Source organism: Enterobacter sp. C6, from assembly GCF_008122455.1.
Lineage (GTDB): Bacteria > Pseudomonadota > Gammaproteobacteria > Enterobacterales > Enterobacteriaceae > Enterobacter > Enterobacter pseudoroggenkampii.
This window is the reverse complement of record NZ_QPFW01000233.1, coordinates 1-57,671: the sequence shown is the minus strand read 5'-3', so window position 1 is coordinate 57,671 and position 57,671 is coordinate 1. Positions and strand designations below refer to the sequence as shown.

Genomic DNA, 57,671 nt, shown 5'->3' with positions numbered 1-57,671 from the left:
AGGCGTATAACGATCCCCAGCTTAACGGGCTTATTGCAAAAGCATTAAGCGATGCGCCGGATATGCAGATTGCCCGTCAGCGGATTACGCTTGCCGAAGCTCAGGCCAAAGCGGCTATGGCTGCCGACGGTCCGCAAATTGATTTTTCCGCCGAGGCTGAACGTCAGAAAATGTCCGCCGAAGGGCTGATGGGGCCCTTTGCCATTACCGACCCGGCGGCAGGGACCACCGGGCCGTGGTACACCAACGGCACCTTTGGCCTGACCGCAGGCTGGGATCTCGATCTGTGGGGTAAAAATCGCGCGCAGGTCGAAGCCCGGATTGGCAAAGTGAATGCGCAAAAAGCGGAGCTGGAGCAGACCCGACAGCTGCTGGCCGGCAGCGTGGCGCGGCTCTACTGGGAGTGGCAAACTCAGGCCGCCGCGGGGGAGGTTCTCGCGCAGATCAAACATGAGCAGGACAATATTATCGGTGCCGATCGCGAGCTGTACCAGCACGGCATCACCTCCTCGGTGGAGGGTGTCGAAACGGATATCAACGCCAGCAAAACCGAAGAGCAGCTGGCCGAGGTCAACGGGAAGATGAAAGCCATAGAGGCGCGTCTGGTCGCGTTGACGAACTCCTCCTCCGTGAAGCTTACGCGGCACGCCTTGCCGACGGTGGAAGCCTCGTTACCGTCGACGCTCGGATATGAACTGCTGGCACGCCGTCCGGATCTTCAGGAGGCGCACTGGTATATCGAAGCCTCCATGAGCGAGGTAGAGGCCGCCAGAGCGGCGTTCTATCCTGACGTGAACCTGATGGCGTTCTTACAGCAGGATGCCCTCCACCTGAGCGATCTGTTCCGTTCATCCGCGCAGCAGATGGGCGTCACCGCCGGGCTGACGCTGCCAATTTTTGACAGCGGCAGGCTGAACGCCAGCCTGGATATCGCTCAGGCGCAGAACAACCTTTCGGTAGCCAACTACAACAAAGCGGTGGTGGAGGCCGTCAATCAGGTGGCACGCACCGCCAGCGAAGTCGAAACGCTGATGGCGAAGAACGGCCAACAGCAGCAGGTTGAAAAAGATGCGGCACGGGTTGTGGCGCTGGCACAGGCGCGTTTCAGCGCGGGGATTATTGCGGGCTCCCGTGTCAGTGAAGCCAGAATACCGGCCCTCAAAGAGCACCTCGAAGGCGTGCTGCTGAAGGGGCAATATGTCGACGCTACCCTGCAACTGACCTCGGCGCTGGGCGGTGGCTATCATCATGGCTAAAAAAGGCCATTATCTATACTTACCTCTTTGCAGTTTTTCAGGAGGTGAGTATGACCAGAGTAGCGATTGTTACCGCATCGGATTCCGGGATTGGGAAAACCGCGGCCCTGATGCTGGCTGAGCGCGGGTTTGATATTGGCGTCACCTGGCACTCGGATGAGAAAGGGGCGCTGGAAACCTGCCGCGAAGTCGAAGCGCAGGGGCAGCGCGCGGAGGCTATCCATCTTGATTTAAGCACGCTGCCGGAAGGCGCTGAGGCTATTGAAACGCTGATTGCGCGTTTTGGTCGGCTGGACGTGCTGGTCAATAATGCCGGGGCGATGACCAAAGCGCCGTTCCTCGAGATGCCGTTTGACGACTGGCGGAATATTTTCACCGTCGACGTGGACGGCGCGTTTCTCTGTTCACAAATTGCCGCAAGGCAGATGGTGAAGCAGGGGAAAGGGGGGCGGATTGTGAACATCACCTCGGTGCATGAGCACACTCCGCTTCCGGAGGCCAGCGCCTATACGGCGGCGAAACACGCGCTCGGCGGGTTAACCAAATCCATGGCGATGGAGCTGGTTAAGCACAATATTCTGGTGAACGCCGTCGCACCGGGTGCCATTGCCACGCCGATGAATGACATGGACGACAGCGAAGTGAAGGACGGTTCAATGCCGGAAATCCCGCTGGCAAGACCGGGCCATACCAAAGAGATTGCCAGCCTGGTCGCGTGGCTGTGCGACAGCGACGCCAGCTATACAACGGGGCAATCGTTTATCGTCGACGGGGGCTTTATGCTGGCGAACCCGCAGTTTAAGCCGGAGGGGTAGGTTCCCCTCTCCCTGTGAGAGAGGGTGTTTTTAGTTCCCTCTCCCTGTGGGAGAGGGTTAGGGTGAGGGCATCAGGCCGCACTCACTCCTCATCCCGCCTCTTTTCCCGATGCTTCAGCCACAGTCGAACCCCAATCACCGCCACGACCACCAGAATCAGCCACGCCCAGTGCTTGAGGTGCTGGTCGAGATTATGCAGCCAGGGCGCAATCACTTCGCCCCCCACATAACCGAGCGTCGTAAAGATCAGCGCCCAGGCAATCGCACCCACAATATTGAGCGGCAGGAAAATTTTTGGCGGCAGATGGCTGGCGCCAATGAGTATCGGCCCGATAATGCGAAAGCCATACATAAAGCGCGTGCCAATGACGAACAGATAGGGGTGGCGTTGAATGAGCCGCTGAGCGCGGCGAATTTTCTTCTGATGCTTTGTGAAACGCTTAAGCAGCGTTGGCCCGAAGCGCAGCCCGAGAAAGTAGAGCAGCTGATCGCCAATCATCCCGCCCAGCGCAACCGCGGCGACGACCAGCGGGAATTTCAGCAATCCCTGATGCGCGGCGACGCCGCCTAACAGGGTGATGGTTTCGCCTTCTGCCACGCTACCGATGACCAGCGCGGCATAGCCATATTGTTCAATGAGTGCGTTAATATCCATTACGTAACTGTTATCTCCCTCTGCGTACCTCGTTTAATCATATACCCCATGAATCAACAGCGGGGAAATCAACGGAAATTTCCCACTGTACATAAAATAATCTAAAGCCTGCATTATACTTAAGGTATCGCTGACGGGCCGACAACAAGGGGGCGCTATGAACCATGTCTGGGGACTTTTCTCCCATCCCGATCGTGAAATGCATGTCATTAAAAGTGAGAACGAAACGGTCTCGCATCATTACACGCACCACGTGCTGCTGATGGCTGCGGTGCCGGTAATATGCGCTTTTATCGGAACGACACAAATCGGCTGGAACTTCGGTGATGGCACCGTGGTTCAGCTTTCCTGGTTTACCGGACTCTATCTGGCCATCGTCTTTTATGGTCTGATGCTGGCGGGTGTGGCGGTCATGGGGCGAGTCATTCACTGGATGGCGCGTAACTACCCGCAACGTCCATCGCTGGCGCACTGTATGGTCTTTGCCGGATATGTCGCGACCCCGCTGTTCTTAAGCGGTATTGTTGCGCTCTATCCACTGGTCTGGCTGTGCGCGCTGATCGGTACCATTGCCCTCTTTTACACCGGGTATCTGCTGTATCTGGGGGTTCCAACCTTCCTGAATATCAATAAAGAAGAAGGCCTGAGTTTTTCCAGTTCAACACTCGCTATCGGGGTGCTGGTGCTGGAGGCGCTACTGGCGCTGACGGTGATCCTTTGGGGTTATGGATACCGTCTCTTCTGAGTTCACTGCATTGCTGGCGTAAATGCCAGCAATGCAGCATCTGTTCACGATTATCCTCTGGCGACAACGCCCGCTGACGGCTATGATGCCGAAGCCAGCCTGTGTTTATCCGTTGATACAGGCGGTGTACGTCATGACGTGCGTGAATAATTATCAGAAGTCTCACCATGCTGAAATTCCGAGTCTCTTTACTTAGCCTGGCGCTGTTGCTGGGTGCGTCCGCTGCCGTGCCGGCCGTCGCCAAAACGCCCGCGGTGACCGCTGCCGCTGCCCAACCGCAAATTGCTTCAGGCAGCGCGATGATTGTCGATCTCAACACCAATAAGGTGATCTACGCCAGCCACCCGGACCTGGTGCGCCCGATCGCCTCGATTACTAAATTAATGACCGCGATGGTGGTGCTTGATGCCCATCTGCCGCTGGACGAAAAGCTGAAAGTGGATATCAGCCACACGCCGGAGATGAAAGGGATCTACTCCCGCGTGCGGCTGAACAGTGAAATCAGCCGTAAAAATATGCTGCTGCTGGCGCTGATGTCGTCTGAAAACCGCGCGGCGGCGAGCCTGGCGCACCATTATCCGGGCGGCTACGACGCGTTTATCCGCGCAATGAACGCCAAAGCCAAATCGCTGGGGATGAACAATACGCATTATGTTGAACCGACGGGTCTGTCGATCAGCAACGTCTCCACGGCCCGCGATCTGACGAAACTGCTGATTGCCAGCAAACAGTACCCGCTGATTGGTCAGCTCAGTACCACCCGTGAAGAGATGGCGACCTTTGCGAACCCGGCCTATACGCTGCCGTTCCGCAATACTAACCATCTGGTTTACCGTGATAACTGGAATATTCAGTTAACAAAAACCGGTTTTACCAATGCGGCAGGGCACTGTCTGGTGATGCGCACGGTGTTTAACGGTAAGCCGGTGGCGCTGGTGGTGATGGATGCCTTCGGCAAATACACGCACTTTGCGGATGCGAGCCGCCTGCGTACCTGGATTGAAACAGGAAAAGTGCAGCCCGTTCCGGCCGCCGCATTGACGTATAAAAAGCAGAAAGCGGAGCAGATGGCGACGGCGCAGAACGACTGATGCGCCTCTGCGCGCTGATGCCCTCGCCCCGACCCTCTCCCACAGGGAGAGGGAGAAAACACTAAAAACGGTAACCCAGGTTACCGTTTTGCTTTTATTCCGGCAGCGTCCAGTCACCATCGTTGAGCGGGCGCTGCATAATCACCGTATCCCGCCAGTCGCCTTTCTTATAGCCTACGCTGCGCAGCTGACCGACAATCACGAAGCCGTGCTTTTTATGCAGGCGTAACGAACCGGCATTATTATTGCCATCTCCCACCACGGCAATCATCTGCCGCCACGGACCTTGTTCGCAGCGTTCAATTAGCGCAGACATTAACGCCGTGCCAAAACCGCGCCCGGTGATGCTGGCATCCACGTAAATCGACTCTTCCAGGGTATAGCGGTAGGCGTGTCGCGGACGGTAAGGCGTGGCGTAGCAGTAGCCCACCACGATGCCGCGATACAGCGCGATAAGCCACGGTAAACCATTCTCAGCCACGCTTTTCATTCGATGACGCATTTCGTCGATAGTGGGGGGGACTTCTTCAAATGACGCGCGCCCGTGAAGCACATGCCAGGCATAGATCGCGGCGATGGCATGCACATCATCGGGAAGGGCATCGCGCACTTCCAGTTCGGTCTCGGATAAAACATCAATAGCCGACATGATGAGCCTGCTCCTCGTTATAGAAAGCCGGAGAAACGTTTCTCCGGCGTCAGACAGTTACTCTATTACGATTAAGGAGCGCTTAACAATCTCTCAAATTTGGCTGTAGGAATTAATCAGACGCTTGCGTTATGCGCTGCTCCGCGTCCGCGCTTTCTTTCCAGTATTTCTTCCGCGTTGTTTTACCGATGCCGGGATTCATGCTGTTTGTAGGGTCATTCTCGCGATAAAACTGCTTAAGTGCGTCGGGGGCTTTATAAAGATGTCCGACGTTATGTTCCGCAGGATATTGTGCGCCACGTTCACGCAGAAGGGCGAGCATCTGCTCCTTCAGTTCGTGTGCATCGACCCCTTTTTTGACGATGTAATCCTGATGGAAGACATAACACATAAAGTGGCCGTAATAGAGCTTATGCACCAGCTTGCTGTCGATTTCCGGCGGCAGGTGTTCAAACCACTCGGTATCGTTACGCCGCAGAGCGATATCCAGCGCCAGAATATCTTCCACCTCTTCGGAATGCACCGCCTGGTAACGGATGGCGGCACCCGCAGCAGCGAAGCGGTGCAGGAAGGCTTTGCTGCCTTCTTCCGGCGTGCATGCAAAGAAATCACCCTCAGCGGTTTTGAAAAATTCAGTCAGCCAGGACTGCGCTTCGGCGATCCCGTCTCCGGCCATTTTCAGCAGCAGGTGGTGTTCGTACCTGTCGCGCCAGGTTTTCATTCGCTCCGGTAAATGCGCCGGGAAAACGTTGCCCAGCTTCTGCATAAAGCGGTCGGTGAAGTGGGGTTTGAACAGCGACACTTTCTCCAGCATCGCGTCGGTGCGGCCCTTCATGGTGAAGAAGAACGGCATTTTGTCGGTGCCCAGCTTGTCGATCATCAGGAACGTGTCTTTGCCGTAACGCTCGGCGATGTCGTAAATGTCCCGGTGCATGTACTCGCCCGCCACCGGCAGGTGGGTGAATTCACCCAGAATATGACGGCGGATCTCGGTCAGAACCTCAGGCTGATTGGTACCAATGTAAAATACCTGCTGCTTTTTCTCTGCCGGGAAGGTATCCAGGCGCACGGCAAAAACGGCAAGCTTCCCGGCGCAGCCGGAGGATTCAAACAGGCGGTCCGGGTCGGCGTTGTAGCGCGCTGGTGTATCGGCGTCGATATCCCGCACGCGGGTCACGTAGTCGTGATCGTGCGCGTGGCGGCCGTCGTGCTGCACGTCTTCGTCCTTCACGCGATCGTCGTCGAGCTTGCTGAGGATCTGTTCCGGCGTCACGCCGAGATCGATCCCCAGATGGTTGACCAGCGTCAGCTTGCCGTTTTCGTCAATACGGGCAAACAGCGACATCTCGGTATAGGCCGGGCCGCGCTGCACCAGCGAGCCGCCGGAGTTGTTGCAGATCCCACCGACCACCGAGGCGCCAATACAGGAGGAACCGATCACCGAATGCGGTTCGCGACCCAGTGGCTTAAGCGCTTTTTCGAGGGAGTAAAGCGTGGTGCCGGGGAACGCGAGCACCTGCTCGCCTTTGTCCAGCAGGTGCAGCTTGTCGAGGCGCAGGGTGCTGATAATCACGATGTCGCGATCGTAATCGTTGCCGTTCGGCGTGGAGCCTTCGGTCAGGCCGGTATTGGCGGCCTGCATTAAAATGATCTTGTCGGCGGCGACGCAGGCGCTCAGCACGCGCCACAGCTCCAGCAGCGTGCCGGGGAAGACAACCGCCAGCGCCTCGCCCTGGCCGGAGCGGAAACCCTTACGGTAGCGGGCGGTTTTGGCCGGGTCGGTAAGCAGGTGAGAGGAGCCAACCAGGCGCGACAGTTCGTTAATAAAAGCCGTGTTATCGTTTGTTCGAACAGAAGACATCTTCCACTCCTTGTGGTGGGGCAAATTTCTCGCTGTAAAGCATAGCGCGATTAACTGTTAAGCGGTCGAGTATTCACGAGAAAAATCAGAGAATAACCCTGCAACGTTCTGAGGGTTTGTGGCACACTGCGCTTTTCGCACGGTATGGCCGAGATCGTCCGGCGGTTATTGATGAGAGAGTAAAACGACATGAAATGGCTATGTTCTGTAGGTGTCGCCGTAAGCCTGGCGCTGCAACCTGCGCTGGCAGAGGATTTGTTTGGCAATCACCCGCTCACGCCTGAAGCACGGGATGCGTTTGTCACGGAATTGCTCAAGAAAATGACGGTCGATGAGAAAATCGGCCAGCTGCGTCTTATCAGCGTCGGCCCGGATAACCCGAAAGAGGCCATCCGGGCGATGATCAAAGACGGGCAGGTAGGGGCCATCTTTAATACCGTCACCCGCCAGGATATCCGCAAGATGCAGGACCAGGTGATGGATCTCAGCCGCCTGAAAATTCCTCTGTTCTTTGCCTATGACGTGGTGCACGGCCAGCGTACCGTCTTCCCGATTAGCCTCGGCTTAGCGTCTTCCTTTAACCTCGACGCGGTGAAAACCGTCGGGCGCGTGTCGGCTTATGAAGCGGCGGACGACGGCCTGAACATGACCTGGGCACCTATGGTGGACGTCTCGCGCGATCCGCGCTGGGGCCGCGGCTCGGAAGGCTTTGGTGAAGATACGTATTTAACCTCCACGATGGGCAAAACCATGGTGGAAGCGATGCAGGGCAAAAGCCCGGCGGACCGCTACTCGGTGATGACCAGCGTCAAACACTTCGCAGCCTATGGCGCAGTGGAAGGCGGTAAAGAGTACAACACCGTCGACATGAGCCCGCAGCGCCTGTTTAACGACTATATGCCGCCGTACAAGGCAGGGCTGGATGCGGGCAGCGGCGCGGTGATGGTGGCGCTGAACTCCCTGAACGGCACGCCGGCGACGTCCGATTCCTGGCTGCTGAAAGACGTGCTGCGCGACCAGTGGGGCTTTAAAGGCATCACCGTTTCTGACCACGGCGCGATTAAAGAGCTGATCAAGCACGGTACCGCCTCCGATCCGGAAGACGCGGTGCGCGTGGCGCTCAAGTCCGGCATCAACATGAGCATGAGCGATGAGTATTACAGCAAATACCTGCCGGGGCTGGTGAAGAGCGGCAAGGTAACGATGGCGGAGCTGGACGATGCCGCGCGCCACGTGCTGAACGTGAAATACGACATGGGGCTGTTTAACGATCCGTACAGCCACCTGGGCCCGAAAGAGTCTGACCCGGCAGATACCAACGCCGAAAGCCGTCTGCACCGCAAAGAAGCGCGTGACGTGGCGCGCGAAAGCCTGGTGCTGCTGAAAAACCGCCTCGACACGCTGCCGCTGAAAAAATCTGGCACCATTGCCGTGGTGGGCCCGCTGGCCGACAGCAAGCGCGACGTGATGGGCAGCTGGTCTGCCGCAGGCGTGGCTGACCAGTCGGTGACCGTGCTGACCGGTATCAAGAGTGCCGTCGGTGATAACGCCAAAGTGGTGTATGCCAAAGGGGCGAACGTCACCAACGATAAAGATATCGTCACCTTCCTCAACCAGTACGAGGAAGCGGTCAAGGTCGATCCACGCACGCCGAAGGAGATGATCGACGAGGCGGTGAATGCCGCGAAGCAGTCTGACGTCGTTGTCGCGGTCGTGGGGGAAGCGCAGGGTATGGCGCACGAAGCCTCCAGCCGGACCGATATCACCATTCCGCAGAGCCAGCGCGATCTGATCGCCGCCCTGAAAGCCACCGGCAAGCCGCTAGTGCTGGTGCTGATGAATGGTCGTCCGCTGGCGCTGGTGAAAGAAGACCAGCAGGCTGACGCCATTCTGGAAACCTGGTTCGCCGGTACCGAAGGCGGTAACGCCATCGCCGACGTGCTGTTTGGCGATTACAACCCGTCGGGCAAGCTGCCGATGTCCTTCCCGCGCTCCGTCGGGCAGATCCCGGTCTACTACAGCCACCTGAACACCGGTCGCCCGTACAACGCCGACAAGCCGAACAAGTACACGTCTCGTTACTTCGACGAAGCTAACGGCCCGCTGTATCCGTTTGGTTACGGCCTGAGCTACACCACCTTTAAGGTCTCTGACGTGAAAATGTCAGCGCCTACGATGAAGCGTGACGGCAAAGTCACCGCCAGCGTTGAGGTAACCAACACCGGCAAGCGTGAAGGGGCAACGGTGATTCAGATGTACGTTCAGGATGTCACCGCGTCGATGAGCCGTCCCGTGAAGCAGCTGCGCGGCTTTGAGAAGGTCAACCTGAAGCCTGGCGAAACCCAAACTATCAGCTTCCCGATCGACGTGGATGCGCTGAAGTTCTGGAACCAGCAGATGAAATATGACGCGGAACCGGGCAAGTTTAACGTCTTTATCGGCGTGGACTCCGCCCGCGTGAATAAAGGCGAGTTCGAACTGCTGTAACCTGTCCCTCCTTTGCCTCCCCCCGTCCTGCGGGGGAGGCGTCTTACCTTATGCTAAAAAGGCATTTTGACGGTTAATTCCGCCGTTTTAAGCTACGCTTTTCTCTCAAGCCTCTGAAAAAGGCAGCAAAATAAATGAGGATAGTAGAATGACGATTGCAAAGGGGATGTTTGGATCTGCGGTGCTGCTGGCGGCGCTAAGTCTGCCGCTACAGGCGGCGGAGCCGGTAAAAGTGGGCTCAAAGATCGATACCGAAGGGGCGCTGCTCGGCAATATTATTTTGCAGGTGCTGGACAGCCACGGCGTGAAAACCGTCAATAAAGTTCAGCTCGGCACCACGCCCGTCGTGCGCGGCGCGATCACCTCCGGCGAGCTGGATATCTACCCGGAATACACCGGCAACGGCGCGTTCTTCTTCAAACAAGAAAACGATCCGGCATGGAAAAACGCTAACGCCGGGTATGAGAAAGTCAAAAAGCTCGACGCGGAACAGAACAAACTGGTCTGGCTGACCCCAGCCCCGGCCAACAACACCTGGACTATCGCCGTGCGCAAGGACGTGGCGGAGAAAGGCAAGCTCACCTCGCTTGCGGATCTCAGCCGCTACCTGAAAGAGAAGGGCGATTTCAAGCTCGCGGCCTCTGCGGAGTTTATCGAGCGTCCCGACGCGCTGCCCGCGTTTGAAAAAGCCTACGGTTTCAAGCTCGATCAGGCGCAGCTGCTCTCTCTGGCGGGCGGGGATACTGCGGTGACCATCAAAGCGGCGGCGCAGCAAACCTCTGGCGTTAACGCGGCCATGGCCTACGGTACCGACGGTCCGGTGGCGGCGCTCGGCCTGCAAACCCTGACCGATCCTAAAGGCGTACAGCCGATTTACGCCCCGACCCCGGTCGTGCGTGAGGCGGTGCTGAAAGCCTATCCGGAGATTGCCGACTGGCTCAAACCGGTCTTCGAAAAACTGGATGAAAAAACGCTGCAACAGCTGAATGCCAGCATTGCCGTCGAGGGGCTGGATGCCAAAAAAGTGGCCGCCGACTTCCTGAAACAACAAGGGCTTGTGAAGTAACGGGAAAGGGCTGTGCCAATAAAATGTCATAACCGCGTCCTGCTGCTGCTGGCCTGCGTGGCCATCGCGGCGGTCGCGCTGCCGTTTGTCAACGTAGCCCCAAACCGTCTGATGTCGGGGGAGGGCAAAGCGCTCTGGCAGGTCTGGTCTTTCACGCCGGGGTGGCTGGCGGCGGCGCTGGCCGCGTGGGTTGCGCTATCGTTCTGGCAAGGGCGCACGGCGCAGTGGCTGACGCTGCTCCTCGCTGAAGGGCTGTTTATCATTCTGTTCTGGAGTGGCGGGCTGGCGGCGACGCACATGGCGTCGGCAGAAAGTCCGCTGGCGAGAACCACGGTGGGTAGCGGCCTCTGGCTGTGGCTGGCGCTCTGTCTGCTGGTCAGCAGCGATGCCATTCGTCGACTCATCTCCAGCGCCGTCTGGCGCTGGGTGCTCAACGCGCAGATATGGTGCATTCCCTTGTTCCTGCTGTTCAGCGGGGAACTGAACAATCTCTCGCTGTTAAAAGAGTACGCCAACCGCCAGGAGGTGTTTGACGATGCCCTGGCGCAACACCTGACGATCCTCTTCGGCACGCTCTTTCCGGCGCTGCTGCTCGGGATCCCCCTGGGCATGTGGTGTTACCGCCATCCTTCACGTCAGGGCGGTGTCTTTGCCGTGCTCAACGTGATCCAGACCATTCCTTCCGTTGCGCTGTTTGGCCTGCTGATTGCGCCGCTGGCCGGGCTGGTGAAGTCATTTCCGGTGCTGGGAACGCTCGGCATAGCCGGAACGGGGTTAACGCCCGCCCTTATCGCGCTGGTGCTGTATGCGCTGTTGCCGCTGGTGCGCGGCGTGGTCGCGGGCCTGGGTCAGGTCGCACCTGACGTGCTGGAAAGCGCCCATGCGATGGGCATGAGCGCCCGGCAGTGTTTCTGGAAAATTCAGCTCCCGCTGGCGCTGCCCCTGCTGCTGCGCAGCCTGCGGGTGGTGGCGGTACAGACCGTCGGCATGGCGGTGATTGCGGCGCTGATTGGCGCGGGCGGCTTTGGCGCCCTGGTGTTCCAGGGGCTGCTAAGTAGTGCGCTCGATCTGGTGTTATTGGGCGTGGTTCCGACGATTGCGCTGGCGGTTGTTGTCGACGCGCTGTTTGCCTTATGGCTCGCGCTGCTCAGGAGAAGAGCCAATGATTGAATTCCATGATGTCAGTAAAACGTTTGCCGGTCGCCCGGCGGCGAGCCACCTGAACCTGAACTTTGCCGAGGGGGCGTTTTCCGTGCTGATTGGCACCTCAGGCTCGGGAAAATCCACCACCCTGAAGATGATCAACCGTCTGGTGGAGCATGACAGCGGGCTGATCCGCTTTGCCGGAGAAGAGATCCGCAGCCTGCCGGTGCTGGAGCTGCGCCGTCGGATGGGCTATGCCATTCAGTCTATCGGCCTGTTTCCGCACTGGACGGTGGCGCAGAACATCGCCACCGTGCTGCAGCTGGAAAAATGGTCGCGGGGGAAAATCGCCGATCGTGTTGATGAGCTGATGTCTCTGCTGGGGTTAGAGCCCGCGCTGCGCGATCGCTATCCGCACCAGCTTTCCGGCGGGCAGCAGCAGCGCGTGGGCGTGGCGCGCGCGCTGGCGGCCAACCCGCAGGTGTTGCTGATGGACGAACCCTTTGGCGCGCTGGATCCGGTTACGCGCGGGGCGCTGCAGGCGGAGATGACCCGCATTCACCGCATTCTCGGACGCACGATCGTACTTGTGACGCACGATATTGATGAAGCCCTGCGCCTGGCTGACCATCTGGTGCTGATGGATCATGGCGAAGTGGTGCAGCAGGGCTCGCCGCTTGAGCTATTAACCTGGCCGAAGAACGACTTTGTGCGCGAGTTTTTTGGCCGCAGCGAACTGGGCGTCAGGCTGCTCTCCCTGCGAACGGTCAGCGACTATATGCGTCGGGATGCGGTGTCGGTGAGCGGCGAACCGCTGCAGGCGCAGATGAGCCTGCGGGATGCGCTCTCCGCGTTTGTCGCGCGCCAGTGCGAGGTATTGCCCGTTTCGGATGCCCGGGGCGCGCCGTGCGGAACCTTACATTTTCGCGATCTGCTGGCCGGGGAGGTGACGCGTGAAGGCACTGCGTGATCCGCTCCTCTGGCTGGTAGCGCTCTTTGTCGCTTTACTGTTTCTGATGCCCCACAGCGCGGCGTTGTTTAACAGCCTCTTTCCCGGACTGCCGCGGCCGGTCTATCAGCAGGAGAGCTTCATTAATCTCGCCCTGGCGCATCTCTGGCTGGTGGCGCTCTCAAGCGCCATCGCGGTTGTGCTGGGCGTGGGGGCGGGCATCGCGGTCACGCGGCCTGCGGGCCGGGAGTTTCGTCCGCTGGTGGAGACGATTGCGGCCATCGGGCAGACGTTTCCGCCCGTGGCGGTGCTGGCGATAGCGGTTCCGGTGATGGGCTTTGGCCAACAGCCTGCCATCATTGCGCTGATATTATACGGCGTATTGCCGGTTCTGCAGGGCACGCTGGCGGGCATCGCGGCGGTACCTGCGTCCGTGCTGAGCGTGGCGGAAGGGGTGGGGATGAGTCGCGGCCAGCGGCTGCGTAAGGTTGAACTGCCGCTTGCGGCACCGGTTATCATTGCCGGGATCCGCACGTCGGTCATCATTAACATCGGGACGGCGACCATTGCATCGACGGTCGGTGCTAATACGCTGGGAACGCCGATCATTATCGGCTTAAGTGGGTTTAATACGGCTTATATTGTGCAGGGAGCGGTGCTGGTCGCGCTGGCGGCAATCGTCGTCGATCGCGCTTTTGAGCGGCTCGCGCTCTACCTCAGCCGACACCGCCGCGAACAATAAACGAGTATCCTGCCAGCATCACGCCGCCGATACCGCTTACGGCCATCAGGACAAAAAGGGTAATAATGGCCAGTTTGGTTGCCTTCATCATGTGCTCCTGTTGTTAACGGAACAATTATACGGTGAAGCGCAGCTGTTAATGAACCATTAAATGCCGTTATGGCTCATCCGGGCCAAGGGAATAAACCGGGTAACCATTCTCACGCCATTCCGTCAGCAGCTGTTGCTGCGTGGCGGACGGTACTTCACCACACCAGACCAGCAGGGTCTGGCCCTCAAAAAACTCAGGCTTAAGCTGCGCCAGCGAATGCGCCAGAACATCCACGCGCCAGCCCTTCTGGGTGGCAATCCACGCTTCCAGCCACAGGCGGGTGGTATCGTGCACGTTCCAGCCGACCACCAGCGCATCTTTTCCGGCTTTGTTCTTTGCCGAGGCAAGGCAGACGGCGATGTAGTTGATCAGCACCCCGTCGAGCATGCTGAGCAGCGCCTGCAGGGTGGACTGCTGGCACTGCAGGCGTCGACGGAGCGGAATGAAAAGATGGTTGATCAGCGTCTGTGCCGGGTAATCGCGGCCTTGCTCTTTTATCCATGCGCGCAGGCGCTGAAGGTTGCCCGCCTGCAGGAGTCGCAGCAGGGTTTCCTGCTGTTCGCGCCAGAGGTGCTGCGTGTCCGGGTCGTCGTGGCTCAGCAGGGACTTCACCTTGCCGACCTGCACCCCGTTGTCGATCCAGCTTTTAATTTCGCGAATGCGGTCGATATCGGCTTCATTGAAAAGGCGATGCCCACCGTCGGTCCTCTGCGGTTTGAGTAATCCATACCGTCGCTGCCACGCCCGTAGGGTAACGGGATTGATATCACAAAGGAGTGCCACTTCACCTATTGTGTAAAGCGCCATATTCGCCCCCTGGCTTACGCGTCCCCAGCTTAACTGTAGACTCACTTTGGCGAACCAAGAAAGATTGATTGATTTTTGAACAAACAATGCGAAGCATGCGCGATATTCAGAAAAAGGTGTGATAACGGACACGATTTTGCGCTTTTTTGGGATGCTTCAAAGAAAGTAAACCCGCATCAGTGTATGTTACGCGTTTTTAGCGTGTGCGGTTTTGAGTATGTACGAGTTTAATCTGGTGCTGCTGTTGCTTCAGCAGATGTGCGTGTTTCTTGTCATTGCCTGGCTGATGAGCAAAACGCGCCTGTTTATCCCGCTGATGCAGGTCACCGTACGTCTGCCGCATAAGCTGCTCTGCTACGTCACCTTCTCTATTTTCTGCATCATGGGGACTTATTTTGGTCTCCATATCGAAGACTCTATTGCCAATACGCGCGCGATCGGCGCGGTGATGGGCGGGCTGCTGGGCGGTCCCGTCGTCGGTGGCCTTGTCGGTTTAACCGGGGGGCTGCATCGCTATTCCATGGGCGGGATGACGGCGCTCAGCTGCATGATCTCCACGATCGTGGAAGGTCTGCTCGGCGGGCTGGTGCATAGTTACATGATCAAACGCGGCCGCCCGGATAAAGTCTTCAGCCCGCTCACCGCCGGTGCCATTACCTTTGTAGCCGAAATGGCGCAGATGGCGATCATTCTGCTCATTGCCCGTCCGTTTGAGGATGCGCTGCACCTGGTCAGCAGCATTGCCGCTCCGATGATGGTGACCAACACCGTGGGCGCGGCGCTGTTTATGCGCATTCTGCTCGACAAGCGCGCCATGTTTGAGAAGTACACCTCGGCGTTTTCCGCCACGGCGCTGAAGGTCGCCGCCTCGACCGAAGGTATCCTGCGCCAGGGCTTTAACGAAGAGAACAGCATGAAGGTCGCCCAGGTGCTCTACAAGGAGCTGGATATCGGCGCGGTGGCTATCACCGACCGCGAGCGACTGCTGGCCTTTACCGGCACCGGGGACGATCACCATCTGCCGGGTAAACCCATCTCCTCAGCCTACACGCTGCGCGCCATTGAAACCGGTGAGGTGGTGTACGCCGACGGTAACGAGGTGCCTTATCGCTGTTCGCTGCATCCGCAGTGCAAGCTGGGCTCCACGCTGGTGATTCCGCTGCGCGGCGAGAATCAGCGGGTGATGGGCACCATCAAGCTGTATGAGGCGAAAAACCGTCTGTTCAGCTCGATCAACCGCACGCTGGGGGAGGGGATCGCCCAGCTGCTGTCCGCGCAAATCCTCGCCGGACAGTATGAGCGGCAGAAAGCGCTGCTGACGCAGTCCGAAATTAAGCTGCTGCATGCCCAGGTCAATCCGCATTTCCTGTTCAACGCCCTCAACACGCTCAAAGCGGTGATCCGCCGCGACAGCGATCAGGCCGCGCAGCTGGTGCAGTTTCTGTCGACCTTCTTTCGCAAAAACCTGAAGCGACCGTCTGAGATCGTCACCCTCGCCGATGAGATTGAGCACGTGAATGCCTATCTTCAGATTGAGCAGGCGCGTTTCCAGTCGCGCCTGCAGGTGTCGCTCTCCGTGCCGGATGAGCTGGCGTATCAGCATCTTCCGGCCTTTACCCTGCAGCCGATTGTGGAAAACGCCATTAAGCACGGCACGTCGCAGCTACTGGGAACGGGGGAGATAACCATTGCCGCCAGCCGTTTTAACCACCATCTGGTGCTGGATATTGAAGACAATGCCGGGCTTTACCAGCCTTCCGCCTCTGGCGGTCTGGGGATGAGCCTGGTGGATAAACGCCTGCGCGCCCATTTTGGCGACGACTGTGGCATTACCGTCGCCTGTGAGCCAGACCGATTTACCCGTATTACCGTAAGACTGCCGCTGGAGGAAAACGCATGTTAAGAGTGCTGATTGTGGATGACGAGCCGCTGGCACGGGAAAACCTGCGCGTTCTGCTGCAGGAGCAGCCGGATATTGAGATTGTGGGGGAGTGCGCGAACGCCATTGAGGCCATCGGCGCGGTGCACAAACTGCGCCCGGACGTGCTGTTCCTCGATATTCAGATGCCCCGCATCAGCGGGCTGGAGATGGTCGGCATGCTCGACCCGGAACATCGTCCCTACATCGTGTTTCTGACGGCGTTTGATGAATATGCCGTTAAGGCCTTTGAGGAGCACGCGTTTGACTATCTGCTCAAGCCGATTGAAGAGAAGCGGCTGGAAAAAACGCTCACCCGTTTACGCCAGGAGCGCACCGTACAGGACGTCACGCTTCTGCCGGAAAACCAGCAGCCGCTGAAGTTCATCCCCTGCACCGGGCACAGCCGGATCTATCTTCTTCAGATGGATGATGTGGCCTTTGTCAGCAGCCGCCTGAGCGGAGTGTTTGTCACCAGCGCGGAAGGGAACGAAGGGTTTACCGAGCTGACCCTGCGCACGCTGGAGAGCCGCACGCCGCTGATTCGCTGCCACCGCCAGTATCTGGTGAACATGGCGCACCTGAAGGAGATCCGCCTGGAAGATAACGGCCAGGCCGAGCTGGTGCTGCGTGCCGGACAAACGGTACCCGTCAGCCGTCGCTACCTGAAGAGTTTGAAAGAGGCGATTGGGCTGTAAAGCTGGTACACTGCGCGCCATTGCATCATCGACATTCGAAGGCTCTATGCTAAGTAACGATATTCTTCGTAGCCTGCGCTACACCCTGAAAGCGAACAATAACGACATGGTGCGCATTCTTGCGCTGTCCGACATGGAATCCACGTCTGCGAGTTTTGACACGTGGATGACCAAAGAAGACGAAGAGGGATTTGTCCGCTGTCCTGACATCATTCTGTCGGGTTTCCTGAACGGCCTGATTTACGATAAGCGTGGCAAAGATCCGGCCGCGCCAGAGCTGGCGCTGGAGCGTCGGGTGAACAACAACACGGTGCTGAAAAAGCTGCGCATCGCCTTCTCGCTGAAAACGGACGATATCGTGGCGATCATGACTGAGCAAAAATTCCGCGTATCCGTGCCGGAAGTGACCGCCATGATGCGCGCGCCGGATCATAAAAACTACCGCGAGTGCGGCGACCAGTTTCTGCGTAATTTCCTGCGTGGGTTAACTCACCGGGTGCATCACCCGAAGGCGTGATTGCAGAATGGGTGCGGCCTGATGCCCTCACCCCGACCCTCTCCCACAGGGAGAGGGAGAAAACAAAATGCCATAAAAAAAGCCGGAGATAATCTCCGGTTTTTTTGTTATTTCACCTGCTGACCCGGCTTCGCGCCTTCGTCTGGGCTTAACAGGAAGATATCTTTCCCGCCAGGGCCTGCGGCCATCACCATCCCCTCAGAGATGCCGAAGCGCATTTTGCGCGGCGCCAGGTTCGCCACCATCACGGTCTGACGACCGATCAGCACCTGCGGGTCCGGATAGGCAGAACGGATGCCGGAGAAGACGTTGCGCTTCTCGCCGCCGAGATCCAGCGTCAGGCGCAGCAGCTTGTCAGAGCCGTCCACGAATTCCGCGTTCTCGATCAGCGCCACGCGCAGGTCGACTTTGGCGAAATCATCGAAGGTAATGGTTTCCTGAATCGGATCGTCCGCCAGCGGGCCGGTAACCGGTGCCGCAGCCGCCTTCACCTCTTCTTTAGACGCTTCTACCAGGGCTTCAACCTGCTTCATCTCGATGCGGTTGTACAGCGCCTTGAAGGTGTTGACCTTGTGGCCGAGCAGCGGCTGCTGGATTGCATCCCAGGTCAGTTCGGTGTTCAGGAACGCTTCAGCACGGGCTGCCAGCTGCGGCAGAACCGGCTTCAGCCAGGTCATCAGCACTCGGAACATGTTCAGACCCATGGTGCAGATCGCCTGCAGGTCAGCGTCGCGGCCTTCCTGTTTCGCGACCACCCACGGGGCCTGCTCGTCCACATATCGGTTGGCAACATCGGCCAGCGCCATGATTTCACGAATCGCTTTACCGAATTCACGGCTTTCCCAGGCTTCACCAACCGCAGCGGCGGCATCGGTGAAGGTTTTATACAGCTCAGGATCGGCCAGTTCAGCAGAAAGCACGCCGTCAAAACGCTTCGCGATAAAGCCCGCGTTACGGGACGCCAGGTTGACGACCTTGTTGACGATGTCCGCGTTCACGCGCTGCACGAAATCTTCCAGGTTCAGGTCGATATCGTCGATGCGGGAAGAGAGCTTCGCGGTGTAGTAGTAGCGCAGGCTGTCCGCGTCGAAGTGGTTCAGCCAGGTGCTGGCCTTGATGAACGTCCCGCGGGACTTGGACATCTTCGCGCCGTTCACCGTTACGTAGCCGTGTACGAACAGGTTGGTTGGCTTGCGGAAGTTGCTGCCTTCCAGCATCGCCGGCCAGAACAGGCTGTGGAAGTAAACGATGTCTTTACCGATGAAGTGGTACAGCTCGGCAGTGGAATCTTTCTTCCAGTATTCGTCGAAGCTGACGGTATCGCCACGCTTGTCGCACAGGTTCTTGAAGGAGCCCATGTAGCCGATTGGCGCGTCCAGCCAGACGTAGAAGTATTTGCCCGGCGCGTTCGGGATTTCAAAGCCGAAGTACGGCGCATCGCGGGAGATATCCCACTGCTGCAGGCCGGATTCGAACCACTCCTGCATTTTATTCGCCACCTGCTCCTGCAGCGCGCCGCTGCGGGTCCACGCCTGCAGCATTTCGCTGAAGGACGGCAGGTCGAAGAAGAAGTGCTCGGAGTCACGCATCACCGGCGTGGCGCCGGATACCACGGATTTCGGCTCGATAAGCTCGGTCGGGCTGTAGGTCGCGCCGCACACTTCGCAGTTATCGCCGTACTGGTCCGGGGATTTACATTTCGGACAGGTGCCTTTGACGAAACGGTCCGGCAGGAACATGCCTTTTTCCGGATCGTACAGCTGAGAGATGGTGCGGTTTTTAATAAAACCGTTCTCTTTCAGACGGGTGTAGATCAGCTCCGACAGCTCGCGGTTTTCGTCGCTGTGCGTGGAGTGATAGTTGTCATAGCTGATGTCAAAGCCAGCAAAATCAGTCTGATGCTCCTGACTCATTTCGGCAATCATCTGCTCCGGGGAAATCCCCAGCTGCTGCGCTTTCAGCATGATCGGCGTGCCGTGGGCATCGTCCGCACAGATGAAGTTAACCTCGTGGCCGCGCATTCGCTGGTAACGGACCCAGACATCAGCCTGGATATGCTCCAGCATGTGGCCGAGGTGGATTGAGCCGTTGGCGTACGGCAGTGCGCACGTTACCAGAATTTTCTTCGCGACTTGAGTCATAGTAGGCATTACTTCTTTTAACTGTGAAAAGGGTTTTTGATATTACCAAAAGGGGCATTATTAAGTAAGCACAAACCACGGCCTTTCAGGTAAACTTGTTCATCTAAGGTCTTATTCACAAGAACAAAGGAGTCGGGATGAGTTCTCAATCCCAGGCCAAATCACCGGAAGCCTTACGAGCAATGGTCGCCGGGACGCTGGCTAACTTTCAGCATCCAACCCTGAAGCACAATCTCACTACGCTGAAAGCGTTACACCACGTCGCCTGGCTGGACGACACGCTGCACATTGAGCTGCAGATGCCGTTCGTCTGGACCAGCGCCTTTGACGCGCTGAAAGAGCAGACCAGCTCTGAGCTGCTGCGCATGACCGGCGCGAAGGCGATCGACTGGAAGCTGAGCCACAGCATCGCCACGCTGAAGCGCGTGAAAAACCAGCCCGGCGTGAACGGCGTGAAAAACATCATTGCCGTCAGCTCGGGCAAAGGCGGGGTGGGGAAATCCTCTACCGCCGTTAACCTGGCGCTCGCGCTGGCAGCGGAAGGGGCAAAGGTCGGTATTCTGGATGCCGACATCTACGGTCCGTCTATTCCGAACATGCTGGGCGCGGAAAACCAGCGCCCAACCTCGCCGGACGGCACCCACATGGCGCCAATCATGGCGCACGGTCTGGCGACCAACTCCATCGGTTACCTGGTGACTGACGATAACGCCATGGTCTGGCGCGGCCCGATGGCCAGCAAGGCGCTGCTGCAGATGCTGCAGGAGACGATGTGGCCGGATCTGGATTATCTGGTGCTGGACATGCCGCCGGGTACCGGTGACATCCAGCTGACGCTGGCGCAGAACATTCCGGTGACGGGAGCCGTTGTGGTGACCACGCCGCAGGATATCGCGCTGATCGACGCCAAAAAAGGCATCGTGATGTTCGAGAAAGTGGAAGTGCCGGTGCTCGGTATCGTTGAGAACATGAGCATGCATATCTGCAGCAACTGCGGTCACCACGAACCTATCTTCGGCACGGGTGGCGCAGAAAAACTGGCCGCGAAGTATCACACCCAGCTGCTGGGACAGATGCCGCTGCACATTACCCTGCGCGAAGATCTGGATAGCGGCAAGCCGACGGTGGTCAGCCGTCCGGACAGCGAATTTGCAGAAATGTATCGCCAGCTGGCGGGACGCGTTGCGGCGCAGCTCTACTGGCAGGGCGAAGTCATCCCAGGGGAAATCGCGTTCCGCGCGGTGTAATTCCTCTTCGCTTAGTGCCGGGTGGCGGCTTCGCCTTACCCGGCCTACGAAATACGGTTTTGTAGGTCAGGTAAGCGAAGCGCCACCTGACTTTACCCAAGCCGATAATGCATCAGATAGTATTCTCCCTCCGGAGAATCCCCCGTCGCCTCAATGTGCCAGCCGTGCCGCTGGTAAAACGCAATAGCCCGCGCATTCTTCACCAGACACTTAAGCGAACCCGTACTGGTAAACGTCTTCTGAACCTGCTCCAGGAGCAACTTCCCGACCCCGAGACTTTGATACTGCGGGTCAACAAACAGGTTGTGCAGGAAATTATCGTTCGTCCAGACGGAGGCAAAACCCAGGCGATGACCGTTCTGCGTGGCAACCCAAATCACTTCGTCACGGGTTGCCGCGTCAAAGTCTTCCAGCTGCCAGTCTGCACTCTCCAGCCATGGCCAGGCTTCACGCCGGGCGTGGAGGAAGATCGTGCGCAGGAAAGGGCGATCGCTTTCCTGCCAGGGGCGGATCAGGATGGTATTAGCGGTGATAGAAAATATCTCCGTTATAGGCTTTGTAGATTTTGCCATCCGCATCGCCAATCAGCACGTAGTTCTCGCCCATGTAGGTCCAGTGGGTTCCGGCATCCGGAGCCGGCAGGTTACGCAGCTGGTACTGTTTGATGGTGTACTCCGGCGTTTGATACTGAGCCGGCGCCGTGTCTCCAATCTTGAATTTCGTGAAGTCAGCGATGAACTCTTGTTCTTCATAGGCCTTGATGCCGGATGCCGCTTGTGGTGCTGCATTCGCCGCGCTTGCCAGAGACATCACGACCCCGAGAAGCAGCCATTTACACTTAGCCATTTTTTCTCCAGTTGAACGGTTTTTAAGTTTGATTTTGCCTGCCAACAATACGGCAACCTGCCTATTTTAAGTATCAGACTATGGCTTGTTCGAAAAAAAATGTAACAAAAATGAACCTACCTGATAATCGTTTTCCTTTTGGTATACCTCATCGATGACGCGATCTTTACCAGCTTACAGACCCGACACTTCTTTACAGCGTGATGGCGTATTGCCCGTTAAGATGACCTTCGTTAAAACATGAGGTCACAATGGATAACCGTAAAATCAGTCGACTGCGCCGCTGGGCGCGGGAAGGGATCATACTCGTTCTGCTGACGCTGGCCGTAGTATGGGGTGTTGATCAGTACCGAAAACCGACGCTCCCCGCCAGTTTTAGTGCAACGCCGATGCAGAGCATCGACGGCAACATCCACGATATTGCGGCGCTCAGCCAGGATCGTCCGCTGCTGATCTACGTCTGGGCGACCTGGTGCAGCATTTGCCGCTACACGACGCCTGCGGTTAATCAACTGGCAGAAGAGGGCGGGAACGTGGTGAGTATCGCCATGCGTTCTGGTGACAACGCAAAGCTTGAGCGCTGGGTTGATAAGAAACAGCTAAAAATGCCGGTGATTAACGATGCAAACGGTGCTTTGTCGCAGCAGTGGCAGGTGAGCGTCACGCCAACGCTGGTGGTTGTGTCGAAGGGGAACGTGGTCAGTACCACGACGGGCTGGACGAGCTACTGGGGATTAAAATTAAGGATGTGGTGGGCAGGTGTATAAAAATAACCCCTCTCCCGGCGGAAGAGGGGTGTTGTATTACTTAGCCAGAACTTCCTGCGCGGTGCGCTCAACCAGAGACAGCAGGATTTTAATATCTTCCAGCGTCACGGTTGGGTTCAGCAGCGTCAGCTTCAGGCAGGTGACGCCGTTATGCTCGGTCACACCGACGTTCGCACGGCCGGATTCCAGCAGCGCGTCACCAATTTTCTGGTTCAGCAGGGCGATACCCGCTTCATCCGTCTGCACCTGTCCGCGGAAGCGGAACAGAACGCTTGCCAGCTGCGGCTGCATAACCAGCTCCAGCGCAGGCTGCGCTTTCACATAGGCCGCAACCTGCTGTGCCAGGGTCACGCCGTGATCGATGATCGCCGCGTATTGCTCCTGACCCAGCGCTTCCAGGCTCATCCACAGCTTCAGCGCGTCAAAACGACGGGTGGTCTGCAGAGATTTGGAAACCAGGTTAGGCACGCCGGCCTCTTCGTCGAACTCAGAGTTCAGGTAAGCCGCCTGGTAGCGCATCAGCTCATAGTGACGTGCTTCTTTCAGCAGGAACGCGCCGCAGCTGATGGTCTGGAAGAACTGCTTGTGGAAGTCCAGGGTGACGGAATCCACCAGCTCGATGCCGTCCAGGTAGTGACGATACTGCTCAGACATCAGCAGCGCGCCGCCCCAGGCCGCATCAACGTGTACCCAGATGTTCTGCTTCGCCGCCAGCTCAGCAATCGCACGCAGCGGGTCGATAGCACCGGCATCGGTGGTACCTGCCGTCGCGACGATGGCCAGAATCTGCTCGCCGTTCGCATTGCACTGTTCGATTTTCGCCGCCAGATCGGTCAGATCCATGCGGGAGAATTCGTCCGTTTTCACCTGCACCACGGACTGGTAGCCCAGGCCCATCAGCGCCATGTTTTTCTGCACGGAGAAGTGCGCGTTTTCGGAGCACAGCACGCGAATTTTGCGCAGATCGCCAACCAGACCGTCCTGCTGAACGGAATGACCCTGACGCGCGAAGAACGCATCGCGAGCCAGCATCAGACCCATCAGGTTGCTCTGAGTCCCGCCGCTGGTGAAAACACCTGCGTCGCCGGCCTGATAACCCACGCGGGTACGCAGCCACTCGATCAGTTTGATCTCAATGATGGTTGCGGACGGGCTTTGATCCCAGGAGTCCATACTCTGGTTAGTGGCGTTGATCAGCACTTCCGCCGCCTGGCTTACGACCAGGCTTGGGCAGTGCAGGTGCGCCACACACTGCGGGTGATGAACGGACAGGCTGTCTTTCAGGAAGAACTCGACGGCGCGTTCAATCGCCGCTTCGTTGCCCAGCCCTTTCGGGTTGAAATCCAGCTTAATACGGTCGCGCAGTTCCGCGACCGTTTTGCCCTGGTACATCTCAGGCTGTTTCAGCCACTGCATCACAGCCTGAGTGCTTTGTTCAATCGCCTGCTGGTAAGCTTCAATGCTCTGCGCAGAGGAGAACAAAATTGGGTTTGAATCAGACATCGTAATCAACAACTCCGGTTACGCCGGGCGAACGCCCGCAGCAAGCAGTGCCTGCTCAAATTTATCCAGGAAGATTTTCAGCTCTTCGTCGCTGATCAGCAGAGACGGCAGCAGACGCAGAACGATACCGTTACGGCCACCGCGCTCCAGAATCAGACCGGCTTCGAAGCACTTCTTCTGAATCAGTGCAGACAGCTCGCCGTCGCCAGGGAAGCAGCCCATGTGGTCAGCCGCTTCGTGTGGCTTAACGATCTCAATACCGATCATCATGCCCAGACCGCGAACGTGACCAATCACCGGGTAGCGCTTCGCCATTTCTTTCAGTTGGCCTTTCAGCCATTCGCCCTGTGCAGCCACTTTGCCTGCGATGTTCTGGTCTTTCAGGATTTTCAGCGTCGTCAGACCGGTTGCCATCGCCAGCTGGTTGCCGCGGAAGGTACCGGTGTGGTGACCTGGCGCCCATGCATCGAACTGCTTTTTGATACCGAGCACGGCCAGCGGCAGACCGCCACCGACGGCTTTAGACATCACGATGATGTCTGGCTCAATGCCAGCGTGTTCGAAGGCGAAGAATTTACCGGTACGGGCAAAGCCAGCCTGAACTTCGTCGAGGATCAGCAGAATGCCGTGTTCCTGAGTCACTTTACGGATGCGCTGCAGCCACTCAGCCGGAGCCGGGTTCACGCCGCCTTCGCCCTGAACCGCTTCCAGGATCACCGCAGCAGGCTTACGCACGCCGCTTTCAACGTCGTTGATCAGGTTATCGAAGTAGTACGTCAGCGCTTTCACGCCCGCTTCACCACCGATACCCAGCGGGCAACGGTATTCGTGCGGGTAAGGCATGAACTGGACTTCTGGCATCATACCGTCAACCGCTTCTTTCGGAGACAGGTTGCCGGTCACGGACAGCGCGCCGTGGGTCATACCGTGGTAACCACCAGAGAAGCTGATGATACCGCTACGACCGGTCACTTTTTTCGCCAGCTTCAGCGCCGCTTCAACGGCGTCAGCACCGGATGGACCGGTGAACTGCAGGCAGTACTCTTTGCCCTGACCAGGCAGCAGAGACAGCAGGTATTCAGAAAACGCGTCTTTCAGAGGCGTCGTCAGATCCAGAGTATGTAACGGCAAGCCGCTGGTAATGACATTTTGGATGCTTTTCAGCACATCAGGATGGTTATGGCCAAGCGCAAGGGTCCCTGCGCCTGCTAAACAGTCAAGGTATTCTTTATTATCTGCATCGGTGATCCACACGCCTTCTGCTTTAGTGATGGCTAAAGGCAGTTTGCGCGGATAACTCCTGACGTTAGATTCAAACTCGGCCTGACGGGCCAGATAGGTTTCGTTGCTTTTGTGGGCATCTACGGTGTCAATACGGACTTTATCCGTCATCATATCACTCCTACAACCGCCGCTTCGTTATGAGCCACGATTGAATAAAAAGTTAAAAAACAGATGGGGGCCTGAAAAAAACGCCGCCAATATAGAGCCTTTTGCCACGGGGCTCAATGGTTAATTTGTTTACTGTTTTGTGACACGGGGCTGTGGGGAGAAAATATCCCCATTTTTAAAATGAAAATTGCATTTTATGCCAAATAAAAACAGCCTGTTACAGGCTGTTTGTCCGGCGTGTACAGTCGCAGAAAAGAGTGTGACAAAACGTGCCATCGAATGGCAAAAAGGAGGCTGGCTGTCTCTATTCCTGCGTCATGTGCAAAAAGCGGTGCTCATGATGCATGCACAACGGAATCACGCATCAAAAAAGGACTTTCAACGCGCATGGTGTTCTGATGCTCTTCACCGTTAATAATATGCATGGCGCTCAGGCGACCAATTTCATAGTGTGGCAGTTGAACCGTCGTGAGAGGAGGCAGGAACAGCTCCCCAATACCCACCATATTGTCATAGCCGATTACCGCGACATCTTCCGGTATGCGAAGCCCTTGCGCCAGCAGCGTCTGATAGACCATAAACGCGATACGGTCGTTGCCGCAGATAACGGAGTCGAACCGGGGAATGCCATTCTGCATGTGCGCCAGCAATACTGACGGAATGTCACGATAGTGCTCATCGCCGAGCGCCATATAGCTGTGCGCCAGGCTGTGCGGGTCGAGTCCCGCTTCACGGCATGCACGTTCCAGCCCCTGACGACGTCGGGTTGTGGCCAGATGCCCCTCAGGCAAATGCAGGCAGAGAGGGCGTCGATAACCCTCCGCGAGTAACGCCCGTACGGCGGTATACTGCCCCTGTTCATCATCGGGAATATAGCTGGCGACCTTTTCGCCGTCACTTTCGCAGTTGGCCAGCACGCAGGGAAGGGTGAGGAGTTTGGCCGGGAGAGGAACCTGACGTAACCCCATGGTGGTGTAGATAATTCCGTCAGGCCGATGAGAAAGGAGAAGGTCGACAATGGCGTCCGGGTTGTCATCGGTAAACATATTCATCACGAAGCTGTTCCAGCCGTGCATTCTGGCCGTCTCTTCAATCGACAGCGTGATCTCCACCGAGAAAGGCGTCGTCACCGTATCGAGCGCCAGTACGCCTATGGTTTTAGGCGAGGCATGCGCGCCGCGAATTTTCTTGGCGGAAAGATCGGGCACGTAGCTGGTTTGCTCGATAGCCAGCTGAACGCGCGCCAGCGTTTCCGGCTTAAGGCGCTCCGGGCTGTTCAGCGCACGGGAGACCGTCATCAGCGATACGTTAGCCAGCTTTGCGACGTCCTTCAGGGAAGCCATTTTCTTACTCCGTTAATGCTCTGTGTGAAAGGGTATACAACTAAGTCGCTGATGTAAAAGGAAGGCTGATGCACATGCCAGGTCAGGCTTACCTCCGTGATGAATATTTGATCGCGATCTCATTCTCTTGATGTTAACGTTAACTTTCGTGATTAACATCTTAAATCTTCACCAAACAGCATGAGAAAAAATCAATGTTAACGTTACCATTGCGTCATTACTCCAACATGAGAATGTCATGATGAAAACGCATCGCTCTCACAGCTACCCTTTACTGAGCGCATTACTGTTTTTCTTTTTTGTCACCTGGTCATCTTCCGGCTCGCTACTCTCCATCTGGCTTCATCAGGAAGTGGGCTTAAAAGCGGGGGATACCGGCATTATCTATGCCGTGCTTTCCGTCTCCGCGCTTTTTGCTCAAATCTGTTATGGATTGATTCAGGACAAACTCGGTCTGCGCAAAAACCTGCTCTGGTTTCTGACCAGCCTGCTCATTCTTTCCGGTCCGGCCTTCCTGCTGTTTGGTTATCTGCTGCAAATTAACGTATTACTCGGCAGTATTTTCGGCGGGGTTTATATCGGGCTGACGTTTAACGGCGGAATAGGGGTTCTGGAGTCCTATACCGAGCGCGTGGCCCGCCAGAGCCAGTTCGAGTTCGGCAAGGCGAGGATGTGGGGATCGCTGGGCTGGGCGGCGGCAACCTTTTTTGCAGGACTCCTGTTTAACATTAATCCGAAGCTGAACTTCGCGGTGGCGAGCTGCGCCGGGCTGGTGTTTTTTGTGTTGCTGGCGCGCCTCAGGGTCTCTTCCGCACCGCACGCCATGCAGGAAGCGGTGTCCGGCGGTAAGGTCACGCTGGAGGATGCATTGCGCCTGCTGACGCTGCCGCGCTTCGGGGCGCTGGTGTTTTTCGTTATCGGCACCTGTATTTATGGCGTTTATGACCAGCAGTTCCCTGTCTATTTCTCGTCCCAGTTCCCGACGTTACAGGAAGGGAACGCCATGTACGGCTATCTCAACTCCTTCCAGGTTTTCCTGGAGGCGGCGGGCATGTTTTGCGCCCCGTGGCTGGTGAATCGCCTCGGGGCGAAAAACGGCCTGATTTTCGCGGGAATGATGATGGCGATGCGTATGGTGTCATCGGGTCTGGTTGAGGGGCCGGTATTAATCTCCATTACCAAGCTATTGCACGCGGTTGAACTGCCCGTTTTGCTGGTCTCCATCTTTAAATACAACAGTCTGCATTTTGATAAGCGGCTCTCTTCCACCCTCTATCTGGTGGGCTTTGCCTGTACAAGCTCGGTGATTGCCTCGGTGCTGTCGCCGCTGGCCGGCTACAGCTATGAGAAATACGGCTTTGCCCAGTCCTATCTCATCATGGGGTTGTTAGTTTTCAGCACCACGTTTATCTCCATCTTCCTGTTGCGCTCGGGTAAGTCCTCTTCTGACCCGCTCATGCCGCAACCATCCACTATCTGATCAAAGAGTAGAGAAATGACGTATTCCATTACGAAAGCAGAACAGGAACTACTGTCCAGACGCGAAGGGCTTAACCTGCGCTGGTATCCGCGTTACCACCTCGCCGCGCGTGCCGGCTGGATGAACGACCCGAATGGCCTGGTCTGGTTTGACGGCTGGTATCACGCCTTTTATCAGCATCATCCGTATTCGACCCAGTGGGGGCCGATGCACTGGGGCCATGCGCGCAGCAAAGATTTAGTTCACTGGGAACACCTCCCGGTTGCGCTGGCACCGGAAGGACCAGACGACAAGGACGGCTGTTTTTCTGGCTCAGCGGTGGTGGATGGTGACACGCTGGCGCTGATCTACACCGGCCACAAATTCCACGGCGATCCCGGCGATGAGGCTAATCTCTACCAGGTTCAGTGCCTGGCAACCAGCCGTGACGGCATCCACTTTGTGCGGCACGGGACCGTCATTGACACACCGCCTGGACTGCATCACTTCCGCGATCCGAAAGTATGGCGTGAAGGGGAGTGGTGGTACATGGTCGTTGGCGCGCGAGAGGGTGATATGGGCCAGGTGCGTGCGTACCGTTCTGCCGATCTGCGAGAGTGGCAGGACAGGGGCGTGCTCGCGGTGGCTGAAAAAGAGATGGGCTACATGTGGGAATGTCCGGACTTTTTCACCCTTAATGGTAAACGCGTGCTGATGTTCTCTCCTCAGGGGCTGGCGGCGGACGGATTCAAAAACCGTAATCTTTTCCAGAGCGGGTATCTGGTAGGTGAATGGCAGCCCGGCCAGCCCTTTGTGCGTGAAGGTGAATTTGTAGAGATGGATTACGGGCATGATTTCTATGCGCCGCAAAGTTTCCTGACGCCCGACGGCCGCCGCATTGTTATCGGCTGGCTGGACATGTGGGAATCACCTCTGCCGGAACAGGAGGATGGCTGGGCAGGCATGCTCTCCTTACCTCGCGAGCTGACGCTGAGTGCGGATAATCATCTGCAAATGCATCCAGCCAGAGAAGTTGAAACCCTGCGCGGGGCGTGGTTCCCCTGGCCGATAACTACGCTTAATAACCAGCAGATGACGCTGGTGGAACACTGCGATGCGATGGAGGTCACTCTGCAATGGGATTGCGCGAACAGCAGCGCGGAGCAATACGGCATTCGTCTCGGCGACGGGCTACGCATCTATGTTGATGTCCAGATGCAGCGCCTGGTGCTGGAGCGTCACTATCCGCAGTATGGCTTGTGCGGTACCCGAAGCGTCGCGCTTAACCTGAACGACATGCTGAACCTGCGCCTTTTCTTTGATTGCTCTTCCGTTGAAGTGTTTGTTAACGAGGGTGAGGCGTGCCTCAGCAGCCGTATTTATCCTGATGCAGACGGCCGCGAGCTGGCGTTGTTTGCCTGGGCGGGGAGAGCGTCGCTTATCCATGGCGGGGCCTGGCAGTTAGAATAAAAGGGCTTATGGCATTTCTGACCCTTTGCATGGAGTGAGACCGGCAAATAAAAAAGGCGACCGCAGTCGCCTGATTTATTTTAGCGAACCCTTCTTTTACTGCTTCATTTGCATCAATCATCATATAATCCTCAAGAATAATTGAAAAAAACGCCCATCTGTTAAGGGCGGCTTTAGCAATACACTAAAGACTGACAATCACGAATCTAATATACTTTGCTATTTAGTCCCTTTTAAGTCAGGGGGATATTATTTTTTAATCTGCGAATTAACGACTTTTCCATTTTCAACAGTCAGCAAAAGCGTATAGCCTTGTTTCTTCCATACCCCATTATTAGGCTTCCAGCCATTAGCAAGAAGATATTCAGCACTATCAGAGATAGGCTTATTCATTACATGATCAGCTTCCTTAGTGATGTTATTCACTTTAGGCGCTTTTGTATTGCATTGCCCCGCAGCATCCATCACTTGTGTACAGCCTTTAGGTAAACCATGCGCAGATTGTGCTTTCTGTACTGGATAGAGCGCTTGCGCATTTTCCATTGCTTGCTTTTCAGCTGAAGCGTTTATCGTTGCCTGCCTGTTTTGTTCTGCAATGTAACAAGCATCACGGCTAATACCTTGAGCTTCACAATCTGCCATGCGTTGAGCCTGTGAAGTACAACCCGCTAACGCAGAAACAGACAAAGCTACTATCATCAACTTGTTCATATGTCCTACACCGTTATTTAAATAAAGAGAATCGTTAAGCGTGTATCTATAAGAATAACTTCTTTCATAATCTCACCCATTCAACATACATTAGCCCCATAAAGAAACCTGTGGCCACTAATGCTAATGCCACTATAGTGGAGAATAAAATATATTTTGTCATGTTCGCTATCATCAGAATAATCAAATTAAGCCAGTTAGCCATAAGTCATAGGGTGAGTTTGTAGTGATATCGTTGGTTAACTGGCTTGTTATTTAAAACTCTTAATAAAAGCCTCTAACGAAGAGGCGTGGGTTAAAAACTTTATTTAGAAACCGAAAGCTACACCAGCCCCGTAAGTAGCGCCGCCGAAGGAACCCGCACCAACAGAAGCTTTAGTTACGATGTGATCGGTAACACGAGCAGAGATTCCTATAGCAACAGCACCTTGAGAGTCATAACCGCCAGCACCAGCACCGATAGCGAAAGTCTGAGAGTCTGTTACCTGCGGGATGTTGCTCATAGCGGCCACAGAAGCAACACCAACAGCAGCACGTTTACGGTTGTTATCTACATCATCCTTAAGGTTCTGGAAGTTGTTATTACTTTCATTTTCTAACGCTGTAATACGTTCTTCATGGTTCTTCAGTTGTGCGCTGTGATTCTGAATAGTGGTTTCTTGTGCTTGTTGACGCGACTGAACGTTAGCGACAGCAGCTTTATTAGCAGCGGCTACTGTTTGTGCATCAACAGCTAAAGATTGCGCATAAGCGCTCGTATTGATTGCCTGAGTCGCTTTGTCAGAAGCATCTTGCAGGGCTTGATCTTGTCTATCCTGATCGTCTTTGAATGTATTTGAATCTACTTTAGTAGTAAGTGCGTTTGTGTTTGCAACAGCTTTAGCGTTTGCATTAATCGCAGAGGTTAAAGATGTGTTAGCCGTATTTGGAGCAGGAATTGTTGTAGCTACCGGAGTTTGGCTATCTACTACAGTGATTGTTAATTTCTGAACCCCGCCCTGAACCCCGATAGGATCATTACGGCTAATTATCTGTTGTACAGGAGCCTGAATAATAGCTTTTGGCGGTATAGTTGGAGTGTACATTAAGTTAGTTTGTACTGTTGGGATTTTGCTCGGAACATTGTAAGGCTGTGCAACTGGTATAGGTTGTTTGTTAGGAATCTGCTGAATAGGGAGACTTATTTTAGGTGGCACATTATAAGGTTGAATTGTTGGTTGTTTAACCGGAACGTTGTAAGCCTGTGGCTGTGGTGGAACAACCGGAGTTTTCTGTACTGGTAAAATAGCTTGAGGGGCTACCAAAGGAGTAGGAGTGTTATTTACCAACATTTTGGGTGGTACGTTATATGGTAATGGCGTAGGCTCTTTAACGGGGATGTTATTAGCTAACGGTACAGGGGCTTTCGTCGGAACGTTGTAAGCCATAGGGACAGGAATTTTATTAGGGGTACTATTGGTCAACAAAGGAGGTACTTTGTTAGGTATGCTATGTGGTAATGGAGAAGGTACACCCTGATTAATAGGTGTAGGAATTTGTTGTTTAACTATAGGAATAGCAACAGGCGTAGCTACAGGAACCTTCTGAACCAAAGGAGGAGTTTTAATTACTGGCTTTGGTGGTTCAACAATCAAAGACTGCTTAGTTGGAGTAGTTATAATACTGTTAGCATTTGTAGTGTTAGCTGGTGCTGCAATCAAACCAGGCTCATTTAAAGTTGTTTTAGTATTAGTTACAGCAGTGTTACCAGAAACTACTACGGGTATATTAGCAGCTAAATTTACTTGTGCAGGTGTAGAAGGGGTTAACGTGCTCATAGATACAGGTGGAGTGATCCCTCCAATCTGTGTTACATAGATTAATTTACCTTGCGCCTGATCATAATAGCTATTGCTTACGAGTGTGTTATTAGCATCATTCAATGTGTTGCTTGCTATTACATTGTCACGAATCCACGGGGCATATTTTACAATGTCTGGATGTGAATTAAAGTAAGAGTTGGCAGCAGCAAGATCAGCACCAGTTAAAGAAGCTTCAGCTACACCAGTAGACACAACACTAAACATAAAAACAGCGATAGCTGATTTATTTAAAGACTTCATTTGAAAGCTCTCATCAATGCAAGAAAAAATTAAAGTAAGGGTGCTATCCGGGCAGGAAGATATAACCTCCTGTTATATCTGGATTAAACCTTGGTGAGTCTCAAAATTTAAGTTTGATAACTTATTTCGCAACGTGCAGTAACTATCTATGAATGTGTAATTTTGATTATTGATCTAGATCATGGATAGCATTTATCGCTAAACAGGTCTGCTGTAATATGAAAGGTATTATCTTAATAAATACAATTAGATAAGATTTATGACGTTCTGGATCTCAGAACATGAGAAAATTTCAATGCATAAGGTATGCTTAAGCATTTAACTATAAAATCATGCTAAATGTGTAAAACAGTTAATTCAAATTTATAGATTTTTCTACATTCTTTGCTTTTGAATCCTTTTTGTGTTTTGAATGAAAGTTGGTATTCAACTAAAGATTTTCTCTGTAGTTACTCACTAAAAATAAATGTGTTGAAAACTTATACGAAGTTGTATCTGGCTTGAATTGCTATATCTAAGTAAGAAGGTTGTTATACGAAATGGAGAGTTTAGAAGAGGGGGCATGATAGCCCCATATTTAGAGTGGGTTATGCTAAGCTTGTCTCTTTTCATTCCAGGCATCGGAATGCAAGATATTGCCATCTTTATAAAGGTGAGTGATCTTTTCATAAGCTAAAGACACATCTTCCATATGGCCTGTACCCGTAGCCGTTCGGGTATCATGCATCACAGGGCTAAAGCTAACTACTTTCACATTTTCTAGTGTAATGGTGTAGTAAATTTCCTCTTGCCCGCTGTAGTTGATACGATAGAAATTAAACTCAGCGCTTTTAAGAGTTTGCCCCGTTGCAACTGCTTTAAACAGATAGGGTGATGAACTATCAATCTCTTTAGTGAAATTGAATGAGCAATGTTGTCGGCTTCCTGTCACTTTACCTGTTAAATTGTCTGTAGGAATGATCACGCTATGCTGTAAGCTACGTAGTTCTATGCTTCCATCACGTCCATAAACGTCACAAGACCCCATGATCTGAGATCCACCATCATCTTTTAAAATCAAATGTACTGGTACAGCCATTTTTAACGCTCCTTGCTGTTAGTCGTATAACCATCTTCCTGCTTTAGCCGATTCTGCAAACATCCTTACAGTAAGAGGTTTTGAGATTTGCTTTACTGGTTTATCAGTAAACCATCTTCTAAAGAACCACGTTCTAAACCACGGATAATATTTCTGATAATTCATTGCTGACATGTCAACATTAAAAAATCTGTCGTATTTATTAATGCAATAAATTAAATCATCATCGTCTGCATAATCTTGAAGAATATCATCAAGCTCTAACGGTATCAGCTTTCCTGTGAATGTACCTGACACAGGTAACTCTTTACGGAATAGCTCTAAAACTTCCTGATCTGTTACCATATGCGATCTTTCTCGTGTGCGATTGTGTTGTAGTCACGAACGGTTTTATAAACGATTTTACTAATATCGCTCGCTACTATAGCCCAACCAACAACAGGTAATCCACGCCCCACAAAAGCGTCCAGGTTAGTAACATATTTAGGCTTAAGTGTTGTTATGCTCGCTTCTGTAAGAGTTGGAAGTCTTACAGGTAATTCAGTGTTAAGAAGTTGGCGAAGGTATTTTGATGCTATTGACGTACCCGCTGTGGTTCCGTAAGGTTTACCTCTTGTTTTTAATAATGGCAGACCCAGAATAATACAGCTCATTGAAATAACATCTTTAATTCCGCCAAATTGATCATTAACTCTATCCAGTAAAATCCAAAAAAATAACTCTCCTGCAGTGATATTGCATACGCCACGATAGAAATATGTTCCATTTAATTCTTCAACTGTATCCATCAGTGACCCTTTAGTTTCAGGTAACATGTTGATTAATCGTACTGCGTGCAAGTACAAAGGGGAAGCTGTTTTTATGAAAAAGCACTTAAAATCAAAGTGCTGTTGGCTAAATGATAAAGGTTATGTGTGCAGGCTATACATTGAGACAGTCGGATACCAGTGAATTATATAAGGGAAAGAGAAGGGAATTCATTAGCTACTGCTCAATACCATCTATTAAAATGTTAATTATTTTCTTTTCTGTGAAGGATCTTTTAGTCGTTTAATTAAAAAGACAGAGAGTAATTGGGTGTCGTTGTTCTTTCTGAGTATTCGAAGTCTTTCGCTCCTGCCTTGCGTGAAGAATCATTATCCGAAAGAGTGTGCTTGCTTGAGCAAGCAACTTCCCCTAATCTGGCAAAAAGTAAGCTAATGCTTACCAAATGACTCGGGGTGCCCTTCTTCGTTGAAGGCTGAGAAATACCCGTATTACCTGATCTGGATAATGCCAGCGTAGGGAAGTCAGATGCCTTCCCGGTATCGCTTCTTCACGCAAGGCAGGAGCGAACCCATGCAGCCTGACCTGCTCGATTTACACGTTTTACACCACTTCCGAACCCGTTCTCCACTGACCCATTGTATGACCAACGATGTCGTACAGACCTTTACGGCCAACGTTTTGCTGGCGCTTGGCGCATCACCGGCGATGGTGATCGAGGCCGAAGAGGCCGAGCAGTTTGCCGCGATAGCCGATGCGCTGCTGGTTAACGTTGGCACGCTGACCGCGCCGCGCGCCCAGTCGATGCGTCGGGCAATAGAAAGCGCGGTGGCGGCAGGCAAACCCTGGACGCTGGACCCGGTTGCCGTTGGCGCGATCGCGTTCCGTACCCGTTTTTGCCATCAAATTCTTGCCCTGAAACCGGCTGCCATTCGCGGCAATGCCTCAGAAATCCTTGCTCTTGCCGGAATGAGCGCAGGCGGGCGCGGCGTCGATACGACCGATACCGCCGCCAGCGCGGTGCCCGCTGCTCAGGCGCTGGCCCGCCAGACCAATGCCGTTGTGGTCGTCACCGGTGAGGTGGATTACATCACTGACGGACAACGCACCCGAACGGTAACCGGCGGTGACCCGCTGATGACACGCGTGGTGGGCACCGGGTGCGCGCTCTCCGCCGTCGTCGCGGCGAGCTGCTCGCTGCCGGGCGACCGGCTGGATAATATCGCTGCTGCCTGCGGATGGATGAAGCGAGCTGGCTCATTCGCTATTGCGCAGTCTCGTGGCCCGGGCAGTTTTGCCAGCGTGTTCCTGGATGCGCTCTACACGCTGGAGGAGCAGGCATGAAGCGGATTAACGCTCTGACCATTGCCGGTACCGATCCCAGCGGCGGCGCGGGTATCCAGGCTGACCTGAAAACCTTCTCCGCGCTTGGCGCATACGGCTGTTCCGTCATCACCGCGCTGGTGGCGCAAAACACGCGCGGCGTGCAGTCGGTCTACCGTATCGAGCCGGATTTTGTTGCCGCGCAGCTGGATTCGGTATTCAGCGACGTGCGCATCGATACCACCAAGATCGGCATGCTGGCCGAAACGGACATTGTGGAAGCGGTGGCCGAGCGGCTTAAGCGCTATCAGGTGCAAAACGTGGTGCTGGATACGGTCATGCTGGCGAAAAGCGGCGACCCGCTGCTCTCCGCCTCTGCCGTGGAGACGCTGCGCACAAAGCTGCTGCCGCAGGTGGCGCTCATCACGCCCAATCTGCCGGAAGCCGCCGCGCTGTTAGGCACATCGCATGCGCAAACTGAACGCGAGATGAAAGCGCAGGGGAACGCGCTGCTGGCGATGGGCTGTGGGGCAGTGCTGATGAAGGGCGGGCATCTGGATGACGCGGAAAGCCCGGACTGGCTCTTTACCCGCGACGGCGAAATGCGTTTTACCGCGCCGCGGGTGCAGACCAAAAACACCCACGGTACGGGCTGCACGCTCTCTGCCGCACTGGCGGCGCTGCGTCCACGGCATAACGGCTGGGCCGATACGGTGCGCGAAGCGAAAACCTGGCTCTCGGCGGCGCTGGCAAAAGCCGATACTCTGGAAGTGGGTCACGGTATTGGGCCGGTTCATCATTTTCATGCATGGTGGTAACCCAGTATACTGGCAGGAAACACCACGCCTGAGAAAACAGAGATGGAACAAGCGCATACCCGGTTAGTCGCTCAACTGAATGAACGGATCGCCGCGCCCGATAACACGCCGCTGTACCTGAAGTTTGCCGAAACGGTAAAAAATGCGGTGCGCAGCGGGGTGCTGGAGCACGGGAATATTTTGCCCGGCGAGCGCGATCTGAGCCAGTTGACCGGGGTGTCACGCATCACCGTGCGTAAAGCGATGCAGGCGCTGGAGGAAGAGGGCGTGGTGACGCGCGCCCGTGGCTACGGGACGCAAATCAACAATATCTTCGAATATTCGCTGAAAGAGGCGCGCGGCTTCTCACAGCAGGTGGTGCTGCGCGGCCAAACGCCAAATACGCTCTGGGTTAACAAGCGAGTGGTGAAATGCCCGGAAGAGGTGGCGAACCACCTGTCGATCTCCCCGGACAGCGAGGTCTTTTTGCTCAAGCGCATTCGCTATGTGGATGACGATGCGGTGTCCATTGAAGAGTCCTGGGTCCCGGTCGGGTTAATTCCCGACCCGGATGCGATTGGCATTTCGCTCTACGACTACTTCCGCAGCCAGAATATCTTCCCGCAGCGCACCCGCTCAAGGGTGAGCGCCCGCATGCCGGACAGCGAGTTTCAGGCGCACATTAAGATGGACGAAAAAATACCGGTGCTGGTGATCAAGCAGGTCGCGCTTGACCAGCAGCACCGGCCGATTGAGTACAGCATCAGCTACTGTCGCAGCGATCTATACGTCTTTGTGTGCGAGGAGTAATTCGTCGCGAGTCGGGGCGCAGTCTCCGCCTCGGTGGCTGACTACCCAGGACGCCACGGCATTCCCCAGCAGAACGGCGTCTGCCAGTGACCATCCCGCCGCCAGCCCGGCAAGCGTGCCGCCCGCGTGGCTGTCGCCAGCGCCAATGGTGTCCACAACCGTCGCCGGGAACGCCGGAACAACGCCCGAGGTCTTACCGTCATACCACGCGGCGCCGTCTTTATCATGCCGCACAATCAGCGCGCCGCCGAAACGCAGCGGCCACTCCGCACCCAGATCTTCAGCCGCGACACCCAGTCGCTCGGCTGCGATCTCCGCTTCCTGACGATTAAGCGACACAATCGGCCTGCAGGCCATAATTCGCGCCATCAGCGCGTCGGGAATATCCGCGATGCGGGGACCGAAATCGATAAAGGCCGTCACGTCCGGCAACCTCTCCAGCCAGCGTGTCAGCAGCTCGCCGCTGGGCGAGGCCAGCTGATAGCCGGACAAATAGACCAGGCTGTTCGACGGGATATTAAGCACATCAAGCCAGCGCTGCTGCCACTGGTTCTCCACGCCGCTAAAGGACATAAAGGTGCGCTCGCCGTCTGGCTCCACCAGCGCGAGGCACCAGCCGTTATCGCCGGTTTCGGCCTCGATGGCGCTGTGCAGATCCTGCTTCGCCATGGCGTTGCGAATGATGTCCGCCCACACGCCGTGGCCGACGGGCAGGGCGTTTTGCGCCGTAATGCCGAGCCGTTTCAGGGCGATGGCAATGTTCAGCGCGCAGCCGCCGATATTCACCCCCTGCTGTTTGAGCTCGATATCGCACCCGCGCCAGGGCAGGGCGTAGGCGTCGGCGATGACGTCAATCACCGCTGCGCCCAGCACCGTCACCGGGCGCGTGGCGTGCAGATTGTCGAGACGTTGGGCAAATGCATTCATACGCCCTCCCTTTGCTCCCTGAAGTGCAGCAGTTTCTCGCAATAGTGGCCGAAATCGAGCCGGTTGACGGCGTCGAGTTCAGCTTTGAGCGCCGGGTCAATCGCCTGCACGCCGTGGAGCGCACCGCAGATGGCCGTCGCCATCGCGCCAATGGTGTCGGTATCGCCGCCCAGATTGGCGCATAAAATGGCGCAGCGGTTCGGGTCGGTTCCCGCCAGCTCGACCATCGCAATGGCTGCCGGAACGGACTCAATGGTGCTGGTTCCGGCCCCCACGAGCTGGTACACCTGCTCGCTGGCGGACTCAATCCCGTTGGCTTCCCGCACGGTCTTAAGGGCCAGCTCAATACGCGCCGCCAGCGACGCGCTGAAGGTGGTGGTTTTCGCCTCCTGCGCATAGCGGGCAATACCCGGCAGGGCATCGACGATGTTCTGCCAGCTTTCGCCGTCGATGGCACGGGAAACCGCCCAGGCAATCACCACCGCGCCGGCAATGGCGAGGTCCGATTTATGGGTCGGGCTGGAGGCCAGCGCCACCTGTTCAACAAAGTGTTCCAGCCGCGTCGCCGGGAGCAGGCAGCCCAGCGGGGAGGCGCGCATCGCCGCCCCGTTCGTCACGCCGTTGTTTTCCAGTTCGCTGACCGGCTTCCCGTCACGAATCGCATTAAGCGCGATTTTTGAGGTCGGGCCGAGCACATTCTTGTTGAACGCGTCGAAATCGAGCGCCCAGTTCAGGATATGCTTGCCGATAACGTCTGCGTTAATCTCCCCGTCGCACTCGACGATCGCGTCCGCCAGGCACAGCGCCATTGAGGTATCGTCGGTGAACTCTGCCTGTTTGAAATAGCAGGCCGCATTATTTTCTGCCGGGCCGGGTAAAAAGCGGTCGATCCAGCCAAAGTGGGCCTTGACGCGCTTTCTCGGCCACAGCTCCGACGGCATGCCCATCGCATCCCCTAACGCCTGCCCGTAAAGGGCACCGAGAACACGTTCTTGTTTCATTTAACTTCCCCTTGTGTCAGCGCGGTATCGCCATCAACCACCTCAATAGCAGTGATCTCTTTGTCCGATTCGCGGAAAAACAGCATAAACAGCACGGCAATCACGGCAATCATGATTGCGCCAAATGCCCACATTCCGGCCCAGTTGAAGGTCAGCCCATTCACCGGCTCTTTATATGCGAACATTTTTTCCATCATTACGCCGCCCAGGCGGTAACCCAGCAGGCTACCAAAGCCCTGGCAGCACAGCGTAATCAGGCCTTGTGCAGCGGTGCGCATGTGCACCGGCGCTTTTTTATCCACGTAGATGTACGCGGTAACGTAGTAGAAGTCGTAGCTCACGCCGTGCAGCAGAATGCCGAGGAACAGCAGGGCGTAGGTGAAGTACTGTTCCGCACCGCCGTAAACGAAGAACCCGTAGCGGATGGCGGCCGTGATCAGGCCCAGCAGTAAGACCTTCTTAATACCAAAGCGTTTGGTAAAGAACGGCAGCGCCAGCATAAAGAAGATTTCGGAGAACTGGCCGAGCGTCATCCAGCCGGTGGCGTTTTTCATTCCCACTTCGGTGAGATAGCCGTTGGCGAAGATGTAATAAAAGGCCAGTGGCATGGCGAACAGAAACGAGCAGAAGAAGAACACGAGGAAGTTTTTGTCGCGCAGCAGGATCAGCGCGTCCAGCCCCAGCATTACTTTGAAGTCCAGCTTGCCGGTACTTTTCGGCGGTGTGTTCGGCAGGAAGAGGGCAAACACGCCGAGCAGGGCGGAGCTGGCTGCCGTCATCAGCAGAGGAATATTGGTATCGGAAATATCGCTATAGCCCAGCATCTGCGGCAGGAAGCCGCACGCCAGCCCGGAGGCGATCCAGCCGATAGTGCCCATCACGCGGATACGCGGAAAATCGGCCTCGACGTCATCCACGTTCGCGAAGGCAATACTGTTGGTCAGCGCGATGGTGGGCATATAGGTCAGGGAGTAAACCAGCAGCAGCGGGAAGAAGGCGCTGAACTGGGTTTGCTGTGCGGCGAAGTACATCAGAATCGCGCCGGCAAACATCAGCACCGCCAGCACTTTCTGCGCGGCGAAGAAGCGGTCCGTCAGCGATCCGACCAGAATTGGGGAGAGGATAGCGGCAATGGCGGTACAGGCATAAGACCAGCCGATTTCCCCGGCGGTAAAACCGCTTTTGCTCAGCCACAGCCACAGCGGCACAAACCACGCGCCCCAGATAAACCATTCAACAAACATCATGAATGACAGTTGGACTTTCGTTTTCATTTTTTAATCCTGCATGTCAGAGAGGGTACGCCTTTAACATACCATTCTATAATACCTTTTAAATACCTTTGTGGCGATTGTTTGATCAATGTAACAGTTTTGTTGTACACGAATCGAGCCAGCAGATTGTGCTGAAAAAAAATGCAAAAGGTGGAAAATCTGTTAAGTCGGTACCAGGCTTAGTCTGCCCATAAATAATGGGACTGGATAAACACACACCGACACGACGTCGGACTTACGGGAGTATCACATGACTGATATTGCGCAGTTGCTTGGCAAAGACGCCGACAGCCTTTTACAGCATCGTTGTATGACCATTCCAGCCGACCAGCTCTATCTGCCGGGTCATGACTACGTTGATCGCGTGATGATCGATAACAACCGTCCGCCTGCGGTCCTGCGAAATATGCAGACGCTCTACAACACCGGACGGCTCGGCGGCACCGGCTATCTCTCTATTCTGCCGGTAGACCAGGGCGTTGAGCACTCGGCGGGCGCCTCTTTTGCGGCGAATCCGCTCTACTTCGATCCGAAGAACATTGTTGAACTGGCGATTGAAGCTGGCTGTAACTGTGTAGCCTCCACCTACGGCGTGCTGGCCTCCGTCTCGCGTCGCTATGCCCACCGCATTCCGTTCCTTGTGAAGCTCAACCACAACGAAACTCTGAGCTACCCTACTGAATATGACCAGACCCTCTACGCCAGCGTCGAGCAGGCGTTCAATATGGGGGCGGTGGCGGTAGGGGCGACCATCTATTTCGGTTCTGAGCAGTCTCGTCGTCAGATTGAAGAGATCTCCGCGGCGTTTGAACGCGCGCACGAGCTGGGCATGGTCACCGTACTGTGGGCGTATCTGCGCAACAACGCGTTCAAGAAAGACGGCGTGGACTATCACGTGTCGGCCGACCTGACCGGGCAGGCGAACCACCTGGCGGCGACCATCGGCGCAGATATTGTGAAGCAGAAAATGGCCGAGAATAACGGCGGCTATAAAGCGGTGAACTTTGGCTATACCGATGACCGCGTATACAGCAAGCTGACCAGCGATAACCCGATCGATCTGGTGCGCTACCAGCTGGCGAACTGCTACATGGGCCGTGCGGGGCTGATTAACTCCGGCGGCGCGGCGGGCGGTGATACCGACCTGTCAGACGCGGTGCGTACGGCGGTTATCAACAAACGCGCGGGCGGCATGGGGCTGATCCTTGGCCGTAAGGCGTTTAAGAAATCGATGGCCGACGGCGTGAAGCTGATCAATGCGGTTCAGGACGTCTATCTGGACAGTAAAGTCACGATTGCCTGACGCCTCCATCTCCCTCTCCCTGTGGGAGAGGGTTGGGGTGAGGGCATCACCGTGCACCGTGTGAAACATCAGCGCAAAAGCACACAGTCCGGCGGCAGCCGACACTGCAGCGCGCCGGGCAACACCTCAATGCGGAACTGTGTTCCGCTCAGCGGCTCTCCATCGAGGTTAAACGTCATCCCGTGCGGTGCATTGACCTCAAACCATGCGGATTTCCCGTCAATGATATTTGGACTCTCTTCCGGCTGCGTCAGCGTGGTAAACAGCGCGGGCAGCAGGCCGTCGCCCGTAAAAATACGCAGCTGTAGCTGGCCGTCATTGATCAGCGCCTCCGGGCAGAGTTGCTGCCCGCCGCCTGCCTGGCGGCCATTGCCAATGCCAATCACTAGCGCGTCACCCTGCCACTGAAAATCCTCGCCGCGAATTTCGCAGCGGTCAGGCTTGAGGGTGTCCATGCGCATCAGGCCGTGGATGAGATACGACACGCCGCCCAGCGCCGCCTTCAGCTTTTCCGGCGTTTCGCTGGTGATGCGTGTGCCAAACCCGCCGGTCGCCATATTGATAAAGCAGGTTTTATCATTCACCTGCGCAATATCCACAGCGGTGGCCTTGCCGAGGATCGCCAGCTGGAGCGCCTTCTCTAACTCCTCGGGGATCCCAGCGCTGGTGGCAAAATCATTGGCGGTGCCGAGCGGTAAAATACCCATCACCGGGCGGTTTGCCGGGGGCAGGTCGATCAGCGCTGACGCGATCTCATTGATGGTGCCATCGCCGCCGCCGGAAATGATGGTGTTGACGCCAAGCCCGAGGGCTTCATTGATATAGCGTGCCGCGTCGCCTTTTTCCCATGTTACCCTTACGTGGATGCGCGCGCCGTCGTCACGCAAACCCTGAATTGCCTGACGCAGCAGATCGTTGCCCGCACTTTTGCCATTGAGAATCAATAAACTGTCTTGATAGGTTGCCATCCGCGCTGCTCCCTTTTTTAGCGTTAGTAAGAGTGTATAGCAGAGAGGAAAAAAGCGGGTAAGAACAGGATGAAAGGAAAAAAATAAGGCTGCGGAAAGGGGATTTATCCCCCTTCGTGGCGTTTACCTTTTATACGCTGGTCCCTCAATTGACGCTTGCTGTCAACGTTTGAGCCCTGCCATTTGCCTGTTCTCAATTTTCAACTGTTTACGCCACACCCGATTATGTAGCGTTAGCGCAATTGAACGGTAAAAGACTGACGTATTCATCCACACGATATTCAGGCCGAAAAATCCCAGTCCTAATAGTGAGGTTATTTGCGGTGTGTAATTCTCTACAGAGCCGAATAAAAGTGAAATCCATGTCCAGATAAAATACACGATGCTCATCAAGCCGGTCAGTGTAATGACAGAAATATGCAGTTTATATCCCGTTAAGGAACCTCTGGCCGTTAAAAACATCGTGCTCATTACAATCATGCAATACACCACTGCTGCAAGGAATACTCCCATCATTACCTTAAATTCAGGTAAGCCGAGCAGGCGAAATAGCAACATCCAGACAGAAACTTGTAGCATAGCGTAGCAAAAAATAGTGAGTAAGGTACTTATTGCTAAGGGAATACCTGTCATATGTACACCCACAGGAACACCGAACTGACCTTTTAAGCGATTTTTCAATGATTCAAGCCGTTGGCAATCGTCAGTCGCCATTTCACCTGTTATCACAGCACTTAATGCAAGGCTCTTTTTGATGTAATTTATCATGTCCGGGTCAATAACTTCCTGTAAACGAAAAAGACTGAATCAAACCAAAAACGTATTTACCAGATTGTGTAATATTCTGAGGATTACGGATTGTACCCGAGACAGCACTGCCAACAAATGCTGAGGAGTTTGAAATAGCATTCAACAGCTCTCGCTGTAAGAGCAGCTGCAGCGCTTCCGAGGGGTAACGTTTAGGGTAAACGCCAGCTTTCATCGCTGCTTTAACCCCTGAATTAGAGATCCCGGGATTTCGGATACGAATGATTTCCTCAGTTAACCGCGTGCGGTCTGCCCGGCTCATTTTTTGTAATAACGAGAGTAAACTTTCAGACGTTGAGCGATTAAGTAGGCGGTAGGTTAATACAGCGCTTTTTAGACCCGCAGCAGCCCCGGCAAGTGAAATCGCATCAAGAGCAGTATTGGTTGCGGTATACCACTCCTGGGAATCCATCCACGCAACATAGTCATTATGATTCATGGCAATAAGTGACAAGCGGCCAAGCCCGTTTGCACACTGAATTCCTGTTGCTACACCACCAGCGACAATCACAGCGGCAACAGCGCCGGAAGAACCTGCGGTGAGAGGAATGGCCATACCTGCACCTGCAGCAAGTACGACAGTGAGAATGGCAGCTCCGCAAGAAATCGCCGTAGAACCTATTTCAGTCGCTAATGAAGGTGACTGAATCGTCGTCGTCGTTGCCTGGAGAGGATTACTTGATGAGGCGTTTACTTTAGTGATGACGACATGACTCACCGAGCTTTCGTTTGGCGTCGCAATCCGTCTTGAGGGTCTCACTAACCACTGACGCGCACCGTCTGAGTAGATGATCCCAACCTGGCTAAAGTTACGGCTACAGTCCAGCTGATTGGCAAGGGCGGTGAAATCAATATCGCCCCCGGAGGCTAGACCCAGACTGCGGGCGAGTTCGTAATCCGGAATATCCTTTGAAATCTGACCAGGAAACGTCATGTTGTCTCTCCGTCCATGTGAAATTGTATAACGCTGAGAAATAAAGAGTAAAGGGCATGTAATGGAGGGGAGTTAGGAATGATCCGAATAACACGCCATCCTGCCAGAACCAATGAAAATTGTGATGGATATCTTATACCCGCCCGATTTTCGTAAAAGATATTCCAGCAGACGCTGGCGCGAATCAACACCCTTCATTTGGTGGGGCGGTGCAATTTCATTCTGACTAAGTGGACTGAAAATTGTACAAAAAAATAAGCCCGCGTAAGGGAGATTACGCAGGCTAAGGAGGTGGTTCCTGGTACAGCTAGCATTTATGGGTTATGTTTTTCAGCGGGGGGATAATACCCGTATTGAACGAAGCGGTATGTGATCCGATTCTAAGAATTATCCCAGCGCGAAAAAATTTCCCTGATTGACTATTTGCCGTGTGGGTTTCGGGTGCTTTCACCGTTGAAGTTACGCATCAGCAGGGCGAACTTCAGCTCCACCTCTTCAGGAACCGGCAGCCAGACGGTATGGCCGTCACCCGGTGCCACCTCAATCATTTCACCTTTACCGTTTTCCAGATGTTCCAGCGTGAAGTTCATGTTGCCCTGCGGGGTCATCAGCTCCAGGCTGTCGCCTTTGGTAAACTTGTTTTTTACCGCGACGGCCGCCAGCGCGCCTTTGCGCTCGCCGGTGAAGTCACCGACAAACTGCTGGCGCTCGGAAACGGAGTAGCCGTGCTCGTAGTTCTGGTAGTCGTCGTGGGTATGACGGCGCAGGAAGCCTTCGGTATAGCCGCGATGCGCCAGGCCTTCCAGAGTTTCCAGCAGGCTGGTATCGAACGGTTTACCGGCGGCCGCATCGTCGATGGCTTTGCGGTATACCTGCGCGGTACGCGCGCAGTAGTAATAGGATTTGGTGCGGCCTTCAATCTTCAGGGAGTGCACGCCCATCTGGGTCAGACGCTCGACGTGGGCGATGGCGCGCAGATCTTTCGAGTTCATGATGTAGGTGCCGTGCTCGTCTTCAAAGGCTGTCATGTACTCGCCCGGACGTTTGGCTTCTTCAATCATAAACACGCTGTCGGTTGGCGCGCCGATGCCCAGCGTTGGCTCGACGTTAGTCACCGGGATCGGCTCGTGCTTGTGAACGATGTTGCCGATGTCATCTTCTTTGCCTTCCTGGACGTTGTATTCCCAGCGGCAGGCGTTGGTGCAGGTGCCCTGGTTCGGGTCGCGCTTGTTGATATACCCGGAGAGCAGGCAGCGGCCAGAGTAGGCCATGCACAGCGCACCGTGGACGAAGATTTCGATTTCCATATCCGGCACCTGGGTGCGGATCTCTTCGATCTCTTCAAGGGACAATTCGCGAGACAGAATGACGCGGGTCAGCCCCATCTGCTTCCAGAACTTGACCGTCGCCCAGTTGACGGCGTTAGCCTGTACGGAGAGGTGAATATCCATCTCCGGGAAATTCTCCCGAACCAGCATGATTAAGCCCGGGTCCGACATGATCAGCGCGTCCGGCCCCATATCCACCACCGGCTTCAGGTCGCGAATGAACGTTTTCAGCTTGGCGTTGTGCGGCGCGATGTTGACCACCACGTAGAATTTCTTGCCCAGGGCATGCGCTTCGTTGATGCCGAGCTGCAGGTTCTCGTGGTTGAATTCGTTGTTACGTACGCGCAGCGAATAGCGAGGCTGGCCCGCGTAGACAGCATCGGCCCCATAGGCGAAAGCGTAACGCATATTTTGCAGCGTTCCCGCCGGGGAAAGGAGTTCCGGTTTAAACATGTTTGTTCTCGTTCTGATGACAGGTCAGATCCGCGGCACCTGGTGCAGCGGTAAGGGGAGATCCCCCACTTTAAGGGCGGGCATTGTAGCGCTGCGGGGCGGGGAGGTAAAGCGCCGGGTCGCCTCACCGCTCTCCCGGCGCGCGTCGTGCTGTCAGGTGTTGTCTTTTACCGTCTGGGTAGACCCGTTAGTTTTGACCGAGGCGATACCCTTATCACGCGACTGTTCCGTCGCATAAAGCTGGCTGCTGCCAATGACCTGATGATTGCCCGCCTTGAGATTGAAATGGAACTTACCGTTAGAAGCCGTTTTCTTCTCGTAGCGCTCGTCCAGGGGGCTGTTTGTGCGTACGGAGGCAATGCCGTTTTCGGCGGCACTTTTACTGGTGTAAAGCTCGCTGGTAAGAATGATCTCTCCGTTACCCGCTTTCAGCACAAACCTGTACTGACCATCACTGCTTTTACTTAATTCGAACCAACCAGACATAGGAACTCCTTGATCGAAAGTAAAATGAGAGGCACCAGTTATCAGTAAGCGAACCGGTAAAAAGAGTATGGTTGATTCCTGAATTGATTCCAGAAAAGAAAAACCCGCCTTAGGGCGGGTTTCTTCGTCGAAAGGTCACGCAATCCTGCACGCATCCGCTTCCCAGCGATACCCCACGCCATACACCGCGCGGATAAAAGACTGCTCGGCGTCCAGCGCCTCCAGCTTGCGGCGCAGGTTTTTGATATGGCTGTCGATGGTGCGGTCGGTCACCACGCGGTAATCGTCATACAGGTGGTTCAGCAGCTGTTCGCGGGAGAAGACTTTGCCCGGCTCGTGGGAGAGGGTTTTCAGCAGGCGGAACTCCGCAGGCGTCAGGTCCAGCAGCTTGCTGCGCCAGCTCGCCTGGAAGCGGCTTTCGTCGACAATAAGCGGGCTTTCGGCGTCCAGCACCTGAAGCTCGCGCTGCGGCCTGCAGCGGCGCAGAATGGTTTTTACGCGGGCGACCACCTCGCGCGGGCTGTAGGGCTTGCAGATGTAGTCGTCCGCGCCGATTTCGAGCCCCAGCAGGCGGTCAATCTCTTCAATTTTGGCGGTGACCATGACGATCGGCACGTCGGAGAAGCGGCGAATTTCCCGGCACAGGGTCAGTCCGTCAACGCCCGGCAGCATTAAATCCAGCAGGATCAGATCCGGCGGGGTCTGGCGCACGTACGGCAGCACCTGGTCGCCGTGGCCGATCAGCGACGGGGCATAGCTGGCCGCGCGTAAATAGTCGATCAGCAGCTGTCCCAGCTTGGGTTCGTCTTCCACGATCAAAATGCGCGGCGTGTTTTCGTCAATCGGTAACTCGGTCATACTTCTCTCGATAAATCCCGTTCCAGAGGTAACTCTACTGTAATGCTAACCCCGCCAAAAGGCGAATGGGCGGCGCGGATCGTGCCATTATGCGCCTCGACGATGTTAACGCAAATCGCCAGCCCCAGACCCGAACCTCCGCTGGCGCGGTTGCGGGAGCCTTCGGTACGATAAAAACGTTCAAACAGTTTTTCCAGCTGCGCGTCCTGCACGCCCGGGGCGGAATCCGCGAAGGTAAGGGCAAAACGCCCGTTTTCCTGCCTGCCGGAGATATGCAGCCCGCCGCCGCTGTCGGTGTAGCGCAGGCTGTTTTCCAGCAGATTGTTGAACAACTGCATCAGCCGGTCCTTGTCGCCAAACACCACCGCGCTGTCCGGCAGGGAGAGGTCAATTTTCAGATCTCGGCTGGCAAACCGCTCGCGGAAGGCGCCGCTGATCACTTCCAGAATATTAATCACATCCACCGGCGCTTTCTGGTAGGCCAGCGCGCCTTCGTCGGACATGGAGAGCTGGTGGAGATCGTCCACCAGCTTGGTGAGCGTGCCCACCTCCGCCTGCAGGGAAGCCACCGATTCGGGCGTAAACTGGCGCACGCCGTCCTGAATGGCCTCCAGCTCGCCGCGCAGCACCGCCAGCGGCGTGCGCAGCTCGTGGGAAATATCGGCCATAAAGTCGCGGCGCATCTGCTGGTTCTTCTCCAGCGTGCTGGCGAGCTGGTTAAAGTCCTGCGCCAGCTTGCCCAGTTCGTCCTGGCTGCGGGTATCGACTCGGGTGGTGAAATCCCCGGCGGCCAGCTTGTGCGTGCCTTCCACCAGGCGTTTCACCGGGGCGAGCAGACCTCGCGCCAGCGGGAAGGTGGCGAGCGCGGCGAGCAGCGTGGAGAGGGCGACAATCAGCCAGCTTGTGCGACGCTGCTGGCGGTCAAAGTTGATGTCGGTGTTGCGCGTCAGGCGCTCCACCGGGGAGGCGATCACCCAGCCAACGGTGGCGTTATTCACTTTGATCGCACGACGGGTGCCGTCCGGCGGTATCGGCGCGCGCGGCCCAACCAGGGGGCGCATATCCTGGTCGATTACCCAGAACTGGGTGCGCCAGCCGTGCGGCGGCATGCCCGGGCCCGGACGATCGTCGCCGGTATCGTGCTCCAGCGAGCGCAGGATCTGGAAAATAAAGCGATCGTTATTGCGCAGAAAACGCCAGTTGCCGTGCTGGGCGTACTGTTCACTCAGCGCATCGCTCAGTCCCTGCAAACGCTGCTCATTGCCATGTTTAATGTAATCAATAAAGCCGCGCTCGAAGCTGACCCGCACCGCCCAGTGCATGGTGATCAGCAGGACGATACAGGTGGCAAATATCGCCACAAAGAGCTTGCCGGTAATGCCCGGACGCCAGAATTTCATGAGCCACTCCTTTTGCCGCGCCTGATGACGACGTTCTTGCTGGTATCATCCGGCACGCGGGCGAAGATGAAAGCGGGCAGGGCGATGATGACCGCCATGCTGAGATAGGTATACAAAAAGACCTGATGCGCCACCGGCGTGTCGACGCTGAGGTGGTGCTGGCCGTACATGCCGAGCAGTAACCCCGCGATAGTCACGCCCACGCTCATGGAGAGCTGCATGATCATCGACAGCAGGCTGTTGCCGCTGCTCGCCAGATCGTCCGGCAGGTCTTTCAGCGTCAGTGTATTCATCGACGAGAAGCGCATGGAGTTGACGATCCCCTGGCAGAACAGCACCAGCGGCAGGACGTAGTACCAGCCCATCAGCGCCACGGACATAAACAGCAGGCTGACCAGCGCCAGCCCCAGCGTGGCGGTTACCAGCACGTGACGGTAGCCAAAGCGGTTCACCACCTGTACCACGATGCGCTTCATTCCCATGCTGCCGAGCACCATCGGGATCATCATCAGGCCAGCGTGGAACGGCGAAAATCCCATCCCGATTTGCAGGAAAACGGGCGTCATAAACGGCAGCATGCCGCTGCCGACGCGCCCGGCGAAGCTGCCGAACAGGCCAAGGCGATAGGTAGGGTTTTTAAACAAGTTCAGGCTGAACAGCGCTTTATCGTTACCTCTGGCATGCCACAGGTACCAGAGTATAGCGGTAACGCCGAGCGCGATCAGGAGCCCGAGCGTCAGGGGCGAAATGCCCAGACCTTTTTGCCCGTCCAGCGCCAGGGTAAGCGTGGCCATGCCCGCCGCCAGCAGGATAAAGCCAAAGAAATCAAAGCGCCGGGTCTGCATTTTGTAGTTCGGCATCAGCGCCAGGGTGGCCATCGCGCCGATGATGCCTACCGGGAGGTTGATTAAGAAGATCCAGTGCCAGGAGGCGTACTCCACCAGCATACCGCCCAGCGCCGGGCCCAGCAGCGGCCCCACCTGGCCGGGCAGGGTGACAAAGGTCATCGCCGCCATGTACTGCTCGCGCGGCACAATCTTCATCACCGTTAGCCGCCCGACGGGCACCATCATCGCCCCGCCGATGCCCTGCAGCACGCGCGCCATCACCAGCTGGTCGAGGGTATTGGCCTGCGCGCAAAACAGCGAACCGGTGGTAAACAGCACGATGGCGGTAAAGAAGATATTCCGCACGCCGACCTTATCGGCCAGCCAGCCGCTGGCGGGCAGCATCACGGCAACCGTCAGCACGTAGGAGACAATCACCATGTGCATATGCAGCGGGCTCTCCCCCAGGCTTTTCGCCATGGAGGGGAGGGCGGTGTTGACGATGGTCGTATCCAGCGACTGCATAAAAAAGCCGAAGGCGACTATCCATAACTGCCAGCGAACGTTAGCGGGGAGATCGGTCATTTACTCGGTCACCGTGGTTCTGTTTTTACGCGAAAAGCGCAGCCGCAGACGGTCGAAGAACAGATAGACCACCGGCGTGGTGTACAGCGTCAGCAGCTGGCTCATCACCAGGCCACCGACGATGGTGATCCCCAGCGGCTGGCGCAGCTCCGAGCCGTCGCCGCCCGAGATCACCAGCGGCAGCGCGCCAAACAGCGCCGCCAGGGTGGTCATCATAATCGGACGAAAGCGCAGCAGGCAGGCCTGGAAGATCGCCTCTTCCGGCGAGAGGTTGCCGTTGCGCTGGGCATCCAGCGCGAAGTCCACCATCATGATGGCGTTTTTCTTCACGATGCCAATTAATAGCATAATCCCGATGAGTGCGATAAGGCTGAACGGCGCGCCGAACAGCTCCAGCGCCAGCAGTGCTCCCACCCCCGCCGACGGCAGCGTCGAGAGGATGGTCAGCGGGTGCACGTAGCTCTCATACAGCACGCCCAGCACAATATAGACCGTGGCGATGGCGGCCAGAATCAAAATCACCTGCGAGTTCATCGTCTCCTGGAACACCTGCGCGGTCCCGGCAAAGCTGCCGCGCACGGTGGACGGCACGCCAAGCTGGGTCATCGCGCGGTTGATCGCGTCGCTGGCCTCCGAAAGTGATGAGCCAACTGGCAGGTTAAACGAGATGGTCGACGCCGCCGACAGCCCCTGATGGTTCACCGACAGCGGCGCGTTGGCAGGCTGCCAGCTGGCGAAATAGGAGAGCGGAATCGCCTTGCCGTCGTTGTTAATCACAAACATCTTGTCCAGGGCGCTGATGTCCTGGGTATAGCGCGGGTCAACTTCCATCACCACCTTGTACTGGTTCATCGGCTGGTAGATGGTGGAGATCTCGCGCTGGCCGAAGGCGTTGTTCAGCAGGCTGTTGGCGGTTTCAACGTTGATGCCCAGCCGCGACATGGTTTCACGGTCGTAGGTCAGGGCCATCTCGGCGCCGTTGTCCTGCTGATCGGAGTTGACGTCCGCCAGTTCCGGCAGCGCGGCCAGCGCCTTGCGGATCTTCGGCTCCCACTCGCGCAGGGCGGCTAAATCGTCCGAGAGCAACGTGTACTGATAGCTGGCGTTCGCCTGTCGCCCGCCGACGCGGATATCCTGAACGGCCATCAAAAACAGGTTGGCCCCCGGCTCTTTGGCGAGCTTCACCCGCAGGCGGTCAATCACCTGCTGGGCGGTTTCGTTGCGCTCACCGCGCGGTTTGAGGGTAATAAACATCATCCCGCTGTTAACGCGTGACCCGCCGGTAAAGCCGGTCACGTTATCCACGGCTTTGTCTTCACGAATGATCTTCATAAAGTCCTGCAGCTTGCCGCGCATGGCCTGGAACGAAATGCTCTGGTCCGCCTGAATGCCGCCCATCAGCACGCCGGTGTCCTGCTCCGGGAAGAAGGTTTTCGGGATGGTGATATACATCCAAACGTTGAGCACGATGGTGCCAATCAGCACCAGGCCAACCAGTCGGGTATGGTTCAGCACCCACTTCAGCGATTTGCCATAGCCCTCCTGCATCGCCATCAGGAAACGGCCAAAGCCTTTGCGGCGCGGCTGCGAGTGCGGTTTGCTGCGCTTGAGCATCCAGCCGCACATCATTGGCGTCAGCGTTAAGGAGATAACCAGCGAAATGCCGATGGCGACGGAGAGGGTGACGGCAAACTCGCGCAGCAGCCGGCCCGGCAGACCGCCCATCAGCAGCAGCGGCAGGAATACCGCCACCAGCGACAGGCTCATGGAGAGCACCGTAAAGCCCACCTCGCGCGTGCCCTGCAGGGCAGCCTGCAGCGGCTTCACGCCCGCTTCCAGATGGCGGGAAATGTTCTCCAGCACCACGATGGCGTCATCCACTACGAAGCCCGTCGCAATCGTCAGGGCCATCAGCGACAGGTTGTTAAGGCTAAAGCCGCACAGGTACATGGCGGCAAAGGTACCGATCAGCGATACCGGCACGGCCACCGCCGGGATCAGCGTCGCGCGGCCGGATCGCAGGAACAGGAAGACCACCAGGATCACCAGCGCGACGGAGATCACCAGTGTTTGCTCCACCTCTTCCAGCGAGGCGCGAATGGTCGGGGAGCGATCCTGCGCAATTTGCAGATCGATTGCTGCCGGGATGGTCTGCTGCAGGTCCGGAAGACGGGCGCGAATGCTGTTCACCGTCTCAATAATGTTCGCTTCCGGCAGCTTGCGGATCATCAGCAGAATGGCCGGTTTGGCGTTGGTCATCCCGGCGTTGCGCACGTCCTGCACCGAGTCGGTGATGCTGGCCACGTCGCTTAAGCGCACCGCGGCGCCGTTGTTATAGTGGATGATGAGCGGCTGGTATTCCGCGGCGGTTTTCAGCTCGTCGTTAGTGTGGATCTGCCAGCGGTGGCTGTTGTCCTCAATCGCCCCCTGCGGTTTACGCACGTTGGCGTTGCTGATGGCGGAGCGCACGTCGTCCAGCGACACGCCCTGGTTGAATAACGCCTGCGGGTTTAACCCTACGCGCACGGCGGGCAGGGAGCTCCCGCCGACGCTCACGTCACCGACGCCGTTAATTTGTGAGATTGTCTGCGCCAGCTGGGTATACGCAAAGTCATACAGCTGCCCCTGCGAGTACGTATCCGAGGTCAGCGTCAGGATCATGATCGGCGCGTCGGACGGATTGGCCTTGCGGTAGGTTGGGCGGCTCGGCATCCCGCTCGGCAGCAGGCTTTGTGCGGCGTTGATGGCCGCCTGCACGTCGCGCGCCGCACCGTTAATATCCCGGTCGAAGCTGAACTCCAGAATAATGCGCGTGCTGCCCAGCGAGCTGCTGGAGGTCATCTCGTTGATCCCCGCAATCCGCCCGAGCGAGCGCTCCAGCGGCGTGGCAACGGACGAGGCCATGGTTTCCGGCGAGGCACCCGGCAGCGAGGCGCTGACCATGATCACCGGGAAATCCACCTGCGGCAGGGGCGCCACCGGCAGCAGCCGGAATCCCAGCACGCCACAGAGGGTAATGGCGAGCGAGATGAGAATCGTCGCCACCGGGCGATAAATGAAGAGGGCGAAAAACTTCACTTATGCCTCCTCTTCACGTTTCGGGAAGCGGCTTTTGGTCCACAGCGCCAGGCGGTCAAACAGCAGGTAGATCACCGGCGTGGTGAAGAGCGTCAGCACCTGGCTCACCAGCAGACCGCCGACCATGCCGATACCCAGCGGACGGCGCAGCTCCGCGCCGACGCCGGTGCTGAGCATCAGTGGCAGCGCGCCGAGCAGGGCGGCCAGCGTGGTCATCAGGATAGGGCGAAAACGCAGCAGGCAGGCCTGGAAAATCGCATCATGCGGCGACATGCCCTGCTCGCGCTCGGCGGCCAGGGCGAAGTCGATCATCATGATGGCGTTTTTCTTCACGATCCCGATGAGCAGGATGATGCCGATGATGGCAATGACGTCCAGCTCGCTGCCCGCCAGCATCAATGCGAGCAGCGCCCCCACGCCCGCCGTCGGCAGGGTAGAGAGGATGGTGATCGGGTGGATAAAGCTTTCGTACAGCACGCCGAGCACGATGTACATCGCCACAACCGCCGCGACGATCAGCCAGATGGTGTTGCCCAGCGCAGCCTGGAACGCCAGGGTGCTGCCCTGGAACTGGGTCTGAATGTCGGACGGGAAGCTGAGCTCTTTTTCAGCCGCCTGAATGGCCTCCACCGCTTCACCGAGAGAGTAATTGTCCGGCACGTTGAAGGAGATGGTGGTGGACGGGAACTGATCCAGATGATTGATCGACAGCGGGGTATAGCGCTCTTCCACCGTGGCGATAGCGCTCAGCGGCACAATGCCGCCGTCTTTGCTGGTCAGGCGCACCGAGTCCAGCCCCGCCAGGCCGGGCGTGTTCTCCGTATTGTGCTCCAGCACCACGCGGTACTGGTTGGCTTGGGTGTAGATGGTGGAGATCAGGCGCTGACCGAAGGCGTTGTACAGGGCGTTGTCCACGTCTGCCATGGTAATACCGAGGCGGCTGGCGGTATCGCGGTTGACGTTCACGTACGCCGCCAGCCCTTTGTCCTGCCAGTCGCTGCTGACGTCGGAGAGCTGTGGCAGGGTGTTAAGCTTGTTCACCAGATGCGGTACCCAGGTGCTGAGGGCATCCAGCGTGGTGGCCTGCAGCGTGAACTGGTACTGCGTGCGGCTGACCTGGGTATCGATGGTCAAATCCTGAATCGGCTGCAGGTACAGCTCAACGCCCGGCACGCGGGCCACGGCGCTTTGCAGCCGCTCAATGACGGCGTTGACGCGATCGTCGCGCTCATCCAGCGGCTTAAGGTTGATCTGCAGACGCGCGCTGTTGAGCGACGGGTTAGTACCGTCGACGCCCACGTAGGAGGTGAGGCTCTCGACCGCCGGATCTTTCATAACAATCTCAGACACCTGCTGCTGGCGCTGCGCCATATTGGCGAAGGAGACCGACTGCGGGGCCTGAAGCGTGCCCTGAATAATGCCGTTGTCCTGGATCGGGAAGAAGCCTTTCGGGATAAAAATCCACAGCATCACGCTGAGCGCCAGCGTGCCGAGCGCCACGCCGAGCGTCGCCCACGGGTGGTTGAGGACTTTCGCCAGCACGCGACCGTAGGCGGCAATAATCCGCTCAAACATGCGTTCGGAGGCGCGCGAGAAGCGGTTTTGCTTGCGCAGCGACTCGTGGCTTAGCATGCGGGCGCACATCATCGGCGTCAGGGTCAGCGACACCACGGCGGAGATCAGAATGGCGACCGCCAGCGTCACGGCAAATTCGCGGAACAGCCGCCCGACGATATCGCCCATAAACAGCAGTGGGATCAGCACCGCAATCAGCGAGAAGGTCAGCGAGATAATGGTAAAGCCGATTTCGCCCGCGCCTTTCAGCGCGGCGGCCAGCGGTTTTTCGCCTTTCTCGATATAGCGCGAGATGTTCTCGATGACCACGATAGCGTCATCCACGACGAACCCGGTGGCGATGGTGAGCGCCATCAGCGTCAGGTTGTTGATCGAAAAATCGAGGAACACCATCACCGCAAAGGTGCCGACCAGCGAGAGCGGCACGGCGACGGCGGGAATAATGGTTGCCGGAACGTTGCGCAGGAACAGATAAATGATCATCACCACCAGCGCAATCGCCAGCATCAGCTCAAACTGGGTGTCGGTGACCGACGCACGAATGTTGGTGGTGCGGTCGGAAAGCACCTTCACGCTGACCGATTTCGGCAGGCTTTCGATCAGCTGCGGCAGCATGGTGCGGATGCTGTCGGCGGTTTCGATAATGTTTGCGCCCGGCTGGCGCTGCACGTTCATCACGATCGCCTGCTGTTTGTTGGCCCAGGCCCCCAGCCAGCTGTTTTCCGCGCCTTGTTCTACAGTGGCGATGTCGCCCAGACGCACCGGGGCGCCGTTCTGGTACGCGATAATCAGCTGGCGGTATTCATCGGCGGACTGCATCTGGTCGTTGGCGGAAAGTGTGACCGCGCGGGTTGGGCCGTCCAGCGAGCCCTTCGCCGAGTTGACGTTGGCGTTGCTGATGGCGCTGCGGATGGTTTCGCTGGTGAGCCCCAGCGCGGCGATGGCCTGCGCGTTCAGCTTGACGCGCACCGCCGGGCGCTGGCCGCCCGCGAGGGTGACGAGGCCGACGCCGGAGACCTGTGAAATTTTCTGCGCCACGCGCGTTTCGACCATGTCTTCCACCTGCGTCATCGGCATGGCGGAGGAGGTGACGGCAAGCGTCATGATCGGCGGATCCGCCGGGTTCACCTTGCTGTAGACCGGCGGGTTAGGCAGGTCCGACGGCAGCAGGTTGGTGGCGGCGTTGATAGCGGCCTGTACCTCTTGCTCGGCGACGTCCAGCGACAGCGTCAGCTGGAACTGCAGCGTCACGACGGACGCCCCGCCTGAACTCTGGGAGGACATCTGTTTTAGCCCCGACATCTGGCCGAACTGGCGCTCCAGCGGGGCGGTAATGGCGGACGTCACCACGTCCGGGCTGGCGCCTGGATACAGCGTTACCACCTGAATGGTGGGGTAATCCACTTCCGGCAGCGCCGACACGGGCAGGAAGCGATAGCCGATAATCCCGGCGAGCAGGATCGCCACCATCAGCAGCGTGGTAGCGACTGGACGGAGGATAAACAGGCGTGACGGCCCACCTGTAGAGCCTGGGGGCATAACCTGCATCAGGATTTCTCTCCCTGTTTCGCAGGTTCAACCACTTCCACCTTGGCCCCTTCGGTCAGACGGTCAATGCCGTCGGTAACCACGCGGTCGCCTGCGGAAAGGCCGGCGGCGATCACTACCGTCTGGCTGTCCTGAATCCCGGTTTTCACCAGGTGCTTGCTGACCTTATTGTCGCTGTTCAGCACCCAGACGAAGTTGCCTTCGTTACCCATCTGCAGCGCAGCGGTGGGGATCACCACCGCGTTCTCTTCGGTGGCGACCAGCATGCGCGCATTGACGAACTGGTTCGGGAAGAGGGCATCGTCCTGGTTGTTAAAGCGCGCCTTCAGCTTGATGGTGCCGGTGGTGGTGTCGATCTGATTATCCAGGCTGAGCAGGGAGCCTTCGCTCAGCTTCTGCTTGTTGGTGCGGTCCCAGGCTTCCACCACCAGGCCTTTACCGGCTTTTTGCGCCTGCACTACCGTCGCAATGTCGCTTTCCGGCAGGGTAAAGACTAAATCGATCGGGTGGGTCTGGGTGATCACCACGATGCCCGTGGTGTCGCCGCTGGAGATTTGGTTGCCGATATCGACCTGTTTCAGGCCCACGCGTCCGTCAATCGGCGCGGTGATGCGGCTCCAGTCCAGCTGCAGCTGGGCGCTGGCCACCGCGGCTTCGTCGGCTTTGATGGTGCCCTGCGTTTCGCTGACCAGCGACTGCTGGGTATCCAGCTCCTGACGAGACACGAGGTTGGTTTTCACCAGCTGCTGGTAGCGCGCCAGATCGCGACGGGCGTTGGCGAGGGTCGCGTTGTCTTTCGCGAGCTGCCCCTGCGCCTGGGTGAGGGCGACCTTAAACTGGCTCGGGTCGATTTCGGCCAGCAGATCGCCCGCTTTAACCTGCTGTCCTTCCTGGAAGTGAATAGCCATCAACTGGCCGTCGACGCGGCTGCGCACCGTGGCGGTGTTGGCGGCGGTAATGGTCCCGAGACCTGTGAGATAGCGAGGAACGGCTTTATTCACCGCCGTCGCCGCCTGGACCGGCGCCAGCGCGCCGCCGCGCATGCCGTGGCGCCCTCCGCCTGTTGGGCGCTGAG

Annotated in this window: 50 protein-coding genes and 1 riboswitch (1 of these 51 running past the window's edge); of the genes, 20 read left to right on the top strand and 30 right to left on the bottom strand. The window is 56.4% G+C overall.

Annotated elements, in window-relative coordinates:
- Together mdtQ and DOU50_RS15640 are read left to right on the top strand one after the other, a co-directional pair.
- A protein-coding gene (mdtQ, locus tag DOU50_RS15645) for a multidrug resistance outer membrane protein MdtQ (protein ID WP_090419536.1) crosses the window boundary here: on the top strand, positions 1 to 1,256 show its 3' portion. It extends 163 nt beyond the left edge of the window; the window shows 1,256 of its 1,419 coding nt (coding positions 164–1,419); its start codon lies off the left edge, out of view; the stop codon is at positions 1,254 to 1,256.
- A 50-nt stretch (positions 1,257 to 1,306) separates the two neighbouring features.
- The gene (locus tag DOU50_RS15640) at positions 1,307 to 2,071 is read left to right on the top strand and encodes an SDR family oxidoreductase (RefSeq protein ID WP_090419539.1); all 765 of its coding nucleotides are present in this window, start codon (positions 1,307 to 1,309) and stop codon (positions 2,069 to 2,071) included.
- A gap of 82 nt (positions 2,072 to 2,153) precedes the next feature.
- Here DOU50_RS15640 and DOU50_RS15635 read toward each other — a convergent pair whose 3' ends face one another.
- Entirely contained in the window at positions 2,154 to 2,726 is a 573-nt protein-coding gene (locus tag DOU50_RS15635) for a DedA family protein (RefSeq protein WP_024908155.1), read from the bottom strand.
- A 157-nt stretch (positions 2,727 to 2,883) separates the two neighbouring features.
- On the opposite strand from DOU50_RS15635, the gene DOU50_RS15630 reads away from it, so the two are divergent.
- A complete protein-coding gene (locus DOU50_RS15630; protein WP_023312454.1) occupies positions 2,884 to 3,471 on the top strand; it encodes a Yip1 family protein in 588 nt (195 codons plus the stop codon).
- A 167-nt stretch (positions 3,472 to 3,638) separates the two neighbouring features.
- Positions 3,639 to 4,562 (top strand): D-alanyl-D-alanine endopeptidase, encoded by a 924-nt coding sequence (gene pbpG, locus DOU50_RS15625; RefSeq protein ID WP_024908154.1) that lies wholly within the window; start codon positions 3,639 to 3,641, stop codon positions 4,560 to 4,562.
- A 94-nt stretch (positions 4,563 to 4,656) separates the two neighbouring features.
- Here pbpG and DOU50_RS15620 read toward each other — a convergent pair whose 3' ends face one another.
- Both DOU50_RS15620 and dld read right to left on the bottom strand, forming a co-directional pair.
- Complete coding sequence (locus DOU50_RS15620; protein ID WP_024908153.1) at positions 4,657 to 5,211, bottom strand: GNAT family N-acetyltransferase; 555 nt, start codon at positions 5,209 to 5,211, stop codon at positions 4,657 to 4,659.
- A 112-nt stretch (positions 5,212 to 5,323) separates the two neighbouring features.
- Complete coding sequence (gene dld, locus DOU50_RS15615; RefSeq protein WP_024908152.1) at positions 5,324 to 7,072, bottom strand: D-lactate dehydrogenase; 1,749 nt, start codon at positions 7,070 to 7,072, stop codon at positions 5,324 to 5,326.
- A gap of 189 nt (positions 7,073 to 7,261) precedes the next feature.
- On the opposite strand from dld, the gene bglX reads away from it, so the two are divergent.
- From bglX to DOU50_RS15590, 5 genes are all read left to right on the top strand, one after another.
- The gene (gene bglX, locus DOU50_RS15610; RefSeq protein WP_024908151.1) at positions 7,262 to 9,559 is read left to right on the top strand and encodes a beta-glucosidase BglX; all 2,298 of its coding nucleotides are present in this window, start codon (positions 7,262 to 7,264) and stop codon (positions 9,557 to 9,559) included.
- A gap of 148 nt (positions 9,560 to 9,707) precedes the next feature.
- The gene (locus DOU50_RS15605; RefSeq protein ID WP_148769714.1) at positions 9,708 to 10,625 is read left to right on the top strand and encodes an ABC transporter substrate-binding protein; all 918 of its coding nucleotides are present in this window, start codon (positions 9,708 to 9,710) and stop codon (positions 10,623 to 10,625) included.
- A gap of 12 nt (positions 10,626 to 10,637) precedes the next feature.
- Positions 10,638 to 11,795 carry an ABC transporter permease gene (locus tag DOU50_RS15600; protein WP_048992506.1) on the top strand — a complete coding sequence of 386 codons (1,158 nt, stop codon included), beginning with the start codon at positions 10,638 to 10,640 and terminating at the stop codon, positions 11,793 to 11,795.
- The gene (locus DOU50_RS15595; protein ID WP_048992504.1) at positions 11,788 to 12,738 is read left to right on the top strand and encodes an ABC transporter ATP-binding protein; all 951 of its coding nucleotides are present in this window, start codon (positions 11,788 to 11,790) and stop codon (positions 12,736 to 12,738) included. The genes DOU50_RS15600 and DOU50_RS15595 overlap by 8 nt, the downstream gene beginning before the upstream one ends.
- Positions 12,722 to 13,459, top strand: a complete 738-nt coding sequence (locus DOU50_RS15590; protein WP_048028250.1) for an ABC transporter permease — start codon at positions 12,722 to 12,724, stop codon at positions 13,457 to 13,459. Before DOU50_RS15595 ends, DOU50_RS15590 begins: the two co-directional genes overlap by 17 nt.
- On the opposite strand, the gene DOU50_RS15585 is transcribed toward DOU50_RS15590, so the two are convergent.
- Positions 13,434 to 13,547 carry a protein YohO gene (locus DOU50_RS15585; protein ID WP_008500895.1) on the bottom strand — a complete coding sequence of 38 codons (114 nt, stop codon included), beginning with the start codon at positions 13,545 to 13,547 and terminating at the stop codon, positions 13,434 to 13,436. The two genes, DOU50_RS15590 and DOU50_RS15585, sit on opposite strands and share 26 nt — an antisense overlap.
- Positions 13,548 to 13,616: 69 nt before the next feature.
- Entirely contained in the window at positions 13,617 to 14,357 is a 741-nt protein-coding gene (mlrA, locus tag DOU50_RS15580) for an HTH-type transcriptional regulator MlrA (protein WP_024908146.1), read from the bottom strand.
- A 217-nt stretch (positions 14,358 to 14,574) separates the two neighbouring features.
- Here mlrA and DOU50_RS15575 point away from each other — a divergent pair, with 217 nt between their 5' ends.
- From DOU50_RS15575 to DOU50_RS15565, 3 genes are read left to right on the top strand one after another with little or no spacing between them, the layout of a single operon-like run.
- The gene (locus DOU50_RS15575) at positions 14,575 to 16,260 is read left to right on the top strand and encodes a sensor histidine kinase (RefSeq protein WP_024908145.1); all 1,686 of its coding nucleotides are present in this window, start codon (positions 14,575 to 14,577) and stop codon (positions 16,258 to 16,260) included.
- Entirely contained in the window at positions 16,254 to 16,973 is a 720-nt protein-coding gene (gene btsR, locus DOU50_RS15570; protein ID WP_024908144.1) for a two-component system response regulator BtsR, read from the top strand. Before DOU50_RS15575 ends, btsR begins: the two co-directional genes overlap by 7 nt.
- 46 nt (positions 16,974 to 17,019) lie before the next feature.
- Positions 17,020 to 17,490 (top strand): DUF1456 family protein, encoded by a 471-nt coding sequence (locus DOU50_RS15565; RefSeq protein WP_008500891.1) that lies wholly within the window; start codon positions 17,020 to 17,022, stop codon positions 17,488 to 17,490.
- A 107-nt stretch (positions 17,491 to 17,597) separates the two neighbouring features.
- On the opposite strand, the gene metG is transcribed toward DOU50_RS15565, so the two are convergent.
- Positions 17,598 to 19,631: a methionine--tRNA ligase gene (gene metG / locus DOU50_RS15560; RefSeq protein ID WP_032663202.1), complete on the bottom strand. Its 2,034-nt coding sequence runs from the start codon at positions 19,629 to 19,631 to the stop codon at positions 17,598 to 17,600.
- Between the two features lie 137 nt (positions 19,632 to 19,768).
- Here metG and apbC point away from each other — a divergent pair, with 137 nt between their 5' ends.
- A complete protein-coding gene (gene apbC, locus DOU50_RS15555) occupies positions 19,769 to 20,878 on the top strand; it encodes an iron-sulfur cluster carrier protein ApbC (RefSeq protein ID WP_045908656.1) in 1,110 nt (369 codons plus the stop codon).
- Between the two features lie 92 nt (positions 20,879 to 20,970).
- Here apbC and DOU50_RS15550 read toward each other — a convergent pair whose 3' ends face one another.
- Together DOU50_RS15550 and DOU50_RS15545 are read right to left on the bottom strand one after the other, a co-directional pair.
- Positions 20,971 to 21,450 (bottom strand): GNAT family N-acetyltransferase, encoded by a 480-nt coding sequence (locus DOU50_RS15550; RefSeq protein WP_148769713.1) that lies wholly within the window; start codon positions 21,448 to 21,450, stop codon positions 20,971 to 20,973.
- Entirely contained in the window at positions 21,401 to 21,724 is a 324-nt protein-coding gene (locus DOU50_RS15545; protein WP_048992494.1) for an RcnB family protein, read from the bottom strand. Before DOU50_RS15545 ends, DOU50_RS15550 begins: the two co-directional genes overlap by 50 nt.
- 251 nt (positions 21,725 to 21,975) lie before the next feature.
- Between DOU50_RS15545 and DOU50_RS15540 the strand changes: the two genes are divergently transcribed.
- Positions 21,976 to 22,491: a protein disulfide oxidoreductase gene (locus DOU50_RS15540; protein ID WP_048992491.1), complete on the top strand. Its 516-nt coding sequence runs from the start codon at positions 21,976 to 21,978 to the stop codon at positions 22,489 to 22,491.
- Between the two features lie 36 nt (positions 22,492 to 22,527).
- On the opposite strand, the gene DOU50_RS15535 is transcribed toward DOU50_RS15540, so the two are convergent.
- The 3 genes from DOU50_RS15535 to DOU50_RS15525 all read right to left on the bottom strand — a co-directional run bounded on the left by DOU50_RS15535 (position 22,528) and on the right by DOU50_RS15525 (position 26,729).
- Entirely contained in the window at positions 22,528 to 23,994 is a 1,467-nt protein-coding gene (locus DOU50_RS15535) for a pyridoxal phosphate-dependent decarboxylase family protein (RefSeq protein WP_024908138.1), read from the bottom strand.
- Positions 23,995 to 24,012: 18 nt separating this feature from the next.
- Complete coding sequence (locus tag DOU50_RS15530) at positions 24,013 to 25,389, bottom strand: diaminobutyrate--2-oxoglutarate transaminase (RefSeq protein ID WP_014884533.1); 1,377 nt, start codon at positions 25,387 to 25,389, stop codon at positions 24,013 to 24,015.
- Positions 25,390 to 25,721: 332 nt separating this feature from the next.
- Complete coding sequence (locus tag DOU50_RS15525; RefSeq protein ID WP_148769712.1) at positions 25,722 to 26,729, bottom strand: LacI family DNA-binding transcriptional regulator; 1,008 nt, start codon at positions 26,727 to 26,729, stop codon at positions 25,722 to 25,724.
- 238 nt (positions 26,730 to 26,967) lie between these two features.
- Here DOU50_RS15525 and DOU50_RS15520 point away from each other — a divergent pair, with 238 nt between their 5' ends.
- On the top strand, positions 26,968 to 28,209 hold the full coding sequence (locus DOU50_RS15520; protein ID WP_148769711.1) for an MFS transporter: 1,242 nt from the start codon (positions 26,968 to 26,970) through the stop codon (positions 28,207 to 28,209).
- 15 nt (positions 28,210 to 28,224) lie between these two features.
- Positions 28,225 to 29,658 (top strand): glycoside hydrolase family 32 protein, encoded by a 1,434-nt coding sequence (locus DOU50_RS15515; RefSeq protein WP_048992484.1) that lies wholly within the window; start codon positions 28,225 to 28,227, stop codon positions 29,656 to 29,658.
- 249 nt (positions 29,659 to 29,907) lie between these two features.
- Here the strand turns inward: DOU50_RS15515 and DOU50_RS23885 are convergent, their stop codons facing one another.
- The 5 genes from DOU50_RS23885 to DOU50_RS15490 all read right to left on the bottom strand — a co-directional run bounded on the left by DOU50_RS23885 (position 29,908) and on the right by DOU50_RS15490 (position 34,337).
- On the bottom strand, positions 29,908 to 30,369 hold the full coding sequence (locus DOU50_RS23885) for a hypothetical protein (protein ID WP_228117538.1): 462 nt from the start codon (positions 30,367 to 30,369) through the stop codon (positions 29,908 to 29,910).
- A 308-nt stretch (positions 30,370 to 30,677) separates the two neighbouring features.
- Entirely contained in the window at positions 30,678 to 32,471 is a 1,794-nt protein-coding gene (locus tag DOU50_RS23715; RefSeq protein WP_194266152.1) for a YadA C-terminal domain-containing protein, read from the bottom strand.
- A gap of 592 nt (positions 32,472 to 33,063) precedes the next feature.
- Entirely contained in the window at positions 33,064 to 33,549 is a 486-nt protein-coding gene (locus DOU50_RS15500; protein ID WP_148769710.1) for an Hcp family type VI secretion system effector, read from the bottom strand.
- An 18-nt stretch (positions 33,550 to 33,567) separates the two neighbouring features.
- A complete protein-coding gene (locus DOU50_RS15495; RefSeq protein ID WP_032646524.1) occupies positions 33,568 to 33,894 on the bottom strand; it encodes a DUF1493 family protein in 327 nt (108 codons plus the stop codon).
- Positions 33,888 to 34,337 (bottom strand): STM2901 family protein, encoded by a 450-nt coding sequence (locus DOU50_RS15490; protein WP_148769709.1) that lies wholly within the window; start codon positions 34,335 to 34,337, stop codon positions 33,888 to 33,890. The genes DOU50_RS15495 and DOU50_RS15490 overlap by 7 nt, the downstream gene beginning before the upstream one ends.
- A 418-nt stretch (positions 34,338 to 34,755) precedes the next feature.
- Positions 34,756 to 34,853, top strand: a riboswitch (TPP riboswitch).
- 34 nt (positions 34,854 to 34,887) lie between these two features.
- On the opposite strand from DOU50_RS15490, the gene thiM reads away from it, so the two are divergent.
- From thiM to DOU50_RS15475, 3 genes are read left to right on the top strand one after another with little or no spacing between them, the layout of a single operon-like run.
- Complete coding sequence (gene thiM, locus DOU50_RS15485; protein WP_024908131.1) at positions 34,888 to 35,658, top strand: hydroxyethylthiazole kinase; 771 nt, start codon at positions 34,888 to 34,890, stop codon at positions 35,656 to 35,658.
- Positions 35,655 to 36,455, top strand: a complete 801-nt coding sequence (thiD, locus tag DOU50_RS15480; RefSeq protein WP_148769708.1) for a bifunctional hydroxymethylpyrimidine kinase/phosphomethylpyrimidine kinase — start codon at positions 35,655 to 35,657, stop codon at positions 36,453 to 36,455. The genes thiM and thiD overlap by 4 nt, the downstream gene beginning before the upstream one ends.
- 42 nt (positions 36,456 to 36,497) lie before the next feature.
- Positions 36,498 to 37,244, top strand: coding sequence for a GntR family transcriptional regulator (locus DOU50_RS15475; protein ID WP_148769707.1), 747 nt, complete (start codon positions 36,498 to 36,500; stop codon positions 37,242 to 37,244).
- Here the strand turns inward: DOU50_RS15475 and DOU50_RS15470 are convergent.
- The 3 genes from DOU50_RS15470 to DOU50_RS15460 are packed head-to-tail and all read right to left on the bottom strand — an operon-like array spanning position 37,218 to position 40,446.
- The gene (locus DOU50_RS15470) at positions 37,218 to 38,171 is read right to left on the bottom strand and encodes a PfkB family carbohydrate kinase (RefSeq protein WP_148769706.1); all 954 of its coding nucleotides are present in this window, start codon (positions 38,169 to 38,171) and stop codon (positions 37,218 to 37,220) included. The two genes, DOU50_RS15475 and DOU50_RS15470, sit on opposite strands and share 27 nt — an antisense overlap.
- Entirely contained in the window at positions 38,168 to 39,172 is a 1,005-nt protein-coding gene (locus tag DOU50_RS15465; protein ID WP_148769705.1) for an ADP-ribosylglycohydrolase family protein, read from the bottom strand. Before DOU50_RS15465 ends, DOU50_RS15470 begins: the two co-directional genes overlap by 4 nt.
- On the bottom strand, positions 39,169 to 40,446 hold the full coding sequence (locus DOU50_RS15460; RefSeq protein ID WP_148769704.1) for a nucleoside permease: 1,278 nt from the start codon (positions 40,444 to 40,446) through the stop codon (positions 39,169 to 39,171). The genes DOU50_RS15465 and DOU50_RS15460 overlap by 4 nt, the downstream gene beginning before the upstream one ends.
- 250 nt (positions 40,447 to 40,696) lie before the next feature.
- On the opposite strand from DOU50_RS15460, the gene fbaB reads away from it, so the two are divergent.
- Complete coding sequence (fbaB, locus tag DOU50_RS15455) at positions 40,697 to 41,749, top strand: class I fructose-bisphosphate aldolase (RefSeq protein WP_023312424.1); 1,053 nt, start codon at positions 40,697 to 40,699, stop codon at positions 41,747 to 41,749.
- Between the two features lie 68 nt (positions 41,750 to 41,817).
- Here fbaB and yegS read toward each other — a convergent pair whose 3' ends face one another.
- From yegS to DOU50_RS15400, 11 genes are all read right to left on the bottom strand, one after another.
- A complete protein-coding gene (yegS, locus tag DOU50_RS15450) occupies positions 41,818 to 42,717 on the bottom strand; it encodes a lipid kinase YegS (protein ID WP_032646512.1) in 900 nt (299 codons plus the stop codon).
- Between the two features lie 162 nt (positions 42,718 to 42,879).
- Positions 42,880 to 43,485, bottom strand: a complete 606-nt coding sequence (locus DOU50_RS15445; RefSeq protein WP_148769703.1) for a hypothetical protein — start codon at positions 43,483 to 43,485, stop codon at positions 42,880 to 42,882.
- A 7-nt stretch (positions 43,486 to 43,492) separates the two neighbouring features.
- The gene (locus DOU50_RS23710) at positions 43,493 to 44,458 is read right to left on the bottom strand and encodes a hypothetical protein (protein WP_024908122.1); all 966 of its coding nucleotides are present in this window, start codon (positions 44,456 to 44,458) and stop codon (positions 43,493 to 43,495) included.
- 419 nt (positions 44,459 to 44,877) lie between these two features.
- Positions 44,878 to 46,239 (bottom strand): tRNA 5-hydroxyuridine modification protein YegQ, encoded by a 1,362-nt coding sequence (gene yegQ / locus DOU50_RS15435; RefSeq protein WP_024908121.1) that lies wholly within the window; start codon positions 46,237 to 46,239, stop codon positions 44,878 to 44,880.
- A 153-nt stretch (positions 46,240 to 46,392) separates the two neighbouring features.
- Positions 46,393 to 46,725, bottom strand: coding sequence for a YegP family protein (locus DOU50_RS15430; protein WP_032646510.1), 333 nt, complete (start codon positions 46,723 to 46,725; stop codon positions 46,393 to 46,395).
- 135 nt (positions 46,726 to 46,860) lie between these two features.
- A complete protein-coding gene (gene baeR / locus DOU50_RS15425) occupies positions 46,861 to 47,583 on the bottom strand; it encodes a two-component system response regulator BaeR (protein WP_044597928.1) in 723 nt (240 codons plus the stop codon).
- Complete coding sequence (gene baeS, locus DOU50_RS15420) at positions 47,580 to 48,983, bottom strand: two-component system sensor histidine kinase BaeS (RefSeq protein WP_048991164.1); 1,404 nt, start codon at positions 48,981 to 48,983, stop codon at positions 47,580 to 47,582. Before baeS ends, baeR begins: the two co-directional genes overlap by 4 nt.
- Entirely contained in the window at positions 48,980 to 50,395 is a 1,416-nt protein-coding gene (locus DOU50_RS15415) for an MFS transporter (RefSeq protein ID WP_148769702.1), read from the bottom strand. Before DOU50_RS15415 ends, baeS begins: the two co-directional genes overlap by 4 nt.
- Positions 50,396 to 53,473: a multidrug efflux RND transporter permease subunit MdtC gene (gene mdtC, locus DOU50_RS15410; protein WP_148769701.1), complete on the bottom strand. Its 3,078-nt coding sequence runs from the start codon at positions 53,471 to 53,473 to the stop codon at positions 50,396 to 50,398.
- Entirely contained in the window at positions 53,474 to 56,596 is a 3,123-nt protein-coding gene (locus DOU50_RS15405) for an MdtB/MuxB family multidrug efflux RND transporter permease subunit (protein ID WP_148769700.1), read from the bottom strand.
- On the bottom strand, positions 56,596 to 57,671 hold a 1,076-nt coding region (locus DOU50_RS15400), incomplete at its 5' end, for an MdtA/MuxA family multidrug efflux RND transporter periplasmic adaptor subunit (RefSeq protein ID WP_148769699.1). The genes DOU50_RS15400 and DOU50_RS15405, both read right to left, overlap by 1 nt.

Excerpts from the sequence above, each read along its gene's own strand:
- DOU50_RS15640 (WP_090419539.1), top strand. The coding sequence starts at position 1,307 with ATGACCAGAGTAGCGATTGTTACCGCATCGGATTCCGGGATTGGGAAA.
- DOU50_RS15635 (WP_024908155.1), bottom strand. The coding sequence starts at position 2,726 with ATGGATATTAACGCACTCATTGAACAATATGGCTATGCCGCGCTGGTC.
- DOU50_RS15630 (WP_023312454.1), top strand. The coding sequence starts at position 2,884 with ATGAACCATGTCTGGGGACTTTTCTCCCATCCCGATCGTGAAATGCAT.
- pbpG (WP_024908154.1), top strand. The coding sequence starts at position 3,639 with ATGCTGAAATTCCGAGTCTCTTTACTTAGCCTGGCGCTGTTGCTGGGT.
- DOU50_RS15620 (WP_024908153.1), bottom strand. The coding sequence starts at position 5,211 with ATGTCGGCTATTGATGTTTTATCCGAGACCGAACTGGAAGTGCGCGAT.
- dld (WP_024908152.1), bottom strand. The coding sequence starts at position 7,072 with ATGTCTTCTGTTCGAACAAACGATAACACGGCTTTTATTAACGAACTG.
- bglX (WP_024908151.1), top strand. The coding sequence starts at position 7,262 with ATGAAATGGCTATGTTCTGTAGGTGTCGCCGTAAGCCTGGCGCTGCAA.
- DOU50_RS15605 (WP_148769714.1), top strand. The coding sequence starts at position 9,708 with ATGACGATTGCAAAGGGGATGTTTGGATCTGCGGTGCTGCTGGCGGCG.
- DOU50_RS15595 (WP_048992504.1), top strand. The coding sequence starts at position 11,788 with ATGATTGAATTCCATGATGTCAGTAAAACGTTTGCCGGTCGCCCGGCG.
- DOU50_RS15585 (WP_008500895.1), bottom strand. The coding sequence starts at position 13,547 with ATGAAGGCAACCAAACTGGCCATTATTACCCTTTTTGTCCTGATGGCC.
- mlrA (WP_024908146.1), bottom strand. The coding sequence starts at position 14,357 with ATGGCGCTTTACACAATAGGTGAAGTGGCACTCCTTTGTGATATCAAT.
- DOU50_RS15575 (WP_024908145.1), top strand. The coding sequence starts at position 14,575 with ATGTACGAGTTTAATCTGGTGCTGCTGTTGCTTCAGCAGATGTGCGTG.
- btsR (WP_024908144.1), top strand. The coding sequence starts at position 16,254 with ATGTTAAGAGTGCTGATTGTGGATGACGAGCCGCTGGCACGGGAAAAC.
- DOU50_RS15565 (WP_008500891.1), top strand. The coding sequence starts at position 17,020 with ATGCTAAGTAACGATATTCTTCGTAGCCTGCGCTACACCCTGAAAGCG.
- metG (WP_032663202.1), bottom strand. The coding sequence starts at position 19,631 with ATGACTCAAGTCGCGAAGAAAATTCTGGTAACGTGCGCACTGCCGTAC.
- apbC (WP_045908656.1), top strand. The coding sequence starts at position 19,769 with ATGAGTTCTCAATCCCAGGCCAAATCACCGGAAGCCTTACGAGCAATG.
- DOU50_RS15550 (WP_148769713.1), bottom strand. The coding sequence starts at position 21,450 with ATGGCAAAATCTACAAAGCCTATAACGGAGATATTTTCTATCACCGCT.
- DOU50_RS15545 (WP_048992494.1), bottom strand. The coding sequence starts at position 21,724 with ATGGCTAAGTGTAAATGGCTGCTTCTCGGGGTCGTGATGTCTCTGGCA.
- DOU50_RS15540 (WP_048992491.1), top strand. The coding sequence starts at position 21,976 with ATGGATAACCGTAAAATCAGTCGACTGCGCCGCTGGGCGCGGGAAGGG.
- DOU50_RS15535 (WP_024908138.1), bottom strand. The coding sequence starts at position 23,994 with ATGTCTGATTCAAACCCAATTTTGTTCTCCTCTGCGCAGAGCATTGAA.
- DOU50_RS15530 (WP_014884533.1), bottom strand. The coding sequence starts at position 25,389 with ATGATGACGGATAAAGTCCGTATTGACACCGTAGATGCCCACAAAAGC.
- DOU50_RS15525 (WP_148769712.1), bottom strand. The coding sequence starts at position 26,729 with ATGGCTTCCCTGAAGGACGTCGCAAAGCTGGCTAACGTATCGCTGATG.
- DOU50_RS15520 (WP_148769711.1), top strand. The coding sequence starts at position 26,968 with ATGATGAAAACGCATCGCTCTCACAGCTACCCTTTACTGAGCGCATTA.
- DOU50_RS15515 (WP_048992484.1), top strand. The coding sequence starts at position 28,225 with ATGACGTATTCCATTACGAAAGCAGAACAGGAACTACTGTCCAGACGC.
- DOU50_RS23885 (WP_228117538.1), bottom strand. The coding sequence starts at position 30,369 with ATGAACAAGTTGATGATAGTAGCTTTGTCTGTTTCTGCGTTAGCGGGT.
- DOU50_RS23715 (WP_194266152.1), bottom strand. The coding sequence starts at position 32,471 with ATGAAGTCTTTAAATAAATCAGCTATCGCTGTTTTTATGTTTAGTGTT.
- DOU50_RS15500 (WP_148769710.1), bottom strand. The coding sequence starts at position 33,549 with ATGGCTGTACCAGTACATTTGATTTTAAAAGATGATGGTGGATCTCAG.
- DOU50_RS15495 (WP_032646524.1), bottom strand. The coding sequence starts at position 33,894 with ATGGTAACAGATCAGGAAGTTTTAGAGCTATTCCGTAAAGAGTTACCT.
- DOU50_RS15490 (WP_148769709.1), bottom strand. The coding sequence starts at position 34,337 with ATGGATACAGTTGAAGAATTAAATGGAACATATTTCTATCGTGGCGTA.
- thiM (WP_024908131.1), top strand. The coding sequence starts at position 34,888 with ATGCAGCCTGACCTGCTCGATTTACACGTTTTACACCACTTCCGAACC.
- thiD (WP_148769708.1), top strand. The coding sequence starts at position 35,655 with ATGAAGCGGATTAACGCTCTGACCATTGCCGGTACCGATCCCAGCGGC.
- DOU50_RS15475 (WP_148769707.1), top strand. The coding sequence starts at position 36,498 with ATGGAACAAGCGCATACCCGGTTAGTCGCTCAACTGAATGAACGGATC.
- DOU50_RS15470 (WP_148769706.1), bottom strand. The coding sequence starts at position 38,171 with ATGAATGCATTTGCCCAACGTCTCGACAATCTGCACGCCACGCGCCCG.
- DOU50_RS15465 (WP_148769705.1), bottom strand. The coding sequence starts at position 39,172 with ATGAAACAAGAACGTGTTCTCGGTGCCCTTTACGGGCAGGCGTTAGGG.
- DOU50_RS15460 (WP_148769704.1), bottom strand. The coding sequence starts at position 40,446 with ATGAAAACGAAAGTCCAACTGTCATTCATGATGTTTGTTGAATGGTTT.
- fbaB (WP_023312424.1), top strand. The coding sequence starts at position 40,697 with ATGACTGATATTGCGCAGTTGCTTGGCAAAGACGCCGACAGCCTTTTA.
- yegS (WP_032646512.1), bottom strand. The coding sequence starts at position 42,717 with ATGGCAACCTATCAAGACAGTTTATTGATTCTCAATGGCAAAAGTGCG.
- DOU50_RS15445 (WP_148769703.1), bottom strand. The coding sequence starts at position 43,485 with ATGATAAATTACATCAAAAAGAGCCTTGCATTAAGTGCTGTGATAACA.
- DOU50_RS23710 (WP_024908122.1), bottom strand. The coding sequence starts at position 44,458 with ATGACGTTTCCTGGTCAGATTTCAAAGGATATTCCGGATTACGAACTC.
- yegQ (WP_024908121.1), bottom strand. The coding sequence starts at position 46,239 with ATGTTTAAACCGGAACTCCTTTCCCCGGCGGGAACGCTGCAAAATATG.
- DOU50_RS15430 (WP_032646510.1), bottom strand. The coding sequence starts at position 46,725 with ATGTCTGGTTGGTTCGAATTAAGTAAAAGCAGTGATGGTCAGTACAGG.
- baeR (WP_044597928.1), bottom strand. The coding sequence starts at position 47,583 with ATGACCGAGTTACCGATTGACGAAAACACGCCGCGCATTTTGATCGTG.
- baeS (WP_048991164.1), bottom strand. The coding sequence starts at position 48,983 with ATGAAATTCTGGCGTCCGGGCATTACCGGCAAGCTCTTTGTGGCGATA.
- DOU50_RS15415 (WP_148769702.1), bottom strand. The coding sequence starts at position 50,395 with ATGACCGATCTCCCCGCTAACGTTCGCTGGCAGTTATGGATAGTCGCC.
- DOU50_RS15405 (WP_148769700.1), bottom strand. The coding sequence starts at position 56,596 with ATGCAGGTTATGCCCCCAGGCTCTACAGGTGGGCCGTCACGCCTGTTT.